Origin of the sequence: Paraburkholderia franconis, from assembly GCF_009362735.1 — a bacterium.
GTDB classification, from domain to species: Bacteria; Pseudomonadota; Gammaproteobacteria; order Burkholderiales; family Burkholderiaceae; genus Paraburkholderia; species Paraburkholderia franconis.
Genome location: NZ_WHNP01000001.1, coordinates 1 through 57671, shown reverse-complemented (window position 1 = coordinate 57671; position 57671 = coordinate 1). Strand labels below are relative to the sequence as shown.

The 57671-nt window shown below is 64.4% G+C and carries 51 protein-coding genes (1 of these 51 running past the window's edge); 29 read left to right on the top strand and 22 right to left on the bottom strand.

Features of this window, described 5'->3' with window-relative positions; translation table 11 throughout:
- Together GCT13_RS51115 and GCT13_RS00240 are read left to right on the top strand one after the other, a co-directional pair.
- Positions 1-191, top strand: the 3' portion of a protein-coding gene (locus GCT13_RS51115) for a fimbrial protein (RefSeq protein WP_407670718.1). It extends 844 nt beyond the left edge of the window; the window shows 191 of its 1035 coding nt (coding positions 845-1035); its start codon lies beyond the left edge, outside the window; the stop codon is at positions 189-191.
- Between the two features lie 223 nt (positions 192-414).
- Positions 415-2016, top strand: a complete 1602-nt coding sequence (locus GCT13_RS00240; protein WP_087732324.1) for a peptide chain release factor 3 — start codon at positions 415-417, stop codon at positions 2014-2016.
- A gap of 108 nt (positions 2017-2124) precedes the next feature.
- Here GCT13_RS00240 and GCT13_RS00235 read toward each other — a convergent pair whose 3' ends face one another.
- Positions 2125-2994 carry a LysR family transcriptional regulator gene (locus tag GCT13_RS00235; RefSeq protein ID WP_152754784.1) on the bottom strand — a complete coding sequence of 290 codons (870 nt, stop codon included), beginning with the start codon at positions 2992-2994 and terminating at the stop codon, positions 2125-2127.
- Between the two features lie 442 nt (positions 2995-3436).
- Here GCT13_RS00235 and GCT13_RS00230 point away from each other — a divergent pair, with 442 nt between their 5' ends.
- Positions 3437-5875 carry a GNAT family N-acetyltransferase gene (locus GCT13_RS00230; RefSeq protein ID WP_321574119.1) on the top strand — a complete coding sequence of 813 codons (2439 nt, stop codon included), beginning with the start codon at positions 3437-3439 and terminating at the stop codon, positions 5873-5875.
- A gap of 48 nt (positions 5876-5923) precedes the next feature.
- Here the strand turns inward: GCT13_RS00230 and GCT13_RS00225 are convergent, their stop codons facing one another.
- Both GCT13_RS00225 and GCT13_RS00220 read right to left on the bottom strand, forming a co-directional pair.
- Complete coding sequence (locus tag GCT13_RS00225) at positions 5924-6466, bottom strand: hypothetical protein (RefSeq protein ID WP_152754783.1); 543 nt, start codon at positions 6464-6466, stop codon at positions 5924-5926.
- Between the two features lie 141 nt (positions 6467-6607).
- Positions 6608-7408, bottom strand: coding sequence for an IclR family transcriptional regulator (locus GCT13_RS00220; protein ID WP_152754782.1), 801 nt, complete (start codon positions 7406-7408; stop codon positions 6608-6610).
- A 171-nt stretch (positions 7409-7579) separates the two neighbouring features.
- Here GCT13_RS00220 and GCT13_RS00215 point away from each other — a divergent pair, with 171 nt between their 5' ends.
- The 6 genes from GCT13_RS00215 to GCT13_RS00190 all read left to right on the top strand — a co-directional run bounded on the left by GCT13_RS00215 (position 7580) and on the right by GCT13_RS00190 (position 13011).
- Positions 7580-7888, top strand: a complete 309-nt coding sequence (locus tag GCT13_RS00215) for a UxaA family hydrolase (protein WP_152754781.1) — start codon at positions 7580-7582, stop codon at positions 7886-7888.
- Positions 7889-7902: 14 nt separating this feature from the next.
- Positions 7903-9207: a UxaA family hydrolase gene (locus GCT13_RS00210; RefSeq protein WP_152754780.1), complete on the top strand. Its 1305-nt coding sequence runs from the start codon at positions 7903-7905 to the stop codon at positions 9205-9207.
- 141 nt (positions 9208-9348) lie between these two features.
- Complete coding sequence (locus tag GCT13_RS00205) at positions 9349-10389, top strand: aldo/keto reductase (protein WP_152754779.1); 1041 nt, start codon at positions 9349-9351, stop codon at positions 10387-10389.
- 15 nt (positions 10390-10404) lie between these two features.
- Positions 10405-11235 carry an amidohydrolase family protein gene (locus GCT13_RS00200; protein ID WP_152754778.1) on the top strand — a complete coding sequence of 277 codons (831 nt, stop codon included), beginning with the start codon at positions 10405-10407 and terminating at the stop codon, positions 11233-11235.
- A gap of 127 nt (positions 11236-11362) precedes the next feature.
- Complete coding sequence (locus tag GCT13_RS00195; RefSeq protein WP_152754777.1) at positions 11363-12106, top strand: SDR family oxidoreductase; 744 nt, start codon at positions 11363-11365, stop codon at positions 12104-12106.
- Between the two features lie 56 nt (positions 12107-12162).
- Positions 12163-13011 (top strand): ureidoglycolate lyase, encoded by an 849-nt coding sequence (locus GCT13_RS00190; RefSeq protein ID WP_152754776.1) that lies wholly within the window; start codon positions 12163-12165, stop codon positions 13009-13011.
- Positions 13012-13119: 108 nt separating this feature from the next.
- On the opposite strand, the gene GCT13_RS00185 is transcribed toward GCT13_RS00190, so the two are convergent.
- Positions 13120-13578, bottom strand: coding sequence for a PaaI family thioesterase (locus GCT13_RS00185; RefSeq protein WP_152754775.1), 459 nt, complete (start codon positions 13576-13578; stop codon positions 13120-13122).
- A gap of 240 nt (positions 13579-13818) precedes the next feature.
- Between GCT13_RS00185 and GCT13_RS00180 the strand changes: the two genes are divergently transcribed.
- The gene (locus GCT13_RS00180) at positions 13819-15429 is read left to right on the top strand and encodes a methyl-accepting chemotaxis protein (RefSeq protein ID WP_152754774.1); all 1611 of its coding nucleotides are present in this window, start codon (positions 13819-13821) and stop codon (positions 15427-15429) included.
- Positions 15430-15553: 124 nt separating this feature from the next.
- Here GCT13_RS00180 and GCT13_RS00175 read toward each other — a convergent pair whose 3' ends face one another.
- Positions 15554-16654, bottom strand: a complete 1101-nt coding sequence (locus GCT13_RS00175; RefSeq protein WP_152754773.1) for an AGE family epimerase/isomerase — start codon at positions 16652-16654, stop codon at positions 15554-15556.
- 488 nt (positions 16655-17142) lie between these two features.
- Between GCT13_RS00175 and GCT13_RS00170 the strand changes: the two genes are divergently transcribed.
- The 6 genes from GCT13_RS00170 (at position 17143) to GCT13_RS00150 (ending at position 22947) form a co-directional block, all read left to right on the top strand.
- A complete protein-coding gene (locus GCT13_RS00170) occupies positions 17143-17829 on the top strand; it encodes an MgtC/SapB family protein (protein ID WP_152754772.1) in 687 nt (228 codons plus the stop codon).
- Between the two features lie 198 nt (positions 17830-18027).
- The gene (locus GCT13_RS50455) at positions 18028-19560 is read left to right on the top strand and encodes a hypothetical protein (RefSeq protein WP_152754771.1); all 1533 of its coding nucleotides are present in this window, start codon (positions 18028-18030) and stop codon (positions 19558-19560) included.
- A gap of 390 nt (positions 19561-19950) precedes the next feature.
- Complete coding sequence (locus GCT13_RS48105) at positions 19951-20109, top strand: hypothetical protein (RefSeq protein WP_012403599.1); 159 nt, start codon at positions 19951-19953, stop codon at positions 20107-20109.
- A 466-nt stretch (positions 20110-20575) separates the two neighbouring features.
- A complete protein-coding gene (locus GCT13_RS00160; RefSeq protein ID WP_152754770.1) occupies positions 20576-20854 on the top strand; it encodes a hypothetical protein in 279 nt (92 codons plus the stop codon).
- A 172-nt stretch (positions 20855-21026) separates the two neighbouring features.
- Positions 21027-21956, top strand: a complete 930-nt coding sequence (locus GCT13_RS00155) for a 3-hydroxyacyl-CoA dehydrogenase family protein (RefSeq protein ID WP_152754769.1) — start codon at positions 21027-21029, stop codon at positions 21954-21956.
- A gap of 376 nt (positions 21957-22332) precedes the next feature.
- Positions 22333-22947, top strand: a complete 615-nt coding sequence (locus tag GCT13_RS00150; protein ID WP_152754768.1) for a flavin reductase family protein — start codon at positions 22333-22335, stop codon at positions 22945-22947.
- A 37-nt stretch (positions 22948-22984) separates the two neighbouring features.
- Here the strand turns inward: GCT13_RS00150 and GCT13_RS00145 are convergent, their stop codons facing one another.
- Positions 22985-24358, bottom strand: a complete 1374-nt coding sequence (locus GCT13_RS00145) for a polyhydroxyalkanoate depolymerase (RefSeq protein WP_152754767.1) — start codon at positions 24356-24358, stop codon at positions 22985-22987.
- A gap of 267 nt (positions 24359-24625) precedes the next feature.
- Here GCT13_RS00145 and GCT13_RS00140 point away from each other — a divergent pair, with 267 nt between their 5' ends.
- Entirely contained in the window at positions 24626-25279 is a 654-nt protein-coding gene (locus GCT13_RS00140; protein WP_321574142.1) for a glutathione S-transferase family protein, read from the top strand.
- 88 nt (positions 25280-25367) lie between these two features.
- Here the strand turns inward: GCT13_RS00140 and GCT13_RS00135 are convergent, their stop codons facing one another.
- On the bottom strand, positions 25368-27896 hold the full coding sequence (locus tag GCT13_RS00135; protein ID WP_152754765.1) for a heavy metal translocating P-type ATPase: 2529 nt from the start codon (positions 27894-27896) through the stop codon (positions 25368-25370).
- Between the two features lie 105 nt (positions 27897-28001).
- Positions 28002-28646, bottom strand: coding sequence for an FMN-binding negative transcriptional regulator (locus GCT13_RS00130; protein ID WP_152754764.1), 645 nt, complete (start codon positions 28644-28646; stop codon positions 28002-28004).
- 259 nt (positions 28647-28905) lie between these two features.
- Between GCT13_RS00130 and GCT13_RS00125 the strand changes: the two genes are divergently transcribed.
- Positions 28906-30324 carry a DUF1254 domain-containing protein gene (locus GCT13_RS00125; RefSeq protein ID WP_152754763.1) on the top strand — a complete coding sequence of 473 codons (1419 nt, stop codon included), beginning with the start codon at positions 28906-28908 and terminating at the stop codon, positions 30322-30324.
- Positions 30325-30696: 372 nt separating this feature from the next.
- Positions 30697-34581, top strand: coding sequence for a DUF748 domain-containing protein (locus GCT13_RS00120; protein WP_152754762.1), 3885 nt, complete (start codon positions 30697-30699; stop codon positions 34579-34581).
- A gap of 370 nt (positions 34582-34951) precedes the next feature.
- Here GCT13_RS00120 and pdxR read toward each other — a convergent pair whose 3' ends face one another.
- A complete protein-coding gene (pdxR, locus tag GCT13_RS00115; RefSeq protein WP_152754761.1) occupies positions 34952-36508 on the bottom strand; it encodes a MocR-like pyridoxine biosynthesis transcription factor PdxR in 1557 nt (518 codons plus the stop codon).
- Positions 36509-36819: 311 nt separating this feature from the next.
- On the opposite strand from pdxR, the gene GCT13_RS00110 reads away from it, so the two are divergent.
- From GCT13_RS00110 to GCT13_RS00090, 5 genes are all read left to right on the top strand, one after another.
- On the top strand, positions 36820-37911 hold the full coding sequence (locus GCT13_RS00110) for an ABC transporter ATP-binding protein (RefSeq protein WP_090869920.1): 1092 nt from the start codon (positions 36820-36822) through the stop codon (positions 37909-37911).
- Between the two features lie 126 nt (positions 37912-38037).
- Entirely contained in the window at positions 38038-39096 is a 1059-nt protein-coding gene (locus GCT13_RS00105) for an ABC transporter substrate-binding protein (RefSeq protein WP_152754760.1), read from the top strand.
- 92 nt (positions 39097-39188) lie between these two features.
- Entirely contained in the window at positions 39189-40451 is a 1263-nt protein-coding gene (locus GCT13_RS00100; protein ID WP_152755047.1) for an ABC transporter permease, read from the top strand.
- Positions 40452-40467: 16 nt separating this feature from the next.
- Positions 40468-41307 (top strand): ABC transporter permease, encoded by an 840-nt coding sequence (locus GCT13_RS00095; RefSeq protein ID WP_152754759.1) that lies wholly within the window; start codon positions 40468-40470, stop codon positions 41305-41307.
- Positions 41308-41479: 172 nt separating this feature from the next.
- A complete protein-coding gene (locus GCT13_RS00090; protein ID WP_152754758.1) occupies positions 41480-41731 on the top strand; it encodes a GlsB/YeaQ/YmgE family stress response membrane protein in 252 nt (83 codons plus the stop codon).
- Between the two features lie 48 nt (positions 41732-41779).
- Here GCT13_RS00090 and GCT13_RS00085 read toward each other — a convergent pair whose 3' ends face one another.
- Genes GCT13_RS00085 through GCT13_RS00065 form a run of 5 tightly spaced genes read right to left on the bottom strand, consistent with a single transcriptional unit; the run spans position 41780 to position 47041 of the window.
- Positions 41780-43234 (bottom strand): efflux transporter outer membrane subunit, encoded by a 1455-nt coding sequence (locus tag GCT13_RS00085; RefSeq protein ID WP_152754757.1) that lies wholly within the window; start codon positions 43232-43234, stop codon positions 41780-41782.
- A gap of 12 nt (positions 43235-43246) precedes the next feature.
- Positions 43247-44383 (bottom strand): ABC transporter permease, encoded by a 1137-nt coding sequence (locus GCT13_RS00080; protein WP_321574118.1) that lies wholly within the window; start codon positions 44381-44383, stop codon positions 43247-43249.
- The gene (locus GCT13_RS00075; protein WP_152754756.1) at positions 44380-45333 is read right to left on the bottom strand and encodes an ABC transporter ATP-binding protein; all 954 of its coding nucleotides are present in this window, start codon (positions 45331-45333) and stop codon (positions 44380-44382) included. Before GCT13_RS00075 ends, GCT13_RS00080 begins: the two co-directional genes overlap by 4 nt.
- Positions 45330-46313, bottom strand: coding sequence for an HlyD family secretion protein (locus GCT13_RS00070; RefSeq protein WP_152754755.1), 984 nt, complete (start codon positions 46311-46313; stop codon positions 45330-45332). Before GCT13_RS00070 ends, GCT13_RS00075 begins: the two co-directional genes overlap by 4 nt.
- Positions 46310-47041 (bottom strand): TetR/AcrR family transcriptional regulator, encoded by a 732-nt coding sequence (locus tag GCT13_RS00065; RefSeq protein WP_152754754.1) that lies wholly within the window; start codon positions 47039-47041, stop codon positions 46310-46312. Before GCT13_RS00065 ends, GCT13_RS00070 begins: the two co-directional genes overlap by 4 nt.
- A gap of 319 nt (positions 47042-47360) precedes the next feature.
- On the opposite strand from GCT13_RS00065, the gene GCT13_RS00060 reads away from it, so the two are divergent.
- Positions 47361-48002: a response regulator transcription factor gene (locus GCT13_RS00060; RefSeq protein WP_152755045.1), complete on the top strand. Its 642-nt coding sequence runs from the start codon at positions 47361-47363 to the stop codon at positions 48000-48002.
- Positions 47999-48370: an Hpt domain-containing protein gene (locus GCT13_RS00055; RefSeq protein WP_152754753.1), complete on the top strand. Its 372-nt coding sequence runs from the start codon at positions 47999-48001 to the stop codon at positions 48368-48370. The genes GCT13_RS00060 and GCT13_RS00055 overlap by 4 nt, the downstream gene beginning before the upstream one ends.
- A 317-nt stretch (positions 48371-48687) precedes the next feature.
- Here the strand turns inward: GCT13_RS00055 and GCT13_RS48100 are convergent, their stop codons facing one another.
- Positions 48688-48855, bottom strand: coding sequence for a hypothetical protein (locus GCT13_RS48100; RefSeq protein WP_193727551.1), 168 nt, complete (start codon positions 48853-48855; stop codon positions 48688-48690).
- Positions 48856-48870: 15 nt separating this feature from the next.
- On the opposite strand from GCT13_RS48100, the gene GCT13_RS00050 reads away from it, so the two are divergent.
- The 3 genes from GCT13_RS00050 to GCT13_RS00040 are packed head-to-tail and all read left to right on the top strand — an operon-like array spanning position 48871 to position 50578.
- The gene (locus GCT13_RS00050; protein WP_152754752.1) at positions 48871-49221 is read left to right on the top strand and encodes a DUF192 domain-containing protein; all 351 of its coding nucleotides are present in this window, start codon (positions 48871-48873) and stop codon (positions 49219-49221) included.
- Positions 49222-49247: 26 nt separating this feature from the next.
- Positions 49248-50000 (top strand): TadE family protein, encoded by a 753-nt coding sequence (locus GCT13_RS00045; protein WP_227746682.1) that lies wholly within the window; start codon positions 49248-49250, stop codon positions 49998-50000.
- Entirely contained in the window at positions 50000-50578 is a 579-nt protein-coding gene (locus GCT13_RS00040; RefSeq protein WP_227746681.1) for a lytic transglycosylase domain-containing protein, read from the top strand. The genes GCT13_RS00045 and GCT13_RS00040 overlap by 1 nt, the downstream gene beginning before the upstream one ends.
- Positions 50579-50699: 121 nt before the next feature.
- Here GCT13_RS00040 and GCT13_RS00035 read toward each other — a convergent pair whose 3' ends face one another.
- The 7 genes from GCT13_RS00035 to GCT13_RS00005 form a co-directional block, all read right to left on the bottom strand.
- Complete coding sequence (locus GCT13_RS00035; protein WP_152754750.1) at positions 50700-51173, bottom strand: VOC family protein; 474 nt, start codon at positions 51171-51173, stop codon at positions 50700-50702.
- 211 nt (positions 51174-51384) lie between these two features.
- Complete coding sequence (locus GCT13_RS00030; RefSeq protein ID WP_152754749.1) at positions 51385-51585, bottom strand: DUF2905 domain-containing protein; 201 nt, start codon at positions 51583-51585, stop codon at positions 51385-51387.
- Positions 51586-51673: 88 nt separating this feature from the next.
- Complete coding sequence (locus tag GCT13_RS00025; RefSeq protein WP_152754748.1) at positions 51674-52129, bottom strand: GIY-YIG nuclease family protein; 456 nt, start codon at positions 52127-52129, stop codon at positions 51674-51676.
- Between the two features lie 208 nt (positions 52130-52337).
- Positions 52338-55055, bottom strand: coding sequence for an aconitate hydratase AcnA (gene acnA, locus GCT13_RS00020; RefSeq protein ID WP_152754747.1), 2718 nt, complete (start codon positions 55053-55055; stop codon positions 52338-52340).
- A 49-nt stretch (positions 55056-55104) separates the two neighbouring features.
- Complete coding sequence (locus GCT13_RS00015) at positions 55105-56556, bottom strand: bifunctional 2-methylcitrate dehydratase/aconitate hydratase (protein ID WP_152754746.1); 1452 nt, start codon at positions 56554-56556, stop codon at positions 55105-55107.
- 22 nt (positions 56557-56578) lie between these two features.
- Positions 56579-57070: a hypothetical protein gene (locus GCT13_RS00010; protein WP_152754745.1), complete on the bottom strand. Its 492-nt coding sequence runs from the start codon at positions 57068-57070 to the stop codon at positions 56579-56581.
- 101 nt (positions 57071-57171) lie between these two features.
- On the bottom strand, positions 57172-57671 hold a 500-nt coding region (locus GCT13_RS00005; RefSeq protein WP_321574117.1), incomplete at its 5' end, for a citrate/2-methylcitrate synthase.

Here is a 57671-nt window from a genome sequence, read left to right as displayed (position 1 = left end):
TGAACGGAAGCACGCCCGTCGCATTCGGACCTGATTCAGCCGTGGCAGGCAATACAAATCAGTGGTCGGCCGGCACGGCAGCGGGGGGAGCCATGCAAATTCCGCTCACCGCTCGTTACGTCAGGACTTCGGGTACATTGGTTCCAGGAAATGTCGTGGGCAAAGGGACTTTTACCATGTCCTATCAATAGAGTCCGAGGCGGCTCCGGCCGCGCGGACACTGCGGTTGGCCAAAGAGCGACGAGCAAGCCTCGTCGCGAGTCGCGGCGGAAGAACGTCGAAAATCCATGATCTGTCCCGGCACGTGTATCATCGCCGCTTTCACAGACTCTTGTCGGGCAGGTAGCCAGGCCTGTCGTCGCACCGGACAGCGTTTTGTCCCTGCTGTTGCCCGCAGGTTCGACCCTTATTTCCATGTCAGTCTCCGAACTCAAACGCCGCCGTACTTTCGCGGTCATCTCCCACCCGGACGCGGGTAAAACCACGCTCACCGAAAAGCTGCTGCTGTTTTCGGGCGCGATCCAGATCGCGGGCACCGTGAAGGGCCGCAAGAGCAACCGCTACGCGACGTCCGACTGGATGGAGATCGAAAAGCAGCGCGGCATTTCCGTCGCGAGCTCGGTGATGCAGTTCGAGTACGGCGACTGCGTGATCAATCTGCTCGATACGCCGGGCCACGAAGACTTCTCGGAAGACACGTACCGCGTGCTGACGGCCGTCGATGCCGCCGTGATGGTGATCGACGGCGCGAACGGCGTCGAAGCGCAGACGCTCAAGCTGCTCGAAGTGTGCCGCAGCCGCAAGACACCCATCGTCACGTTCATCAACAAGCTCGACCGCGAAGTGCGCGAGCCGCTCGATCTGCTCGACGAAATCGAGCAGCACCTGGGCGTGTCGGCTGTGCCGTTCACCTGGCCGATCGGCATGGGCAAGGACTTTCAGGGTGTCTACGACGTACAGAACGATCAGGTGCGCGTGTTCCGCGCGGGGCAAGACACGCTCGGCGGCGAAGTCGAGACGGTGCGTGCACCCGGCGACGAAGAAGGCGAGCGCCGCTTCGGCCACGCATGGGTGCGCGCGAAGGAAGAGATCGAGCTGATCACGGGCGCGACGCCCAGCTTCGATCGCGACGAATTTCTCGCGGGCCAGCAGTCGCCCGTGCTGTTCGGCTCGGCGATCAACAACTTCGGCGTGAAGGAAATTCTCGACGCGCTCGTCGACCTCGCGCCGCCGCCGTCCGCGCGGATGACAGTGCAGCGCCCCGTGCAGCCCGACGAGCCGAAGTTCACGGGCGTCGTGTTCAAGGTGCAGGCGAACATGGATCTCGCGCACCGCGACCGCGTCGCGTTCATCCGCGTGTGCTCGGGCCGTTTCGAGCGCGGCATGGCGTTGAAGGTCACGCGCAACAACAAGACGTTCCGCGCGAACAACGTCGTGACGTTCCTGTCGCAGCGGCGCGAGACGGTGAGCGAGGCGTACGCGGGCGACATCATCGGCATTCCGAATCACGGCACGCTGAGTCTCGGCGATACGCTGACGGAAGGCGAGCTGCTGCAATTCGTCGGCCTGCCGTTTTTCGCGCCGGAAATTTTCCAGACGGTCGAAGTCGTCGATCCGATGCGCGCGAAGCAGCTCGGCGAAGCGTTGAAGCAGCTGGGCGAAGAGGGCGCGATCCAGGTGTTCAGGCCCGTCGTCGGCGGTCTGATGATTCTGGGTGCCGTCGGGCAGCTGCAATTCGAAGTGGTGTCGCACCGGCTGTCGACGGAATATAAGGTCGACGTGCGGATGTCGCCCGCGCGCTACCGGATGTCGCGCTGGGTGACGTGCGACGACGCCGCCGAGCTGCGCCGCTTCTGCGATTCGTACTCGCCGCGTATCGCCTACGATGCCGCCGAAGCGCCGACGTATCTCGCGTCGCACATCTCCGAAATCGAAGTCGCGCAGAAGGCCTGGCCGAAGATCGTGTTCAACGAGCTGCGCGAGCATTCGGGCGCGCCGTTCAGGAAAGCGATGTAACTTTAACGGCGCGCGATTCGTACGATTCCCCGCCGCTTGAACGAGAAAAGCCGTGTTCGCCAAAACGAACACGGCTTTTTGCTTTTTGCTCCGAACGGCCTCGCGGCTCTACGACATTTCGAGCACCTGCTCCCGCAGCCAGCTTGCAAACGCCTGTACGTGTTCCAGCGTTTCGTGGCGCGGCGCGATATCGAGCCAATACCCGTACGGCCCGCTGACCTCGACGTCCGACATCGGCGCAAGACTGCCTTCGCCGAGTTCCTCGACGATCATGTTCCGATCGACGACAGCGAGTCCCACGCCTTTGCGCGCCGCGTGGATCGCCTGTTCGAGCGTCGAGAACTCGATGCCGTTTTCGGCGTAGCGCGCGGGCAGGCCGGCTTTGTCGAGCCAGTCCGGCCACAGGTTCAGGCGCGCGTCGTTGTGCAGCACGTGCAAGGCGGGCAGCGTTTCGAGCAGCTTGTCGAGCGGCTCGCCCGCGAGCCGCGGCGCGCCGACCAGCGTATGCCGCTCGATCATCAGCCGTTCGGAATGTGCGTCGGGCAGCGCATCGCGGCCGAAGCGGATGTTGCAGTGACAGTCGTCGGTGGGCTCCGTGCGCACGGAAAGCACGACGTCGGGCAACCCGATTGCGAGCGAGCCCAGCCGCGGCGAAAACCACTGCGTCGCGAACGTCGGCGGCACGGAGAGCACGAGCCGCCGGCGGCCCTTTGCCGTCGTGACGAGGAGCGTGCCGCGCTCGAGCGTATCGAACGCTTCGGACACGCACGGCAGCAGTTGCTGGCCGGTCATCGTCAGGCGAATGCCTTTGTGATCGCGCTCGAACAGCTTCGCGCCGAGCGATTCTTCGAGAATCTTGATCTGCCTGCTGACGGCGCCCTGCGTCACGCACAGCGCGACGGCCGCGCGGTTGAAGCTCATGTGCCGCGCTGTCTCTTCGAAAAAGCGCAACGCGATCAGCGATGGCAGACGCCGCATGGAATTTCCTTCAGTCTCATCATTCTTTTGTGTCCCGCTTCCGGCAGACTGCCTGCGGGCATGCATCCCCTTGGCCCGACGGCCGCAACTTGAGTGCAACCTGAACGCACCGGGCACGGCGCCCCAACGCAGAGCGGCGCCGCGCGCCGTGGGGCGATTCTACATGGTGCGCCAGACGGCGCGTAAGCGGACGCGAGCCGCATTGCAAAAGGCGCGGCCGGGTGCCGCATCGGCGGAATGCAAGCTCTGGCCCCTAAGGCATCCGCTAACATCGGACGCAAATCGGCGGCGATACTGCACGACGGGCGGCGTCGCGCCCGCGCAGACATCACGATGTCGTTGCTCTTCGCCTATCCTGATGAAATCGCGCGCGCATGTATTGGCCGAATGAGGCCGAACCCGGCCGAACCCGCCGCGCGCCCACCTCACTCGCGGAGCAGCCGTGACCGTACGCAATCTCGACGCGTTGTTTCGACCGAAATCCGTCGCCGTGATCGGCGCCTCGAATCGCGAGGGCAGCACGGGCGCGATGGTCTGGAAGCGCCTGATCGAAGGCGGCTTCGATGGCCCCGTCTGGGCCGTCAATCCGAAGTACGACATGCTCGACGGTCACGCGTGCGTCGGCAACGCGGGCGATCTGCCCGACGCGCCGACGGTCGCCATCGTCTGCACGCCGCCGTCGACGTGGCCGGGCATCGTCCACACGCTCGGCGGCCACGGCACGCGCGCGGCGATCATCGTCGGCGAGGCGCGCGACGACGATGGCCGCGCCGATGTCCGGCACACGCTTGCGGCCGCGCGGCCGCATCTGCTGCGCGTCGTCGGGCCGGGCAGTCTCGGCATCGTGACGCCCGCGCTCAAGGCGCATCTCGGCGCGCCTTCCGTGACGGTGCGCTCGGGTGGCGTCGCGTGGGTGTCGCAGTCGAACGCGCTGACGAACGCGGTGCTCGGCTGGGCGCATGCGCGTGGCCTCGGCTTTTCGCACGCGGTGGCGCTCGGCGACGAAGCCGACGTCGATGCCGGCGACGTGCTCGACTATCTCGCGAGCGACCCCAGCACGCGCGCGATCCTGCTCGAAGTCGATTCGGTGAAGGCGGCGCGCAAGTTCATGTCGGCGGCGCGCGCGGCGGCGCGCAACAAGCCGGTGCTCGCGCTGCGCTCGGGCCGCAGCGATCCCGCCGATGCGCTGTACACCGCCGCGTTCCGGCGCGCGGGCGTGGTGCGCGTCGATGCCCTCGACGATCTGCTCGACGAAATCGAAACGCTCGGCGTGGGACGCGTCGCGGCGGGCGCGACGGCGACGCTGATCACGAGCGACCGCGGCGTCGCGACGCTTGCCACCGACGCCTTCAAGGCCGCCGGCGACACGCTCGCGCCGTGTCCGCCAGGCGCCGTCGATGCGCTCGCGCAGGCGTTGCCACGCGCGCGGCCTGGCAATCCGCTGCTGCTCGGCAGCGACGCGCGCGCCGAGCATTTCGGCATGGCGCTGAAGGTGCTGGCCGACCAGCGTTCGACGGGCACCGCGTTCGTCGTGCATGCGTCGACGCACAGCGCGCCCGTCGAGGAAGTCGCGCAGGCGTTGATCGCGAATCAGAGGTATGCGTATCGTGGGTTGCTCGCGTGCTTTTTCGGCGGCGTGAAGCGCGAGACACGCGATGCGTTGCACGAGCACGGCATTCCCGTGCACACGACGCCGCAGCGGCTCGCGCGCGCGTTCGAGCGTCTGGTCGAGTATCGGCTCGTGCGCGAGCTGCTGATGCAGACGCCCGAGGGCCAGCCCGCGCGCGTGCCCGAGGCCATCGATGCGGCGCAGGCGCAGGCGTGCGCGGCGCTGTCGTCGGGCGTGACGGCGCTCGACGGCGATGAAGCGGCGCGGCTGCTCGAACACTTCGGTCTGCGCACGGTGCCCGATGACGCGCGCGAAGACGCCGTCGTCGACATCACCGTCGAGCTGCGCGACGACGACAACTTCGGCCCCGTGTTCCGCTTCACCGCGCCGCCCGAGCACGACGAGGCGCGGCCGATGTGCGTGTTCGGCCTGCCGCCCCTGAACCCGGTTCTGTCGGGCGACATCCTGTCGAATTCGGCGTATGCGCGCGAGGTCGCGCCCGAGCCGGTTCTCAACGCGCTGACGTCGATTTCGCAGGCGGTGTCGGAGATCCGCGAGATCGTCTCGCTCAAGCTCGTGCTGCGCGTCACGAGAAACGGCGTGGCCATCGTCGCGCCGCGTCTGCGGCTGTCGGCGAACCGCACGCGCTTCGCGATCATGCCGTATCCGCGCCGCTATGAAGAAACGCTCGACTGGCGCGGCCAGCGCATCACCGTGCGGCCGATCCGTCCCGAAGACGAGGATGCGCATCGCGAGTTCGTCGAGTCGATGACGCCCGACGATCTGCGCTTGCGCTTTTTCGGCGCAGTCGGCCGGTTCGACCATTCGCAGCTTGCGCGCATGACGCAGATCGACTACGACCGCGAGATGGCGCTGATTGCGACGACGCGAAACGATGATGGCTCGATCCGCACGCTTGGCGTCGTGCGCGCGGTCGCGGACCCCGACAACGAAACGGCCGAGTTCGCGATGGCCGTGCGTTCGGACCAGAAGGGCAAGGGATTGGGGCGTCTGCTGATGGAGCGCATCATTGCGTACGCGCGCTCGCGCGGCACGCATTGGCTTATCGGCGAGGCGCTGCGCGAGAACGCGGCGATGATCGGGCTCGCGACGGCCGTCGGCTTTACGGCCACGCGGACGGAGGACCCGGGCGTCGTCGGCTTCAGGATGGCGCTCGATCAACCTGAGGAGAAGGTGGAGGGGCAGAAGGATAGACAAACGGGCGTCGCGCCAGCCTACGGCGCATCGCCTTCATGCTCGGGCACGCGCTGACGTAAGCGCGTGCTCATCGCACAGGCGGAAATCCGAAGTCGAACGCGATCAAGCCGCGAGCTTCGCCGCCGCCGCGTCGACCTGTTCGCGCGACACCGACAGTTCATCGAGCCACGCGGGCGCGTAGATCGCGCCCGTTTCGCGCTCCAGACGCGCGATCGTCGCGGCGCAGCGCATTGCGTCCTTCGGCGTCGCGATGAACGTCTTCACCGACTGCCCCGCCGTGAACGCTTCGAAGAGCGGCACGCGCACTTCGTCGGGCAGCGCTCGCGTCCATTGATATGGCTTGCCGTTGAACGTCACCGTCGGCGGCAGCACGCGCTCTTTCTTTGCGGCGGGAATCAGGCCGAAGTTGCGGGCCGCGTCGCCGATCTGGTCGGCCGAAAAGAGTTCGTCGGGCGTGATGTCGAACTGCGCGATGAACGTTTCGATCTGCTTCATCGCGGCGGCGCGGTCGTCGCGCTTCTGCTGCGCGCGAGCCACGATGTCGCGCAGTTCGTCAGCTTCTTCGCTGCTGATCGTGAAGCTTGCCTGCTTCTGCTGGAGTTCGGAAAAACGCTGGAATTCGAGGTCGGACAGAAGTTTGGCCATTGCGTATCAGTGAGCGCGCATGCGCAAGAACGCATGCGGCGGGAGTCGTCGATTCGGAAAAGGGCCGACATTCTAACGCAACGTGTTTGCCCATTCGAATCGAATCCGCGTGCGACGCGCGGCAGCGCGCGCATCGGGCGCTCACGACGCCGCGCGCATCTCCGGCTCCGCGAACATCGACAGGCCCTGCACCGTCTCGCGCAGCATCTGCGTGACTTCGTCGAGTGACGGCGCAACGTATTCGTCGATGCGCTTGAGGAACGGACACGTCATCGCCGCAATTGCCTGGCCCGATGCCGTCAGCAGCGGAAAGGTCAGATCGGTCACGCCGAAAATCTGCTGGCTGTCCTTCTGCGAGAAGCCGGCCGCGCGGATTTTCGCGCACGCGGCTTCGAGCGCGTCGTGATCGACGGTCACTTCGCCTTTGACCTTCGTGTGCTCGGCGAGCATGTGCGTGCGCTGCTCGGGCGTCTGGAACGCGAGCAGCGTGCGTCCGGAACTCGTGTCGATCAGACCGACGCGCGCGCCCAGCCGCACCGAAATGCCCCACGTGCCCGGGCCGTCCACCTGCGCGATCACGAGCAGATTGCCGCGGTCGTAGACGGCGAGATGGCACGACTGCTCGGCTTGCGCCGCGAAGCGCTGCATCAGCGGCAATGCTTCTGAAATCAGCCGGTTCATCGGCGGATGACGATGCGCAAGCGCATAGAGCTTCAGGCTCAGCGAGTAACGGTCGCCGCCCGCCGAGCGCACGACGTACTGGCGCGCGACGAGCCGCTCCAGCATCCGGTACATCTCGCTCGCGTTGCGTCCCAGCAGCTTCGTGATCTCGGCGCGCGTCAGGCCGCCTTTCTGCTCAGCAAGCAGTTCGAGTATGTCGAGCCCCTTGTCGAGCGCAGGGGCGCGATAACGGTCGGCGTCTTCCTTGTCTTCCACGTCCATCGTCGGAAATCAGTTGGTGTTTGACATTTGCATCGATTATCGGCTGTCAACGGACTGACACACAGGGCACGTCGCGCCAGGGAAAACACCCACACCTGTCGGCCACCCATTTGTTGACTTGCCAAAGTTTGAATATGAATAATACGTTCATTAATGAATTAAGAGAATGGCATGACCGATCCCCGCCTGATTCTGCTGAACCCCGACGACAACTGCCTGATCGCCGCCGCGCGGCTGGATGCAGGGACGCAGATCGACATCGAAGGCGAGCGCGTGACACTCGCGAAGACGATCGATCTCGGCCACAAGATCGCGCGCCGCCCGTTGCGCGCCGACGAAAAGGTGCTGCGCTACGGCGCGGCGATCGGCCATGTGACGGCCGATGTCGCGCGCGGCGAGCATCTGCATACGCACAACCTCGAAAGCGACTACCTGCCCACGTATACGCACCAAGCAGGCCACGCATTCGTCCATCACTGACGGGCAAGGAACTCATGACCCACACTTCAGCAGCAGAAAACGGCGCCGTGCTGCAAGGCTATTTGCGCAGCGACGGACGCAAGGGCATCCGCAACGTGGTCGCGGTGGCGTACCTCGTCGAATGCGCGCATCACGTCGCGCGCGAGATCGTCGCGCAGTTTCGTCCTTCGTTCGATGCGTTCGACGACCTTTCGGCGGAACGGGAACCGCCCGTTCATCTGATCGGCTTTCCCGGCTGCTATCCGAACAGCTACGCCGAAAAGATGATGGAGCAACTGGCGACGCATCCTAACGTCGGCGCTGTGCTGTTCGTGTCGCTCGGATGCGAGAGCATGAACAAGCACTATCTGGCCGATGTCGTGCGCGCGAGCGGACGCCCCGCGCACGTGCTGACGATCCAGGAAAAGGGCGGCACGCGCAGCACGATTCAATATGGCGTCGACTGGGTGCGCAATGCGCGCAGCGAACTCGCGCAGCAGCAAAAAGTGCCGATGGCGCTATCCGAGCTGGTGATCGGCACGATCTGCGGCGGCTCGGACAGCACGAGCGGCATCACCGCGAATCCCGCCGTGGGCCGCGCGTTCGATCGTTTCATCGAGCAGGGCGCGACCTGCATCTTCGAGGAGACGGGTGAACTGGTCGGCTGCGAGTTTCATATGAAGAGCCGCGCGGCGCGCGACGATCTGGGTGACGAGATCGTCGCGTGCGTGGCAAAGGCTGCGCGCTATTACTCGATCCTCGGCCACGGTAGTTTCGCGCCCGGCAATGCGGACGGCGGACTCACGACGCAAGAGGAGAAGTCGCTCGGCGCGTATGCGAAGAGCGGTGCATCGCCGATCGTCGGTATCGTGAAGCCCGGCGACGTGCCGCCGACGGGCGGTCTCTATCTGCTCGACGTCGTGCCCGACGGCGAGCCGCGCTTCGGCTTTCCGAACATCAGCGACAACGCGGAAATCGCGGAGCTGATCGCGTGCGGCGCGCATGTGATCCTGTTCACGACGGGGCGCGGATCGGTGGTCGGCTCGGCGATCTCGCCCGTCATCAAGGTCTGCGCGAACCCGAACACCTTTCGCAATCTGTCCGGCGACATGGATGTCGATGCCGGGCGTATCCTTGAAGGCCGCGCGACGCTCGACGAAGTGGGCCGCGAAGTCTTCGATGTCACGCTCGCCGTCGCGCGGGGCGCGGCGTCGAAATCCGAGTCGCTCGGGCATCAGGAGTTTATTCTTACGTACAAGACCTTCGAGCCCGTCGGGCCGGCGTGCTTGCCTTTCCATGCGGCTGCGCCTCAGCGGGTCGTTGGTTTGACGGAGCGGTGAGCGCTGTATCGCTTCACGCGCACGACATGAGCCATGCATGGGGCTGGAGTAAGTGCTCTGCATGGGGCGGGAGTAAGCGCTAAAGCACTAACTCCAGCCGACAGCTAAAGCGCTAACTCTGATCGACAGGAGACACACGCAATGACGAACGCGCCGGGTTCAAACGTCTGCAAGCGCCGCCGCATCGGCGCCCGCGCGCTGCAAGTGACGGGCCTCGGTCTCGGCACGGCGCCGCTTGGCGGGCTCTATCGCGATCTGTCCGACGAAGAGGGGTTCGGCGCTATCGAGGCCGCGTGGGACGCGGGCGTGCGCTTCTTCGACACCGCGCCGCACTACGGCCACACGAAAGCCGAGCACCGGCTCGGCGACGCGTTGCGCTGCTATCCGCGCGGCGAATTCGTGCTGTCGACGAAAGTCGGGCGCCGCTTCGTGCCGCGCAAGAATCCGTATGACGGCAGCGAAGGCTGGCAAAACCCGCTGCCGTTCGAAGCGATCTACGACTACACGCACGACGGCATTCTGCGTTCGTTCGAAGACAGCCAGCAGCGTCTCGGCATCGTCGATATCGACATTCTTCTCGTGCACGACATCGGCCGCTTCACTCACGGTGAAAGCAACGCGCATTACTGGCAGCAGCTGACGCAAGGCGGCGGCTTTCGCGCGCTCGACGATCTGCGCTCGCAAGGCGTCGTGAAAGCGGTGGGCCTCGGCGTGAACGAAGGCGCGGCGATACTCGATGCGATGCGCGATTTCGACATCGACTGCGCGCTGCTCGCCGGCCGCTATACGCTGCTCGAACAGGCGACGCTCGACGATCTGCTGCCCGAATGCGAAAAGCGCAACGTCAGCATTCTGCTCGGCGGCGCGTTCAATTCGGGGATTCTTGCGCGGGGCGTCGAAGGCGATTTGAAGTTCAATTACGGCGACGCGCCGGACGACGTGATTGCGCGCGTCGCGCGTCTCGAAGCGGTGTGCAAGGTGCATGGCGTGCCGCTTGCTGCTGTTGCGTTGCAGTTTCCGTATGCGCATCCCGCCGTTGCGACGGTGCTGACGGGCGCGCGCAATGCGGACGAACTGCGTGAGAACGTCGCGTCGTTCGATCGACCGATACCCGCTGAACTGTGGCAGGCGTTGCGCGACAAGGACTTGCTCGATCCGCGCGCGCCCGTGCCGAAGAACTAGCTGCTCAACGACATCATGCAAATCGACGCACATCAGCATTACTGGAACCCGGAGCGTGGCGACTACGGCTGGCTCACGCCCGATCTCGCTCCCCTCTATCGCGCGTTCGGTCCCGCCCATCTCACGCCGCTGCGTGAACAGGCGGGCGTTGCGCGGACGGTGGTCGTGCAGGCCGCGCCGACGGTCGAAGAAACGCGCTATCTGCTCGAACTCGCGCGCAACGAGGCGTCGATTGCGGGCGTCGTCGGATGGGTGCCGATGCTCGACGCCGACGCGCCCGCGCTGATCGAAGCGCTCGCGCGCGAGCCGAAATTCAAGGGCGTGCGGCCGATGCTACAAGACCTGCCCGACGACAACTGGATCGCGAATCCCGCGCTGAAGCCCGCCGTCGATGCGCTGATCGCGAACGATCTCGCCTTCGATGCGCTGATCTTCACGCGCCACGTCGACGCGCTGGAGACGTTTATCAAGCGCTGCGACCCGTTGCGCATCGTCGTCGATCACGGCGCGAAGCCGCCGATCCGCGAGGGCAGCGCAGGCTGGCACGCGTGGGCCGAGGGCATCACGCGGCTCGCGCAATGGCCGCATGTGCACTGCAAGCTGTCGGGCCTCGCGACGGAAGCGGCGCAAGGCTGGACGGAAGCGACATTGCGCCCTTACGTCGACCATCTGCTTGCCGCGTTCGGGCCGAAGCGCCTGATGTGGGGCAGCGACTGGCCGGTGCTGAACCTGAACGGCGACTATCTGCTGTGGCATTCGATCGCGACGCTGCTGCTCGCGCAACTCTCCGACGCGGAGCGCGATGACGTCTTCGGCGGCAACGCGGCCGCGTTCTATCGTCTTTGAATCGGGCCTTTGAATGCGGCCTCTGAATCGAGCCTCTGAATCCGCTCGACGACATTTCCACGATCGCCGGTGAGCAGCCGCTGCAATACCCGGTATGACTCAAACGCCAATCCAACGGGAGCCGTAGATGATACAAAGACTGGCCGGCAAGACGGCCTTGATCACCGCCGCGGGGCAAGGCATCGGCCTCGCGACGGCCGAGCTTTTTGCGCGTGAAGGCGCACGCGTCATCGCGACCGACATTCGCATCGACGCGCTGAAGGACCAGCCCGTCGAAGCGCGCAAGCTCGACGTGCTCGACGGCGCCGCGATCAAGGCGCTCGCCGACGAGCTCGGCGCGATCGACGTGCTGTTCAATTGCGCGGGCTACGTGCACGCGGGCTCGATTCTCGAAGCGAGCGAGGAAGACTGGGACTTCGCTTTCGCTCTGAACGCGAAGGCGATGTACCGGACGATCCGCGCGTTTCTGCCCGCGATGCTGGAGAAGGGCGGCGGGTCGATCATCAACATGTCGTCGGCGGCATCGAGCGTGAAGGGCGTGCCGAACCGCTTCGCGTATGGCGCATCGAAAGCGGCCGTGATCGGACTGACCAAGTCCGTCGCAGCGGATTTCGTCACGCGCGGCATACGCTGTAACGCGATCTGTCCGGGCACGGTACACTCGCCTTCGCTCGAAGAGCGCATCGCGGAACAGGCGAAGGCGCAAGGCTCGACGGTCGAAGCGGTGCACGCGGCATTCGTTGCGCGCCAGCCGATGGGCCGTGTGGGCAAGCCGGAAGAGATCGCGGCGCTGGCGCTGTATCTGGCGTCGGACGAATCGGCGTTCACGACGGGCCAGGCGCATGTGATCGACGGCGGCTGGTCGAACTGAGCCGCGCAGCGTTGGCATCGATGAACCTGAATCACTGAACTGAGGAAACTGCAGCGATGAAATTGCTTCGTTATGGACCGAAAGGCCAGGAAAAGCCGGGCTTGCTGGATGCGCAAGGCAAGATTCGCGATCTGTCGAAAGTGGTCGCCGACATCGACGGCAGCACGCTGACGGATGCCGCGCTCGCGAAACTGCGCGAAGTCGATCCGGCGTCGCTGCCGGTGGTCGAAGGCAATCCGCGCATCGGGCCGTGCGTCGGCAAGATCGGCAAGTTCGTGTGCATTGGCCTGAACTACGCGGACCACGCGGCCGAATCGAATCTGCCCGTGCCGACCGAGCCCGTCGTTTTCAACAAGTGGACGAGCGCGATCGTCGGTCCGAACGACGGCATCGAAATTCCGCGCGGCTCGAAGAAGACCGACTGGGAAGTGGAACTGGGCGTCGTGATCGGCAAGGAAGCGAAGTACGTCGACGAAGCGAACGCACTCGACTACGTCGCGGGCTATTGCGTGATCAACGATGTATCCGAGCGCGAATGGCAGATCGAGCGCGCCGGTCAGTGGGACAAGGGCAAGGGCTTCGATACGTTCGGCCCGATCGGTCCGTGGGTCGTCACGCGCGACGAAGTGCCCGATCCGCGGAACCTGAAGCTGTGGCTCGAAGTGGACGGCCATCGCTATCAGAACGGCAGCACGAAGACGATGGTGTTCGGCGTCGCGAAGCTGGTGTCGTATCTGTCGCAATGCATGAGCCTGCAACCGGGCGACGTGATCTCGACGGGCACGCCGCCGGGCGTCGGCATGGGCGTGAAGCCCGAGCCCGTTTATCTGAAGGCGGGGCAGACGGTGCGGCTCGGTATCGAGGGTCTCGGCGAGCAGCAGCAGAAGACGTATGCGGCGGAGTGATTCGCGCTGACTCGTGACTCACTGAATGGCGCGGCAGCCGCGTCGCGCATTCAGAGCATTCACAAAGAGAGAAAGCCGTTCGGACACACGACGTCCGAGCGGTTTTTTTCATTCGCGATGACGTCTTTCGTCCGCGCGCGACGGTTCGTCTTCCGTGCCGTCGCCGATCCGGTTGATCGTGCCCTGCGCGACGGCGATCAGCCGTTCCCTGTCGCCATCGGTGACGAACACGTTGCACTGACACGTCGCCTGCTGCCTGCCGACGTACACCACTTCCGCCCGCGCCATCAGCACGCCCGTCACCGCGGGCCGCAGATAGTTGATCTTGTACTCGCCCGTCACGACCCTCGGCCCCAGGGCCAGCGCACCCGCGAAGGTCAGCGCGTTATCGGCGAGATAGCTGATCACCCCGCCATGCACGAAGCCATGCTGTTGCCGCAATTCATCGCGGATCGGCAGACACAGCGTCAGTTCGTTCGCCCCGACGTACATCAGTTCGGTGCCGAGCAATACGCTGAATGGCTGGGCGTGCAGTGCGCCGCGCGCCCGGTCGAGTAGATCAGTCATCGTCGTTCCTTCGGGCATGGCCCGCGTGGCGATGTCCCCACTCTAGGAAGCATGAATGCGGCGCGTCAAGGGAATTCGAAAAGATTGCGCGGCAATTATTGCGTAAATCGATGTGACGCAATGGCGTGCCTTTCAGAATCCGCATGTACGGGTAATTTTTCCGGCGAACGCTCAAGGCGACGGCCGGCATTGCCGTAAACCCGGATGCACTCCCGTCCTCTCAGCTATTCAGGTGTCTCGATGTTCAGCAAGATCAAGGTCGCATCCGGCCTGCTATGTGTTCTGGCCGCTTTCTGCATTTTTCAGCTGGTGACGGCGGGCCTCGGTTTCTGGTCCATGACGCGCACGCATGACGACGTCGACGATCTGGCGAACGTCGCACTGCGCCAGGTGAACGCCGTCAACGAGACGACGCAGCATCTGATGGACGCACGCATCAACCTCTCGCGTGCCGGCACGCGGATGGTGCGCGGGGGCGCGGAGCCGACCGACATCGTTCAGCATGCACGCGAGCAGATCGCCGCCGCAGAGCGCTCGTTCACGGTGTTCATGAACGCGCCGAAACTCAACGACGAAAACAGCGCACACGCCGCTGCGCTCAACGAGAAGTACCAGAAGCTGCACACGGCGCTCGGTGAACTCGCGCAGTATCTCGACACCAACAACATCCAGGCGTTCCTCGATCAGCCGACGCAGGGCATGCAGGACGCGTACCTGACCGAGCTGCGCAACTTCACGCAATTCGGCGATGCGGCGGGCCGCGCGTCGCTCGACTCGATCGATGCGCGCGAGACGATGTTCCGCGCGGTCGGTCTCGTGATTCTTGCGCTGCTGCTGGGCGGCACGATCGGCGTGCATGTGGTCCTGCGCCGTGGCGTCGTCGGGCCGTTGGAAGAAGTGGGCCGCCATTTCGAGCGCATTGCGCAAGGCCGCCTGAACCAGCCGATCGCCGAGCGCGGCACAAACGAAATCGGCCGTCTGTTTCTGGGCCTTTCGCACATGCAGGCGAGCGTCGCGCGCACCGTGAAGACCGTGCGCGAAGCGGCCGATTCGATTCACATCGGCGCGGACGAAATCGCGACGGGCAACGCCGATCTGTCGGCGCGCACGGAAAACCAGGCGGCGTCGCTCGAAGAGACGGCGTCGAGCATGGAGGAACTGACGGCGACCGTGCGCCAGAATGCCGAACACGCGCGCGAAGCAAACACGCTCGCCGAGACGGCGCTCGACGCGACGTCGCGCGGCACGCATGTCGTCAATGAGGTCGTGACGAAGATGCATGGCATCGCGCATAGCTCGGACCGCATCGCGGAGATCATCACGGTGATCGACGGGATCGCGTTCCAGACCAACATCCTCGCGTTGAACGCGGCCGTCGAGGCGGCGCGCGCGGGCGAGCAGGGCCGCGGCTTTGCCGTCGTCGCGGGTGAAGTGCGCGGGCTCGCGCAGCGCAGCGCGCAGTCGGCGAAGGAAATCAAGGAACTGATCAGCGAATCGGTGGCCGAGATTCAGGGCGGATCGGTGCTCGTCGAACGCGCGGGCGAGGCGATGCGCAACGTGTCGGAATCGATCTCGCGCGTCACGCAGATGATGGCCGAGATCAGCGCGTCGTCGCACGAACAGAGCACGGGCATCGAGCAGGTCAATCAGGCCGTCGTGCAGATGGACCAGATGACGCAGCAAAACGCGGCGCTCGTCGAGGAAGCGGCGGCTGCGGCTTCGTCGCTGCATCAGCAGACGCGGCAGTTGAAGGACGCCGTGTCGGCGTTCGAGATTTCCGATGTCGTGTTCGCGTCGCAGCGCACGCGTCGTGCGGCGGCGCCCGGGTATAGCGAGCCGGTTGGCGCCTGAGCGCATGCGTCAGCGCTTGGGGCTTGGATCGAAGATAGCCTATGACAAAGCCCGCGAAGCAACCTGCTTCGCGGGCTTTGTCTTTGCTGTTCTTCTCGCTCGCTGCCGTCGTGAACAGCGCCTGTTATGCGGAAGGCAATGCGGCGTAAGCGGTGGCGAGGTGATAGGGCGTCGTCGAAGGCATGTCCGCGCGAGCGATCTCGCCCGCGAGTGTCTTGCATTCGACCCAGCCCTGCGCGTGCAGGAAGCGTGGCCGGAAGCGCTCGATCTGTTGCGGCAGCAGCGCGCGTACACCGGCGTCGCCGTGTACGGCCAGCGCGCGCAGATATTCCGTCTGCGCCCAGATGCGCTGCGTCGCGTCCTTGATGCCGCCCGCCTCGTCGAGCGCGGCATGCACGCCGCCCGTGGCTGCATCGACGCCTCGTTCGTGTGCGAACATGAACGCGCGCGCAAGCGCTTCATGCAAGCCGGAGCCCGCGAGCACATCGCCTGCCTGCTGCACGAGCCAGAACCATTCGAACTGATGGCCGGGCTCGAGCCGGTTGTCCGCGCTGCCGACGGGCAGTTCGGCGATGCAACCCGTCGGCTCGTGCACGAAGGTGCGCGCAATCGCTTCGCCGAGCTTCGCGAGCGCCGTGTCGAACGCGGCGTCCTGCGTGGCCGCGCGCGCCGCGAGCCACGCTTCCGTCAGATGCATTAGCGGGTTTTGCAGCGGCATCTCGCCCTTCGTCGAGAAGTCGGCGGCGAGCGCGGCATGCAGCAGGCCATCGTCCGCGGCGAAGCGGTCTTCGATCAGCGACGATGCGCGATGCACGACGTCGAGCGCATCGCGGTTGCCCGAGCGCGCGCCGTATTCGGCGCATGCGAACACAACGAACGCGTGCGTGTAGAGATCCTTGGTCGTGTCGAGCGGCGCGCCTTGCGCATCGACGCTATAGAACCATCCGCCATGCCTGCTGTCCTGAAAGATACGCATCAGCGATTCGAACAGGCGCAGCGCATGCTCCATTTCTCCGGCCAGCGCAAACACGAACATCTGCCGCGCGCACGCCATCGCGCGATAGCGGACGACGGGCAGCGGCGTCTGTCCATCGGCTGCGACGGCTTCATACGGCAGGCCGAGCGCCGCGTTGAAGCCGGGCCCTCGCCAGATCGGCAGGATGACGCGCGCGAAGTGGTCGCGCAGCGCGACTGCAAGTTCGGGCGTGGATGCGGTTGGGTTCATGGTTGAGGAATTCGGTGAATGGTGTTGTGGGCGCAATGCGAAGCGCATGCGGGCCGCGTGCGCGCCGGGGGCTCCAGCATAGCAAACCACGCGCGATGCTTATTGCGCAAACCGGCCAGCGGTAATGTCGCGGCGAGGTTGTTGGGTCGACCAGAGCAAGCGCTGAAGCGCCAACTCTGGTCGACTGCTCTGGGAGCGGAGTAAGTGCTGAAGCGCCAACTCCAGCCGACAGCTAAAGCGCCAACTCCGGTCGACCGCCCTGCATGGGACCGGAGTAAGTGCTGAAGCACCAACTCCAGCCGACAGCTAAAGCGCCAACTCCGGTCGACCGCTCTGCATGGGACCGGAGTAAGTGCTATGCATGGGGCCGGAGTAAGTGCTGAAGCGCCAACTCCAGCCGACAGCTAAAGCGCCAACTCCGGTCGACCGCCCGGCATGGGACCGGAGTAGGGCGCTAAAGCGCCAACTCCGGTCGACAGGAGAACAATATGATCAGCAATGTCGAATTGATCTCACGGCTCGTCCTCGCGGCGGTGCTCGGCAGCGTGATCGGCTTCGAACGCGAGCGGCTTTCATGGGCCGCAGGGCTGCGCACGCATATGCTCGTGTGCGTCGGCTCGGCGCTCTTCATGATCGTCTCCGCGTTCGGTTTCGCGGATGTGCTCGGCGCCGAGCACGTCGTGCTCGACCCGTCACGTGGCGCCGCGCAGGTCGTCTCCGGGATCGGCTTCCTCGGCGCGGGTTCGATCCTGCTGCGCGGTTCGATCATCCGCGGGCTGACTACAGCGGCGAGTCTCTGGTCCGTCGCGGCCGTCGGCCTCGCCGTCGGCGGCGGACTGTACACGGCGTCTATCGCCGCGACGATCATCGTTCTGATCATCCTCGCGGGCGTCAAGCCGATCGAGAAACGCTTCATCACGGTCAAGCAGCGCCGTCAGCTGACGCTGGTCGTCGAGCGCGGCTCGATGACGTTCCATTCGCTGCACGACGCGCTGGGTCCGGCGAGCCCGCGCGTCAAGCAGTTCGTGATGCAGCAGAGCGACGACGATCCGCAGTTCGACGAGGTGTTGATCACGCTGAATCGCGTGTCGGCGACGGAGTACACGGCGATTTGCGGGCAGCTGAAAGCGCTGCCGGGCGTGAAGGAGTTTCGCGAAAGCGGGGAGCCGGGCTGAGTGGGCATCATCGGACACAGGGCTGCGCCGAGCGGATCAGCGACGCGCGCCGCCCGTACGCGAAGCCCGTCGCAAAAAGGCCCGCGATCCATCTCTGTGTCCCCTTTTGCATGAGACAATGCGGGCTCTAAAACACGCTGACGGCATGTTGTAGCGGCGCCCGACAGGCGACGAACGCTGCCTTTCCCGCTTCCCTTCATGGCAGATTCCGCAGAATCCACGATTTCCCGCCCGGCGCGCGCCCGTTCGCAGAAGCGGCGCGCGTCCGCTGTCTCTCCCGAAACGGAAAACAAGCTCGCGCGGGCGGCGCGCTCGGCGCAGCGCCTCGCGCAGTTGAGCGACGCCGTGCGCGATGACAGCACGCTCGACCTGTTCCCCGACGACACCGCTCGCGCCGAGCAGCACGCGATGAATATCGACGTGCGGCAAGGCACGCTGCAGGGCTTCGAGTTGCCCGAAGTCGTGCTGGCGGCGGCGGGCGCGGCGGATGGCGGCGGCTTTGCGGCGGGGCCGGCGGAAGCGAAAGCGGGGCTGCGCGGGACGCGCGCGGCGGCGTTGCCGTCGCCGTCGAAAGAACAGACGCCAGCCGATGATCCACACGCCGGACAGATGCTGATCGAAACGGAAGCGGGCTTGCCTGAATCGGCTGCGGTAGCGACTGCGGATGAATGCAGTGCGGCTGATGGGCAAGCGTCGCGTGCTGCTTCGGCTGAAGACGACATGGCGGCGCAGACGGTGACGTCGGCGAGCGTTGCAAAGGCGACGGGCGATCCGTCGTCGCAGGCAACGTCGCTGGCGGCGGCGAGCGTGATGCGCAGCGTGGCGGCGCTGCGTCAGACTGCTGCAACGGCGGTTGAATCTGCCGAGCCGAAGGAAAGCGCGAAGGTGTCGGCGTCGGGCGGCGCGGCGCAGCGCCCCGTGGCTGCGAGCGCCAAAGCCGCGACGGCTGCGCGCGGTGTGCCGGCGTCCGATGCGTCGGCGAAGCCAGGCGGCGGGAGCGGTGCAATCGACGGAAGCGGCGGGAATGGCGCGACCGGTCCAAGCGCGACAGGTCCAAGCGCGACAGGTCCAAGCGCGACGGGCCCAAGCGCGACGGGCACAAGCGCGACAGGTCCAAGCGCGACAGGTCCAAGCGCGACAGGTCCAAGCGCGACAGGTCCAAGCGCGACAGGCACAAGCGCGACAGGCACAAGCGCGATGCGCCCGGCCGTGCAGCCGACAGGCGCAAATGCGACTGGACCAGCCACGCAGCCGACCCGCGCGCCGTACATCGCGACGACGTCGCACCATCATGCGCCGCGCGCCACGCCCGAACTGGATCAAGCCCGCGCGATCGCCTTCGCCGATACCGTCGATGCCTTGTATGGCGTAATCGCCGACCAGCGCCGTGCCGACCGCGATCACTCGCGGCGCATGAAGTGGCTGCTGACGATCGTCGTGTGCGCGCTGCTGATGACGATCGCGATCGGTATCGCGCAGACGTTGCTGCTGTTGCGCCTCGCGCATCAGTCGACGGCGCAGGAACAGCGCATCGAGCAGATGATGCTGAACCAGCAGGCCACGCTGGCGACGCTGCTCGACACGGACTCGTCGACGACGAGCCTTCCCGTTAGCGCACAGGCTCCGGCGCCTGCTTCACCGGCTGCCGCGACCGCGCCGGCGAAACCCGCCGATGCGCACGTCGTGCACGCCCAGCACGCACAGCGACGCAAGTCAGCGCACGCTCACTAAGCATCGACGCTAGCTGCGCATCGATGCGCGGCCGGCAATTCCTCCTGTTTGGAGATCGGCGATTTTCGCGCGAACGATATGGCGGCGTATCGCGTGAGCCAGCAAGCCGTCCGCAGGCGCAAAAACGCATCTAACGGTCTTCCCGCGCCCGCGCCCGCGCCCGCGCCACCGACGGCGGGCTGTTGCATTCGCACGTCGATGTCTGGAAAAAACAGGGGCGGGTCTGCAAGCCTGATTTGATCGGCTTGGCGCAGCGCAGCATCCGCTCAAATGCGCTGCGGAGAAAGATAGTTCTCAAAAAATTGCTGCATTGCACTAGCTTTTAGCTAGTGAAAACCCTATACTCCTTCTTAAGGGAAAACCCTATATCGCCATCAACCGGGAGTCGCCATGAACTATCTTTTCGCGCTGTTCCAAAAGGTTAGCGACCTCTTCGCGTCGCCTCACTTGCCTCTGGATTCGGATTACTCGTACGAAGCACGCCATCGCGAAGCGGAGCGTGTTCGCAAGTCGCAATCAACCCTGTTCGGCATCCGCCTGACCGACTGACCACTGATCGGCCAGCCGTCGAAGAAAAAGACGTTGCACTGCGCATGTCGCCGCCATCCAGAAGCGGCGAAACTCAAAAGAACCCGGCCACGCCGGGTTTTTTGTTTTTTGCGCTTCGTTGCGCGACCGGCGTGAGGCCAGTCGTGTAGTCAGCCCAGTTCGGTATTGCACGCGACGTCGCAATCCGTCGTCCATTATTTCGGGGCCGAAATGGATGTAACAGGCGATTCGCGCCCGGTCAGCCAGGAACACTATCGGAAGCGCATTTAGCCTTTCGAAATCAGGGCTTGTCGGCCCCAACTCCCATCTGTTGATGTGTCCCGCTTTTGAAATGTGCGCTTACAAGTGCTCACGTCTAGGAAAGGTCCGCCCCGCTAAAGTGGTTCTCAAGCGAAGGGCACGAATCTCAAACCAACCCGGTCGATTCAGCCGTCGCTCGCAACGAAACTCGATAGGGAGAATAGTCATGAAGGCCTTGAACAAGACATCGCGTTCGATCATCGCGGTAGTGCTTGCCGGCGGCGCACTGCTCGGCGCAACCAGCGCCTTTGCGCAGCACGCGCCCGTCTACGGGCAGCCGCACATGATGCCGGTGGGCATGCAGGTTAACACCGGCTGGCACGGAGACCGCTACTGGGACGGCCACCGCTACTGGGCGCACGACGAGTGGATGCGTCATCACCCGCATGACCGCGATCCGTACCACGATCACGGCCACCGCCCGCCGCCGGCGCGTTACTACTAACGCATTGACGTCAGCCTGAACGGCATCGGTTGGAGATGCCGCAGGCGCGAACACAGGGCCGGCCGCTCGCAAGAGCGCGCCGGCCCTGTCGTATCCGGCGTCGGAAAAACGTGCGCTGCGCTATGCTTTCGTGCTTTGAGCAGCGGCACAGTACCAGCAAGGGGAATAAGGATTGAGCAAGCCAGTCGTAGGCGTGGTGGGAACGGGATTGATGGGCGTCGGCATCGCGACGCAAAGCGCGCTGCACGGACACCGGACGATCGTCAACGATGTCGACCCCGCGCGGCTCGCCAGCGTCGCGCCTAAGGCACAAGCGGTGCTCGACGAACTGATCGACGCCGGCTGCATCGATCAGCAGGCGAAAGCGGCGGCGCTTGCGAACATCGAAACGAGCGCGTCGCTCGACGTAATGGCCGACGCGCACTTCGTGATCGAAGCGATTCCCGAAGTGCTCGAACTGAAGCATCGGCTTTACGCGGCGCTGACCGGGATACTGCGCGACGACGCGATCCTCGCAAGCAACACGAGCGGCTTTCCGCCCGATCAACTCTCGGTGCCGCTGCGCGCGAAAGAGCGCTTTCTGATCGCGCACTACTGGAATCCGCCGCATATGATTCCGCTCGTCGAAGTGGTGCCGGGCAGCGATACGTCGCAAGACGTCATCGATGCGACCGTCGCGCTGATGAACGCGACGGGCATGGAGCCTGTCGTGCTGTCGAAAGCGATTCCGGGCTTCGTCGGCAACCGTCTGCAGTTCGCGGTGTTGCGCGAAGCGCTGAACATCGTGCGCTCGGGCGCGGCGACACCCGAAGTCGTCGACCGCGTGATGAAGGCGTCGCTGGGCAAGCGCTGGGGCATCGTCGGGCCGTTCGAAGGCGCGGATTTGGGCGGCCTCGATACGTTCGTCGATATCGCCAGCCATCTGATGCCGACGCTCGCGAAGGACGGAGACGTGCTCGATCTGCTGCGCGAGCAGGTGCGCGCGGGACGTGTCGGCGTGCGCAGCGGCGCGGGCTTTTACGACTGGGACGACGCGCAGGCCGCGAAAGTGAAAGCGGGACGCAGGCGCGTGATCCAGTCGAACGGACAGCAGCACGGATAACGCCGAGCGGCGCCGCTGCGCATCGCGAGCCAGCCGCAAGCGAGCCAGCCGCAAGCGAGCCAGCCGCAAGCGAGCCAGCCGCAAGCGAGCCAGCCGCAAGCGAGCCAGCCGCAAGCGAGCCAGCCGCAAGCGAGCCAGCCGCAAGCGAGCCAGCCGCAAGCGAGCCAGCCGCAAGCGAGCCAGACGCAAGCGAGCCAGACGCAAGCGAGCCAGACGCAAGCGAGCCAGCCGCAAGCGAGCCAGACGCAAGCGAACCAGACGCAAGCGAACCAGACGCAAGCGAACCAGACGCAAGCGAACCAGCCGCAAGCGAACCAGCCGCAAGCGAACCAAACGCAAGCGAACGAAACCAAAGCGAAACAAAGGAAGCGACATCATGTCGGACGTCTATTTCTACGACCCCGCTGCCGGTCACGGCCTGCCTCATGATCCGTTCAAGGCGATCGTGGCGCCCCGCCTGATCGGCTGGGTCTCGACGCGCGCGGCAAGCGGCCAGTTGAATCTCGCGCCCTACAGCTTCTTCGGCGCGTTCGCGACGTTTCCTTCAATCATCGGCTTTTGCAGCGAAGGCCGCAAAGACAGCATCCGCAATATCGAAGAGACGCGCGAGTTCGTCTGGAATCTCGCGACGCGTCCGCTCGCCGGGCAGATGAACCGCACGTCGGCGCCCGTTGCGCCCGATGTCGACGAGTTTCAGCTTTCGGGCCTCACGCCTGCGCCGGGACGCAACGTGTCGGTGCCGCATGTCGGCGAATCGCCGGCGGCGCTCGAATGCAAGCTGCTGCAAGTCGTGCAGTTGCACGACCTGAGCGGCAAGCCGATGGACAACTGGCTCGCGCTTGGACAGGTGGTCGGCGTGCATATCCGCAGCGAGTATCTGAACGACGGCCTGTTCGACACACACGCCGCGCAGCCGATCATGCGCGCGGGCTATCGCGCCGACTACGCGCAAATCGGCGACATGTTCCAGATGATCCGTCCGACATCCTGACGATCGGCACGCGACTCGACGACAGAGGCAGTTGCGCTCATTCCGCAGCGGTCTCATCGGAAAGCTGAACGACATCGGCGGCAGCGGGCGTCGTGCCTGCCGGTGATCCCACTCGCGATGCCAAAGCCGCCCCGAGCGTCAACGACGCCCGCGCGCCGTGCGCCTCCGAAGGCACTGCGCGCGGCTCGTTGTCGTGAATGACGGCGCGAATACGCGGATACACCTGCCGCTCCCAGCGCTGTCCGTTGAACACGCCATAGTGGCCGACGCCCGTCTGCACATGATGCGTCTTCAGATACGGGCGCAGCCTGTCGCACATGTCCTGTGCGGCGAGCGTCTGTCCGACCGCGCAGATATCGTCGCGCTCGCCTTCCACCGTCAGCAGCGCGGTGCGCCGGATTTTCGAAGGCTCGACGCGCCGTCCCTTCACTTCGAGTTCGCGCAGCGGCAGCGCATGCCGCTGAAAGACGGTATCGACGGTTTCCAGGTAGAAGTCCGCTGTCAGGTCCATCGTCGCGAAGTATTCCTCGTAGAAGACACGGATCGCGTCGGCCTTGTCGGGGTCGCCTTTCGCGCACTCGTGATACATCGTTTCGAACGCCTCCATGTGACGCCCGACGTTCATCGACATGAACGCGTTCAACTGCACGAAGCCCGGATACACGCGCCGGAACGCACCCTGAAAGCCGACGGGCACCGCGCTGATCATGTTCTCTTCGAACCACTCGATCGGCTTGCTCTTCGCGAGCTCGTTCACGCGGGTCGGGTTCACGCGCGTGTCGATCGGGCCCGCCATCAGCGTCATGCTCGCGGGCTGCGCGGGATGATCGTCGGCGGCCATCAGCGCGACGGCGGCGAGCGCCGCGACGGTCGGCTGACAGACGGCCAGCAGATGCGCGCCTGCGCCGATGGTGTCAGTGAAATCGATCACGTGCTGTACGAACTCGTCAAAGCCGAAGCGCCCCGCCGACAGCGGCACGTCGCGCGGGTTGTGCCAGTCGGTGATGTAGACGTCGTGCTCGGCGAGCATCGTGCGCACCGTGCCGCGCAACAGCGTCGCGAAATGGCCCGACATCGGCGCGATCATGAGCACGCGCGGCTGCGGCACGTCGAACGAAGCGCGCTTGCGGAAATGCAGCAGCGTGCAGAAGGGCGTGGACTGCGCGGCTTCTTCGACGACATCGACGGGCTGTCCCAAGACATCGATGGAATCGATGCCGAAGCGCGGGCGTGCATGCGTGAGACCCGTGAGCGACAACAGCTCGGCCGACGCGCGCAGCGTCCGCCCGTGTGGCGTGCCGGCGTATTCAGGCCACGCGTCGAGCGCGCCGCGCACGAGCGAAGCGTTGTGCCGTAGAGGCAGCATCAGGTTGGCGAACGCCTGGTACGCCGGATAAGCGAACGGATTCATGGCCTTCGCGCATCAGCAGAAATGAACACACTGAGCGGGATGAGAGGCAAGTCATATGCCAATGGCACCTGCTGCAGGCCCTGCGGAGCGATACTGAACAAAACGCGCGCCGCTATCCATTGGCATAGCACTTGCACCGCTTTGCGCAAGGTGCTTCTTTTGCCGCGTGTTGGTGCGCGCACGCACGGCATCGTGCATCGCGACGTGCATCGCAAGATGCAGCGAACGGCGCGAAGTCCCATTGAGGAGCGAGACATGGCCAAGACGATCGCTAACACCACGCTGACGATCAGCAGCCGCAACTATTCGTCGTGGTCGCTGCGCGGCTGGCTGCTCGCGAAGTTCAGCGGCCTGCCGTTCGAAGAAGTCGTCGTGCCCATCGACGATCCCGCCACGCGCGCCGAATTGCTGCTGCTATCGCCGTCGATTCTCGTGCCCTGTCTCATGCACGACGGCATCAAGGTGTGGGACACGCTCGCGATCGCCGAGTATCTAAACGAGGTGCGGCCCGAAGCAGGGCTGCTGCCGAAGGACCGCAAGGCGCGCGCACATTGCCGCGCGATCTGCGGAGAAATGCATTCGGGCTTCGGTTCGTTGCGCTCGGCGTTGCCGATGAATCTGAAAGCGCACTTTCCGGGCTTCAAGGTGTGGGCGCGCGCGCAGTCCGATATCGACCGCATCGTGACGATCTGGCGCGAGTGCATCGAGCAATACGGCGGGCCGTATCTGTTCGGCGAGCGTTGCGCGGCGGATGCGATGTACGCGCCCGTCGTCACGCGCTTCGTGACTTACGACGTGCAGCTCGATCCCGACATCGTCGCGTATGGGCAGCGCATTCTCGCGCTGCCCGAGATGCAGCAGTGGATCGCCGACGCGCAGAAGGAAGCCGACGAAATCGACGAACTCGACGTCGAGTTCTAGGCGCGGCGCGTGACGCTGCACACGCTGATGAAGCGTGACCGCCCGGCCTGAAGACGCTCGCCGCCTGACGCCGCTGGGTCGCCGCAAATCATCGCGACGAACGCCACGTTCGTAGCAGCAGCGCGTTCGTCACGACGCTGACGCTCGAAAACGCCATCGCCGCGCCCGCGATCATCGGATTCAGCAGGCCGAACGCCGCAAGCGGAATGCCGATCAGGTTGTAGACGAACGCCCAGAACAGGTTTTGCCGGATCTTGCGCCACGTGCGCCGCGAAATGTGGATCGCATCGGCGACGAGCGCCGGGTCGCCGCGCATCAGCGTGATGCCCGCCGCGTGCATCGCGACGTCGGTGCCCGTTGCCATCGCAATGCCGATGTCGGCGGCGGCGAGCGCGGGCGCATCGTTGATGCCGTCACCCGCCATCGCGACGACGCTCGACGTGCGAATCTTCAGATCGTGCACGACGCGCGCTTTGTCGGACGGCAGTACCTGCGCGTGCACTTCGTCGATGCCGAGCGCGGCCGCGACGCTTTTCGCGCTGCCTTCGTTGTCGCCCGTCACGAGCGCGCTCGTCACGCCCATCCGCGACAGGCGCTCGACGGCGGCGCGCGCGCCCGGCTTCAACGTATCGCCGAATGCGATCAGCGCGAGGACTTCTGCCGATGCGTCCGCCTTGCCGCGCTTCATCAGCCACGAGACAGTATTGCCTTGCGCTTCGAGTTCGCGTGCCCGCTCGGCGAGCGCGGGCGGCAGCGCGGCCTCCCGTTCGCGCAGCCAGCGGCTGCTGCCGATCGCGACCGTTTCTCCGCCGATGTCCGCTTCCACGCCGCGCCCCGCGACAGCGCGCGCCTCGCCCGACGCGGGCAGCGCGTTGGCGCTGGCCAGCGCTTCCGGTTCCGCCTCGAAGGCCTTCACGACCGCCTTCGCGAGCGGATGATCGCTATGCCGCTGCACGGCGGCCGCCAGCGCGAGCGCATCCGCGCGGTCGATGCCCGGCGCCGCGTCGAAAGCCGTCACCGACGGCTGGCCGACCGTCAGCGTCCCCGTCTTGTCGAACGCGACCACGCGGATCTGATGCGCGATTTCGAGCGCTTGCGCATCCTTGATTAGCACGCCGTGGCGCGCGGCGACGCCCGTACCTGCCATGATCGCCGTCGGCGTCGCGAGACCGAGCGCGCACGGACACGCGATCACCAGCACCGCGACCGCGTTGAGAATCGCCGTTTCCGCGTTGTGCCCGGTGAGGAGCCAGCCCGTCAACGTGACGAGCGCGATCGCGAGAATCGCCGGCACGAAGATTTCGCTGACGCGATCGACGAGCCGTTGAATCGGCGCTTTCTCCGCCTGCGCCGTCTCGACGAGCCGGATGATCCGCGCAAGCGTCGTCTCCGCGCCGATCGCCGTCGTCGTCACCGTGATCGCGCCTTCGCCGTTGATCGAGCCCGCCGTCACGCGGTCGTCCGGCTGCTTCGGCACGGGCAGGCTTTCGCCCGTGATCAGCGATTCGTCGATATGCGTGCGGCCTTGCAGCACGGCGCCATCGACGGGCATGCGCTCGCCCGGCCGCACCGCGACGATCATGCCGACGCGCACTTGTGCAAGCGGCACCTCGTGCTCCTGCGTGCCGACGACGATGCGCGCGCGATCGGGCCGCAGTGCGTTGAGCGCGCGGATCGCGTCGGTGGTCTGGCGCTTCGCGCGCGCTTCGAGCCACTTGCCGAAGCGCACCAGCGTAATGACGACGGCCGACGCTTCGAAGTAGAGATGCATCGTGTCGCCGGGATGGAGCGCCATTTGATAGACGCTCACGCCATACGCCGCCGACGTGCCGAGCGCGACGAGCAGGTCCATGTTGCCCGAGCCGGCGCGCACGGCCTTCCACGCGGCGCGGTAGAAGCGCGCGCCGAACACGAACTGGATGACTGTGGCCAGCGCGAGCTGCAACGAGGCGGGCAGCATCGCGTCGAGGCCGAGCGGTTCCGCGATCATCGGGACGATGAGCGGCAGCGTCAGCAGCGCGCAGAGCACGACGGCGCCTAGCTCGCGGCGCACGGCCTGACGCGCGACGGCGTCCTGGTCGCGACCGGCGGGCGCGGTGCCGGCGTCGGCCGCATCGGTCGCGAGCGGCGTCGCCTGATAGCCGGCTTTCGTGACGGCCGCAATCAGCAGGTCGATGCCGACGGCGCCGTTGGTCGTCACGGCGGCCTTTTCCGTCGCGAGATTGACGGACGCCGACGCGACGCCCGGCACCTTCGCGAGCGCCTTTTCGACGCGCAGCGCGCACGCCGCGCACGTCATGCCGCCGATCGCGAGTTCCGCGCTCGTGGCGGCGGCATCGCTCGCGGACGGCGGCGCCTGGTTTACGGCTTGCGCGTCGTAGCCCGCCTTGCGTACGGCAGCGATGAGGGAGTCGACGGTGATGGCGGCGTCGGCCTCGACGCTGGCCTTTTCCGTCGCCAGATTCACCGATGCGGCCGAGACGCCCGGCACCTTCGCGAGCGCGTTTTCGACGCGTAGCGCGCACGACGCGCACGTCATGCCGCGGATGTCGAGCTCGGCGGTTTTCGCGTCGACGTGGGAAGTGTCGGCGGCGCGCGGTGTGGCGAGATCGGTCATGGCGGCGAGGCTCCAGTTACGGCGCATAAGTGCTTGATGGAGCCAGTATCGACCTTCCCATGATGGGAAGGTCAAGGGCTGTCGAGAATCGGTTGTTGCGCGGGGTCAATCGAGGTCGGGCGGCGCGGCCAGCATCGCGTCCGCGACGGCGCGCCGCTCGTCGCCGTTGCGTTCGTTCAGCGCTGCGGCGGCGCCGCGCCGGTCGGCGGAAGCTTTGTTCTGGCTCAGCTTCCATTTGCCCGTCAGCTTCGTGATCTCGATCTCGATGCCGACGACCGCGCCCAGCATCTGCGAGATGTAGTCGGCGGGCGCGTCGCCCATTTTCCACGGCACCGGCTCGCCCGCTTCCATCTTGCGCGTGAGCCGCGCGACGAGGCCGCGCACGAACGCTTCGTCGTCGCGTACCACGATCGGGCCGTGCGCATGCACGACCATGTAGTTGTACGTCGGCACCTGACGATGCGTTTCGTGCTTGCTCGGATACCACGTCGGCGAAATGTACGCGCTCGGTCCCTGGAAAATCACCAGCGCATCCGGCCGTTCGGCCACTTCCTGCCAGACGGGATTCGCCCGCGCGACGTGCGCGCGCAACGTGCCGTGCGGACTTTTGCCGGGGTCGAACTCGAACGGCACGTGATTCGCGTCGAGCCCGTTCGGGCCGACCGTGACAAGCGACCCGAGCGGATAGTCGGCGATCAGCCGATGGAGAACGTCCGGACGGTTCTCTTCGAAATGGGCGGGAATGTACATGACTCGGCTCCGGGTAAAAGGCGGCGTCGGCGATGCTCAGAAGTGCGCTCAAAAGCGCACTCAAAACCGCAACCGTATCTCAAAATGCAAGGCAATGTTCACGTTCGTGCCTTATAGCTTGCCGCCGCGCCGCGGATAAGATAAAACCCGATCTCAGAAAAGCGATGTCAGGACAATGCGACGGGTTGACGCGGGCGGGGGCTCGGCGGACCCAGTCGGTCCTGGCCCGAGAGATAAATCCAGGACCGCGGTTCATCGAATGATAAAAAATCGCCGAGAACAGTTTCCGTTTCGCCTTGCCTGCGCGGCGCTTGCAGGCGTTGCACTTCTTGCCGGCTGCTCGTCGACTCCCACCGTGGCGCCCAAGCCTACTGGATGGATCAAGGACGAGGTTGCCGATTCCTACGTTTTTGCGTATCCGCTCGTGCTGATGGGCACGGCGCGCGATGCCGCCGTCGGCACGGGCCCGGGCCAGGCGCCCATCAACACGGTGCGCCATGCGACGGCGCTGCCGCCCGTCGGCGCGCACAATCCGCCGACGCCCGGCATCGATACGCTCGACTCGACCGCATGGCTCGACGTCGGCGACGAGCCGGTGATCGTGTCGCTGCCCGCGTCGCCGGGGCGCTACGTCGATGCGCGCGCGCTCGACATGTGGACCAACGTGCTGTGGTCGACGGCAGCTTCGCCGGGCGCTTCTCGCGCGACGGGCATCAAGGCGCAGACGGTCGCGTTCGCGAAGCCCGACTGGAAGGGCGATCTGCCGAAGGGCGTGAAGCGCATCGACGCGCCGACCCGCAACGTCTGGCTCGACGTGCGCATCCAGACCAACGGCGCGCACGACCTGACAGCCGTGCGCAAGGTGCAGCGCGGCGTCCGCGTGGTGCCGCTGAGCGTCTACACGGGTGACGCGTTCGCGGCTTCCGTTGCGCCGCGCAGCCTGTCCGCCGATACGGGCGCGTCGGGCTCGCCCGCCGACCAGGTCGCCGCGCTCGATGCGAAAGGCTTCTTCGATCGCGTTGCGCAACTGCTGCCCGACAATCCGCCTTCGCCCGCCGATCCGCATGCGCTCAAATTTCTCGCGGACCTTGGCGTGCAGCCGGACGAGCCCGTCGAGTTGCCGTCGTCGGCGACCGATGCGATCGCGGGCGGTCTCGCGGACGGCCATGCGCGCGTCGCGACGCCGCCGACCAACATGCTGATGGGCAACGGCTGGAGCTGGTTCGGCGATGGCGTCGGCAGCTACGGTCCCGACTACGCGTTGCGCGCGTATGCGGCTTATGCGCAGCCGGGCATCGGTACGAAGGACGACGAAGTGCGCGCGAGCGTGTCGCTCGATAGCGACGGTCACGCGCTGAACGGCGCGAACCGCTACGTGATGCACTTCGCGCCGAAGCAGGTGCCGCCCGTGCGCGGCTTCTGGTCGGTCACGGCCTACACGAAGGACGGCGCGCTCGGCGAAAGTGCGCCCGCGCATGCGGCCGTTGGCGACAAGGCGGGCGTGCGGCGCAATCGCGACGGCTCGATCGATGTGATGGTGTCGTCGGTGCGGCAGCGCAAGGCGGCGAACTGGCTGCCCGCGCCGCGCGGCAATTTCCAGCTCGTGCTGCGTCTCTATGCACCGAAGCCGGAAGCGAGCGATGGAACCTGGGCGCCGCCCGCTGTTGTGCGTCAATAGCGAAAGAAGGTGGCGGCCGCATGACGGCGACGATCGTGTGTGGGACCTAAAGCGGCAACTCGGGTCGACGGCTCTGCATGGGACCCGAGTAGGCCGCTAAAGGGGCAACTCTGATCGACCGCTCTGCATGGGACACGAGTAAGTGCTAAAGCACCAACTCCAGCCGACAGCTAAAGCGCCAACTCGGGTCGGCAGCCAACACGTTCATTCGACGGGTATCCGCGGCTTTACACTTTCTCACCTTTATTTGCCTGCAACGGTTGGCATTCCCATGACATTTGATGGTTCGCCCGAAGTACACGACGTATACTTTGGGCGAGCTGAATCTTCGTCACAGCGGCGAGCTTTGCGCCGCACTACCCGCGACCGAGCATGGCAAGCCCCACCAAAGCAACACTCATTTCTTCCATTCAAACTGTCCGCGAAGTCGCGCAAGGACGACGCGCCCGGCGCATCGTCCTCATCCTGTTCATCGTGGTGGCCATATTCGGCCTGCTCGGCTTTTTCGCCGCGCCGCCGCTGATTCGCCACATCGCCGAACAACAGCTCAGCGAACAACTGGGCCGGCCGGCCACCATCGGCCACATCGCGCTCAATCCGTACACGCTCAACTTCGAAGCAGACCGCGTGCATATCGGCGAACGTGGCGGCAAGGGCGATTTCGTCGACATCGAACGGCTGATCGTGCGCACATCGTGGAGCTCGATTTTCCGGCTCGCACCTATCGTCGATGAGGTGCACCTGGACTCGCCGCGTTTCACGATCGTCCGCTACGATGCGCAGCGCTTCAATTTCAGCGATCTGATCGAGAAGTTCGCGAAGCAGCCGTCGAAGCCCGAGAGCAAGCCCGCACAGTTCTCGGTTTCGAACATCCGGATCGAGAACGGCAAGATCACCTTCGACGACCGCCTGCTCGGCGTCACGCACGTCGTCGATCAATGGCGGCTCGGCATTCCGTTCATCGCGACGCTGCCTTCGAAAACCGATATCTTCGTCGAGCCGTTGCTGCGCGCGCGCATCGACGGCAGCCCGCTCGCCATCGACGGGCGCACGAAGCCGTTCGCGAAGTCGCGTGAGTCGGAAGTGTCGCTGCGCTTCCAGGGGCTCGACGTGCCGAAGCTGCTGTCCTATTCCCCCGCGAAGCTGCCCGTCACGGTGCAGGCGGGCAAGCTGTCGAGCGATCTGAAAGTCAACTTCGTGATGGCGGGCGATGCGCCGACGCTGCGCATCACGGGGACGACGGATCTTGCCGACATCGACGTGCTCGACGAGCACAAGGCGCCGTTCTTCGCGGCGCGCTCGCTGCATGTGGCGGCGGCGACGCTCGAGCCGCTCAAAAGCATCTATCACTTCGACGATATCCGTCTCGATGCGCCCGACGTGCATCTCGCGCGCGACAAGAACGGCATCCTGAGCGTCCAGCATACGTTCGCCCCGGCGCCAGCAGCCGGCGCGCCGAACCAGGCCGCACCCGCATCCACACCCGCACCCGCATCCGGCACGCAGGCGAAGCCGGAAGCAGCGAAGGCCGCGCCGCCCATCGACTTGCAGATCAAGCGCTTCGCGCTTTCCAACGGCACCGTCGACGTGCAGGACGAAGCGGCGTCGCGACCCGTGTCGGCGGGGCTGACCGATCTCGCCGTGTCGCTCGACGACTTCTCGACGCTCGGCAAGACGCCCGCGCGCTATAGCGTCAACAGCGGCCTCAAGAACCAGCCGAAGAGCGCGCTCGCCGTGACGGGCAACCTGACGCTCGCCGCGAAGACGGCCGATGCGAAGATCGATTTGAAGTCACTGTCGCTGCCCCTCGCGCAGCCGTATCTCGACACGGTGACAGCGGCCAAGCTGATCGACGGCACGCTTAGCGTGCAGACGAACCTGACGGCGAACTGGTCGAAAGAGCCTATCGATCTGCAGATCGGCGAAAGCCAGATCGGTCTGCAATCGGTCAAGGTGGCGGCGGCGGGCGAGAAGCAGCCGGCCATCGCGATCGCGGACGGCAAGGCGAGCGTGAAGCAGCCGGCCATCGCGATCGCGGACGGCAAGGCGAGCGTGAAGCACGTGGACCTGCCGGGCCGCAAGGCGGAAATTGACGGCGTGGACCTGACGGGACTGTCCGTCGATGCGCAGCGCCTGAAAGACGGCACGATCGATCTCGCGGCGCTCGCCGGTCCGCCGCATGAAGAGGTGCACGAGCGCACCGTGATTCACGCGGCGAAGAAAGCATCGCAGGAGGGGCCGGCCTGGCGTTACAGCATCGGTGAGCTGAATCTGAAGAACTCGTCGGCCACGTTCACCGACAACACGACCGCGCGTCCCGTCAAAGTCGTCGTGACGCCGCTGCAGCTGAAAGTGCAGAAGATCAGCGAGGACATGAGTCACGCGCTACCCGTCGAGCTCCAGGCGACGGTGAACGGCAAGGGCACGCTCGGCGTGACGGGTGACGTGACGGCGACGCCGCTCAAGCTCGGGTTGAAGATCAACGCGAACCGGCTCGATGCCGCTGCATTCGAACCGTACTTCGGCAGCAAGCTGAACGCGACCATCGCGAGCGCGCTGCTCAATGCGAACGGCGAAGTGACGATGGCGCAGGAAGAGAAGTCGAAGGGCGTGCGCGCGACCTATCACGGCGACGCGGCGCTCGTCGACGTGCGGATGATCGACAAGGCGACGTCCGACCCGTTCGCGGGCTGGCGCTCGCTTGCGCTCACGGGCCTGAAGGCGAACTACGACGCGCACGGCACGGATGTCGATGCGGCCAAGGTCACGTTCGCGAACTTCTACGGCCGCGTGCTGCTCGATGCGCAGGGCAAGCTGAATCTGAAGGACGTGGTCGCGAAGCAGCCGGGCGAGCCGCAATCGCTCACGCGCGACAAGAACGCCAAGGGTCGTGAGCCGATTCCGCTGAGCCCGCCTGCCGCATCGGAAGCGCAGGTTGCCGCTGCGCCGGCTGCTGCGCCGTCCGCTGCGTCGACTTCGGCGCCGTCCGCTGCATCTGCTGCTGTACCGGCTGTAGCGTCGGCTGCCTCCAGCGCGGCGGTGACGGTGACAGGGACGCCGCAAAACCCGGTGCGCCTGCACTTCGGCCAGCTCGTCTTGCAGAACGGCCGCGTCAACTACACCGACAACTTCATCAAGCCGAATTACTCGGCGAACCTGGTCGCGATTCAGGGGACGGTCGGCGCGTTCGGCACGGACTCGAAGCAGCCGGCGCCCGTCGATGTATCGGCGAAACTCGCGGCCAATGGACCGATCACGATCCGCGGCTCGGTCAATCCGCTGATCGCGAAGCCCGCGCTCGATCTGACGGCGACGGCGCACGACATCGAGCTGACCAATCTCACGCCGTACTCGGCGAAGTACGCGGGCTATCCCATCACGAAGGGCAAGCTGAACGTCGATCTGCACTATCAGCTCGCGAATGACCAGCTGACGGCGAACAACCACATCTTCATCGACCAGCTCACATTCGGCGATCACGTCGACAACGACACGGCGACCAAGCTGCCCGTGCGGCTCGCGATCTCGTTGTTGAAGAACTCGCGTGGCGAGATCGACGTGGACATTCCTGTGTCGGGTTCGCTGAACAATCCGGAGTTCAGCATCGGCGGGCTCATCTGGCATGCGGTGCTGAACCTGCTGCAAAAGGCCGTGACGGCGCCGTTCTCGTTGCTCGCGCATGCGTTCGGCGGCGGTGGCGAGGAACTCGGGTATGTCGAGTTCGACGCCGGGTCTGCCGCGCTTTCCGACGCGTCGCAGAAGAAGCTCGACACGATTGTGAAGGCGCTCGCCGACAAGCCGTCAGTGCGCATCGAGATCATCGGGCGCGTCGATCCCGCCGTCGATCAGCCCGGGCTGCGCACCGCGTATGTCGATCGGCTCGTGCGTCAGCAGAAGATCAAGGATGTCGTGGGCAATGGCGAGAGCGTCGACCCGATGAGCATCAAGGTCGACGACAAGGAATACGACAAGTATCTGACGAAGGCCTACAAGGATGCCGACTTCAAGAAGCCACGCAATTTCGTGGGCCTGACGAAGACGCTCCCCGATGACGAAATGAAGGCCGCGCTCGCCGAGCATGCGCCCGTGACGGATGCGAGCCTGCGCGATCTCGCTCAGCGGCGTGCGCAGGCGGTGCAGCAGTACTTCGAAGGCAAGATCGACAGCAGCCGCGTGTTCATCGTCGCGCCGAAACTCGACGCGTCGGGGATCAACGACAAGGGCGCGACGACGCGGGTCGATTTCGGCCTTAAATAAGGCGTCGTCGCTGTCATGTGCTGATGGCGTCGCCGGTCGTGAGCCCGGCGATGCTTCGCGAGCACGCGGGCGGTGGTTAGCGACGCGCACGCACACACGGCACGCACGCACGGCACACACACGGCGCACACGCACAGCGCACACGCACGGCGCACACGCACAGCGCACACGCACAGCGCACACGCACGGCGCACACGCACAGCGCACAGCGCACACGCACGGCACACACGCACGGCACGGCACGCACGCACGGCACGCACACACGCACGCACGGCACGGCACGCACACACGCACACACGCACGCACGGCACGGCACGCACGGCACGGCACGGCACGCACGCACGCACGGCACGCCGCGCGCAAACCAGCGTCAGGCGGCGCGCGTCGGCGCCGTTGGTGTCTTCAACGCCGTCTGCTCGATCACGCGCGCGAGCGTATCGAACGCGGGGCCGATGCGGTCGTTCGGCACGCACGCATAGCCGAGCAGCAGACCGCGTCGCTCAGGCGTCGCGCTGTTGTAATACGACGCGAGCGGCCGCACGATCACGCCGGCATCGTATGAAGCCGTCGTCACTTTGCGGTCGTCCGCATGATCGGGCAGGCCGAGCACCAGATGCAGCCCCGCTTCGTCGCCCATCACGGGCAGCGTGTCGCCGAAGCGCGCGGTGATCGCATCGATCAGAATCTGGCGGCGCTCGCCGTACAGCGCCCGCATGCGCCGCACGTGCGACGTCAGATAGCCGTCCATGATGAACTCGGTCAGCACGGCCTGCTGCATCAGCTGACCTTCGCGATACAGCTCGGCGAGGCCCGTGCGAAACCTGTCGACGAGATGTTCCGGCGCGATCATGTAGCCGATCCGCAAGCCCGGAAACAGCATCTTTCCCAGGCTGCCGACGTAGATCACCTGGCCCGCGTCGTCGAGCCCCTGCAGCGACGCGAGCGGCCGGCTGCCGTAGCGGAACTCGCTGTCGTAATCGTCTTCGATGATCCACACGCCGTGCTGCCGCGCGTATTCGAGCAGCGTGCGGCGGCGCGCGAGGCTCATCACCATGCCGAGCGGATACTGATGCGACGGCGTGACGAGCGCGATGCGCGGCGGCGACTTCAGATCCGGCTCGCGCGGATTGAGCCCTTCGTCGTCGACGGGCACGGGCACGAGCGTCAGCCCCGACGCTTGCAGCACGCTGCGCGCGCCCCAGTAGCACGGCTCCTCGACCCACGCACGGTCGCCGACGTCCGTCAGCAGCCGCACGGCGAGATCGATCGACTGATGAATGCCCGTCGTGATGATGATCTGGTCCGGCGTGCACTTCGCCGAGCGCGCGACCCGCAGATAGTCCGACAACGCCCGCCGCAACGGACGATAGCCGCCGCCTGGCGCGTACGTCAGCAGATCGGGGTTCGCCTGCTTCCACAGCTTCGATTGCAGGCGGCTCCACGTGCGCGCGGGGAATTCGGAGACATCCGGCACGCCCGGCATGAACGCGCCCCATTGCCTCGCCGACACGCCCGCCTTGCTGATGAGTTGCGAGCCGCGCATCGACAGACCGCCGCGCGCCGGCGCGCCGGATTGCGCTGGCGCCGTGCCCGTGACGACTCCGACGGGGCCACTTGCTGCGCGTGGCGCCTTGCGCGCGTTGACGGCGGTCGTATCCGGACGCGTGTCGGCGACGTAGGTGCCGCTGCCCGTCGTCGAGATCACATAGCCTTCGGCCGTGAGCTGGTCGTAGACGTGCAGCACCGTGTTGCGCGCGATGCCGAGATCGCCGGCGAGCGTGCGCGAGCTGGGCAGCTTCGCGCCGGGCGGCAACTGGCCCGTCAGAATGGCCTGCTGCATCAGTCCGAGCACTTGCCGGTAGACGGGTTCGGCGGCCGTCCGGTCGAGCCGCGCGGCGAGCCAGTCCGACAGGATCACAGTATCCAAGTGGTTCTATCCGGAATTATGAAATGGTTCCCTATTGTAGAACCGTAAGCGGCTATAGTGGATCACGCAATCGATGCGATTCTTCAAAACGGGTGGAGCCAGTAGAAACCCGTAGATGCGGCCGCAAGGACAAACAGCTTGCATGGGATCAGAGTAGGTGCTCTGCATCGGGCTGGAGTAAATGCTGAAACACTAACTCCAGCCGACTGCTCTGCATGGGGCCGGAGTAAGTGCTGAAGCACTAACTCCAGCCGACTGCTAAAGGGCTCTACTCCGATCGACAGCTTTGCATGGGATGGGAGACGGACACGATGAGAACCGAAGACGTAATCGTCAGCTTTCGGGGTGTGCGCAAGACCTACGACGGCGAGACGCTCGTCGTCAAGCAACTCGATCTCGACATCTATCAGGGCGAATTCCTCACGCTGCTCGGGCCGTCCGGCTCCGGCAAGACGACCTGCCTGATGATGCTCGCTGGCTTCGAGTTTCCGACGGGCGGCGAGATCTGGCTCGACGGCCAGTTGCTCAACAACGTGCCGCCGCACAAGCGCAACATCGGCATGGTGTTTCAGAACTACGCGCTGTTTCCGCATCTGACCGTCGAGCAGAACGTCGCGTACCCGCTGACCGTGCGCAAGCTCGCCGCCGACGAACGCGCGCACAAGGTCAACAACGCATTGAAGATGGTGCGCATGGAAGGCTTCGCAAAGCGTTATCCGGCGCAACTGTCGGGCGGCCAGCAGCAGCGCATCGCGCTGGCCCGCGCGCTCGTCTTCGAGCCGAAGCTCGTGCTGATGGACGAGCCGCTCGGCGCGCTCGACAAACAGTTGCGCGAGCACATGCAAATTGAACTCAAGTCGCTGCACGAAAAGCTCGGCGTGACGTTCGTCTACGTGACGCACGATCAGGGCGAAGCATTGACGATGTCCGATCGCGTCGCCGTGTTCGACAAGGGCATCGTTCAGCAGCTCGATACAGTCGATCGCCTCTACGAATCGCCGTGCAACGAGTTCGTCGCGAACTTCATCGGCGACAGCAACCGGCTGCGTGGCACGGTGGCGAATGTCGACGGCGACTACTGCGAGTTTCACCTGATCGACGGCACGCGGCTCGTCGGGCGCAATATCGGTGGCGCGAAGGCGGGCGCGCAAGGCATCGCGTGCATCCGGCCCGAGCGGATGAAGCTCGCGGCGGGCGCGTCGAAGGCGGGCGCGAATGCAGTGGCAGGCGAAGCGCGCGGTCTCATCTATTTCGGCGACCACGTGCGCATGCGCTGCCGTCTGCCGGAACAGGACGAGTGCTTCGTGAAGGTGCCGCTCGGCACGGAAGCGCTCGAAGGCTTCGCGCCAGGCGTGCCCGTCGCGCTCGAGTTCGCGCCGGAGCATCTGCGCGTGTTCGCGTGAGCAGAAACCAGAAACCAGAAACCAGAAACCAGAAACCAGAAACAAGAAACGAGAAACGAGAAAGACAAGAACGTCCACGTCGTAAGCAACACTCATCACACCATCACACACGGAAGAGGAACCACCATGAAGAAGATCGTGCAATCGCGCTGTGCCGTGGCTGTCGGCGCATTCGTCCTCGCACTCGGCGCGGCGGCGATGAATCAGGCGAACGCGGCGGAACTGACGGTCGTGAACTTCGGCGGCGCGAACGGCGATGCGCAGAAGGCGGCCTTCAACCAGCCGTTCGAAGCGCAAAACGGCGCGAAGGTGACGGCCGTCGAGTACAACGGCGAGCAGGCCAAGGTGAAGGCGATGGTTGAGGCGAAGCACGTGAACTGGGATGTCGTCGAAGTCGAATCAGGCGACCTGGGCCGCGGCTGCGACGAAGGCCTGTATGAAAAGCTCGACTGGTCGAAGCTCGGCAAGAAGTCGGATCTGATTCCCGAAGCGCCGCAGACGTGCGGCGTCGGCATCTTCGTGTGGTCGACGGCGATGGCGTACAACGCCGACAAGCTGAAGACGGCGCCGGCAAGCTGGGCCGACTTCTGGGACACGAAGAAATTCCCGGGCAAGCGCGGCATGCGCAAGGGCGCGCGCTACAACCTCGAGTTCGCGCTGATGGCCGACGGCGTCGCGCCGAAGGACGTCTACAAGGTGCTCGCGACGAAGGAAGGCCAGGACCGCGCATTCAAGAAGCTCGACGAACTGAAGCCAAACATCCAGTGGTGGGAAGCGGGCGCGCAGCCGCCGCAATTCCTCGTGGCGGGCGACGTCGTGATGTCGACGGCCTATAACGGCCGTATCGATGCCGCGCAGAAGGAAGGCAAGAACCTGAAGGTCGTGTGGAACGGCAGCATCTACGACCTCGACTACTGGGCGATGCCGAAGGGCACGCCGAACAAGGCGCTGGCCGAGAAGTACATTGCGTACACGATCTCGTCGAAGCCGCAGCAGGAATACGCGAAGCACATCGCGTACGGCCCGGTGAACGAATCGGCCATCAAGTCGCTCGACGCGAAGACGCTCTCGAATCTGCCGAACTCGCCGACCAACGGCAAGAACGCGGTGCTGCAGAACCTCACGTTCTGGACCGATCACGGCGACGAGCTGGAGCAGCGCTTCGCGTCGTGGGCGTCGAAGTAAGCATCAGGAGAATGCGATGCGGCATCTGTTGAAAGAGGCCGCATCGCCGCAGTACTGAAGTGACGTCAGACATGGAGAAACGTGTGACGACGATGACGATCGCCGCGGACTCGGCCCCCGAGTCCGCGAACAAACTCAAGCGCGAACTGAAGGCCGCGGAAGCGAAGAAGCGCGCGATGGCGCTGCTGCTGATCGCGCCGCTCGCGATTTTTCTGCTGATGATCTTCGTCGTGCCGATCGGCGCGCTGCTCACGCGTGCCGTGCAGAACCCGGAGATCGCGACGGCGCTGCCGCATACCGTGACTGTGCTGCGCGACTGGGACCGCAAGTCCGCGCCCACCGATGCGGCGTATGCCGCGCTCGCCACCGATCTGACGGCCATCGCCGACGGCGAAGCAATGGGCGCGCTGGCGCGTCGTCTGAACACGGAAATCCCCGGTTATCGCTCGCTCGTCGCGAAGACGGCGCGCGCGATGCCGCTGAACGACGATGCGGGCCACGCGCTGCCGCCCGCTCAGATCAAGGCGAAGATTCTCGAAACGGACGAGCGCTGGGACGACGTGAAGTACTGGCAGGCGATCGCGAAGAACGGCGGCACGTATTCGCCGTTCTATCTGCTCGCCGCGCTCGATCACAAGCAGGACGCGTTCGGTCACATCATTCCGACCGATCCCGAGCAACAGATCTATCTCGCCGTGTTCAGCCGCACGTTCGTGATCGGCTTTGCCGTGACCGTGTTCGCATTGCTGCTCGGCTATCCGCTTGCATACTGGATCTCGACGCTCAATGAACGGCGCGCGAATCTCGTGATGATCCTCGTGCTGATCCCGTTCTGGACATCGATTCTCGTGCGCGTCGCCGCGTGGATCGTGATTCTGCAAAGCGAAGGGCTCGTCAACAAGGCGCTGCTCGGCACGGGTCTGATACACGATCCTTTGGCGCTGCTGTTCAACCGCGTCGGCGTCTATATCTCGATGACACACATCCTCTTGCCGTTCATGATCCTGCCGCTCTACAGCGTGATGAAGTCGATTCCACCGAGCTATCAGCGCGCGGCGATCTCGCTCGGCTCGCATCCGTTCGCGGCGTTCTGGCGTGTGTACGTGCCGCAGACGTATCCGGGCGTCGGCGCGGGCGCGCTGCTCGTGTTCATCCTCGCGATCGGCTACTACATCACGCCGGCGCTGCTCGGCGGACCGAACGACCAGATGGTCAGTTACTACGTCGCGTACTTCACGAACGTGACGATCAACTGGGGCATGGCGTGTGCGCTCGGCGGTCTGCTGCTCGCGGCGACGCTCGTGCTGTATGTGATCTACGGACGCTTCACGCGTTCGCAAGTGAGCCTCGGCTGACGGCAAGGAGCACGCGATGAAACTGGCCAAACCGATGTTCGCGCCGCACACGTCGATGATCGAGCGCATGTGGTACTTCACGCTGCGCGGGCTTGCCGTGTTGACGCTGCTGTATCTGATCCTGCCCGTGCTCGCGATCGTGCCGCTGTCGTTTTCGTCGAGCACGTTCCTTGTCTATCCGATTCCGGGCTGGTCGCTGCGCTGGTATCAGAACCTGATCGCTTCCGACGAATGGCGGATGGCCGCGAAGAACAGCTTTATCGTCGCGCCGTCCGCGACGGTGCTCGCGACCGTGCTCGGCACGCTCGCCGCGATCGGGCTCACGAAGGCGAACTTCAAGGGCAAGGCGCTGCTGATGGCGGTGCTGATCTCGCCGATGATCGTGCCCGTGGTGGTGGTCGGCGTCGGCATGTATCTGTTCTTTGCGCCGCTGGGGCTGGCCAATACGTATATCGGGCTGATCATGGCGCATGCTTCGCTGGGCGTGCCGTTCGTCGTGACGACGGTGGCGGCGACGTTGCAGGGCTTCAACTACAACCTCGTGCGCGCGAGCCTGTCGCTCGGCGCGAACCCCGTGAAGACCTTCTTCAACATCACGTTGCCCGTGATCGCGCCGGGCGTGATCTCAGGCGCGCTGTTCGCGTTCGCGACTTCATTCGATGAAGTGGTCGTCACGCTGTTCCTCGCGGGCGCGGATCAGACGACGCTGCCGCGTCAGATGTTCACGGGCATTCGCGAGAACATCAGCCCGACGATCGCAGCGCTCGCGACGATCCTCATCGTGTTTTCCACTTGCCTGCTGCTGGCGCTCGAATGGCTGCGCGGCAGGAATGCGGCGCGGGCGGTGGCGGTGTAGGGTTGCTTGCCGCTATGCGCTCCCGTCACACCACGCTTTGACAAACGTTCACAACCCAGGTTGAACGCTGCTGTACAACCCACGCTGACCGCCATGAGTGGCGTCAACGAAAGCGGGTTACGGCAACGTCGTGGACCCGCTCCAATAACTGCGGTACAAACCTGGGAAAACTATGGAACACGGAATCATTGCGTGGTTGGTCATCGGCTGCGTGGCGGGCTGGCTCGCCAGCGTGCTCGTGGATGGCGGCGGGTTCGGCGTCCTGATCGATATCCTCGTCGGAATTGCGGGCGCGTTTATCGGCGGCTGGCTGTCGGGCGTGCTGCACATCTCGCTCGGCAACGGATGGATCGGCTCGATCGCCACGGCATTTATCGGTGCAGTCATCCTGCTTGTCGTCATCCGGCTGATCAAGCGCCGGTGACGGTTCAGCGTGGCGTGGGCCGCGCGCAGGACGGCGGTTGCGGCGGAGTCACCGCCTCGCCGCCTGGTCCACGGGCGCAACGGGCGTTATGCCACCCAACGCCTGAAACAGCGCAGCCGTATCCGCAAGACGATCGCCCTGTGCCCGCGTCCGGTCGATCGCCGTCTGCAACGCCTGGCGTTGCGTATCGATCAAGCCGAACTGGCTGACACCACCCGCCGCATACCGCGCCTGCGCGATCTTCACACCCGCTTGCGCTTCCGATGCCGCTTCGTCGCGCGCCTGCAGTTCATGCGCGTCGTCGTTCAGTGCATGCAGCGTATCGGCGACCTGTTGCAGCGCCTGCAGCACGGTCTGCCGGTACGATGCGAAAGCTGCATCGTAAGCGGCCTGCACCGCGCGCTTCTTCGCGTGCAGTTCGCCGCCGTGAAAAATCGGCTGCGTCAGATTCAGGCCGATGTTCCAGATGTTCATGCCGTTGACGATATCTTCGATGCGCGTGCGCTCGGAACCGACACCCGCCGACACCACGAATTGCGGATAAAGATTCGCCGTCGCGACGCCGACGTTCGCGCTCGCCTGATGCAGCAGCGCTTCCGATGCGCGGATATCGGGGCGTTCGCGCGCGAGCGTCGACGGCAGCGTGACGGGCACGGTATCGGGCAAATGCAGCGCATCGAGCGTGACGTCGTTGAAGTTCGCTTTCGATGGCGCCACGCCGAGCAGAATCGCCAGCTGATGATCGGCCTGTGCGCGTTGCGTCGCGAGCGGCGCGAGCTGTGCACGCGTCTGCGCGAGCAGCGTGCGCTGCGTGCGCACGTCGAGTTCCGCGACGCCGCCCGCCGCATAACGTCCTTCGATAATTTTCAGCTGCTGCGCCTGTGCATCGGCGAGCTGCTCCGTCAGCGCGAGTTGCTGTTGCAGCGACGCGCGCCGGATCGCCGTCGACACGACATTGCCCGCGAGCGTCAGACGCGCGGCATCGAGTTCATACGTCTGATAGTCGACCTGCGCGAGCAGTGCTTCGAGCGCGCGCCGGTTGCCGCCGAAAACATCGAGCGCATACGACACGCTCACCGACGCATTGAACAGCGTGAACGGCCCGGGATTCGGCACGTTCGTAATGCCGAACGCAGCGGGATCGACCTTCTGGCGCGCGCCCGAAAGCTTCGCGTCGATCGCGGGAAACTGCGTCGCGCCCGCTTGCGCGACATAGTTTTCGCGGGCTTCGACGAGCTTCGCGCGCGCTTCATCGAGCGTCGGGCTTTGCTGTAGTGCCGTATCGACGAGACGGTTCAGCGCGTCGGAATGAAATTGCGTCCACCACGTCGGCAACGCGTGATCGGAGGAGACGAGCGTTTGCGTCGCGCCTGCTGCCTGCGTCGAAGCAGGCAGCGTTTCGCGCGTATAGGACTGCGCATCGGGCGCGGACGGCGCATGGAAGTCCGGGCCGACGGTACAACCGCACAGCAGGAGCGCAGCGATGAGGACGCAGCGTTTCATGATCGAGTCCTCCTAGTCGAGCGTGCGCCGGTAGAAGCGCACTGCAATCGCCAGCACGATGACCGTGAAGATCGCGACGGGCCACACGGAAGGCCACAGGTCCACCCAGCCGTTGCCCTTCAGAAGAATGCCGCGCACGAGGCGATTGAAGTACGTGAGGGGCAGCAGATTGCCGATCCATTGCGCCCACACGGGCATGCCCGCGAACGGAAACATGAAGCCCGACAGCAGCAGGCTCGGCAGAAAGTAGAAGACGGTGAGCTGCATTGCCTGCAACTGGTTCTGCGCAATCGACGACAGCGTGATGCCGACCGTCAGGTTTGCCGCGATGAATAGCAGCGCGGCCACGTAGAGCGCGATCAGGCTGCCGACGAACGGCACATGAAAGACGTAGCGCGCCGCCGCGAGAATGATCGACGACTGCACGAGTCCGATCGCGATGTACGGCACCAGCTTGCCCGCAATCACTTCGAGCGGCAGAACGGGTGTCGCGAGCAGATTTTCCATCGTGCCACGCTCGCGTTCGCGCGTCATTGCGAGGCCCGTCATCATGACCATCGTCAGCGTGAGGATCGTGCCCATCAGCCCCGGCACGACGTTGTATTGCGTGATGCCTTCGGGGTTGTACAGCTTGTGGATCTGCACGTCGAACGCGGCGGGCGCGCCGTTCAGATGCGCGAGCGGTCCCGTGATGTCCTTGTCCGCGACCGATTGCACGAGACCGGGCAGCGTGGCGAGGGGCGCTTGCGTTGCCGTCGGATCGGTTGCGTCGGCTTCGACCAGTAGCGCGGGCCGTTCGCCGCGCAACAGCCGCCGCGAGAAATCGACGGGTATCGACACGACGAACTGCACGTTGCCTTGCGCGAGCGCATGCCGTCCGGCCGCATCGTCGGGCAGCGTCTCGACGATATTGAAGTAGTCGGAGTTCTGCATCGCCGCGACGAAGCTGCGCGAGAACGGGCTGTCGTCGCTGATGACGACAGCCGTGCGCAGATGCTTCGGATCGTTGTTGATCGCGAAGCCGAACAGCGCGAGCTGAAGAATCGGCAGGCCGACGATCATGCCGAACGTGATGCGGTCGCGCCGCAACTGGATGAATTCCTTGAGCACGATGCCCCACCAGCGCGTGACGGAAAAGAAGCGGTTCACGATGGCTTGCCCGGGTGCGCGTAGTTGTCGGTCGAGCGGCTCATCATGTAGATGAACACGTCTTCGAGGCCCGTGTCGATCGGCTCGATACGCACGGACATGCCGGACGTCGCCTGCCGGATGGCTTTTTCGAGCGCCGCGTGATCGTGGCCGCTCGCGTGCAGCGCAGAGCCGAACACGACGGTCTGATCGACGCCCGGCGTGTTGCGCAACCGTTCCGATAGCTCGGTCAGACGCTCGCCATGAATCGCCCAGGTGGCAAGCGCCTGCGAATCGATCACCTGCTGCGCGGTGCCCTGCGCGAGCAGCTTGCCATACGCGATATACGCGAGCTTGTGGCAGCGTTCCGCTTCGTCCATGTAGTGCGTGCTCACGAGCACCGATATGCCTTGCGCCGCGAGACGATGCAACTCTTCCCAGAAGTCGCGGCGAGCGGCCGGATCGACGCCCGCCGTCGGCTCGTCGAGCAGCAGCAGCCTCGGCTCGTGCAACATGCACGCGGCGAGCGCGAGCCGCTGTTTCCAGCCGCCCGACAGCGCGCCCGTCATCTGGCCTGCGCGCGTTTGCAGCCCGAGCGTTTCGAGCGCGCGATCGACTTTCTCCTTGCGGTTCTTCATCTGATAGACCCGCGCGACGAAATCGAGGTTCTCGCGAATCGTCATGTCTTCCCAGTACGAAAAGCGCTGCGTCATGTAGCCGACATTGCGCTTGATCTGCGCGCTCTCGCGCACGATGTCGTAGCCGAGGCACGTGCCGCTGCCGGAGTCCGGCGTGAGCAGTCCGCACATCAGGCGGATCGACGTCGTCTTGCCGCTGCCGTTCGGTCCGAGAAAGCCGAAGATCTCGCCGCGCGCGACTTGCAGAGTCACGTCGTTGACGACGTGACGGTCGCCGAAGTGCTTGTTCAGGCTGTGCACGTCGATGGCGAGCGTTCCGTTCTGCGTGTTCATCGCAAGCTCACCGAAACAGGTTGGCCGGGATGCAGGCGCGGCGCATCGTCGACGGAAGGGCGCGCTTCGATCATGAACACGAGCTTCCCGCGGCTCTCGTTGCTGTAGATGACGGGCGGCGTGTACTCGGACGAACTCGATACGTAGGTGATCTTCGCGTTCACGTCCGATGCGCAGCCGTCGCAATGAATGGTCAGCGCGCGGCCGGGCTGGAGCGAGCCGACCAGCGTCTCCGGCACGAAGAAGCGCACCTTCACGTTCTGTGGCGGCAGCATCTGCACGACGGGGCTGCCCGCCTGCACCCATTCGCCGACGCGATACAGCGTGTCGTACACACGGCCTTTCGCGGGCGCGTTCACGCGCTTCTGGTCGAGCTTCCATTGCGCCTGCGCGACGGCTGCCTGCGCCGCGTCGACTTGCGCCGCCTGCGCGGTCAGTTGCTGCGAGCGGCCGGGCAGACGCGCGACATCGACTTCATGCGTGAGCTCGCGCACCTGGGCGTTGGCGGCATCGGCGGCGGCGCGCGAATCGTCGAGCTGTCCCTTCGGAATGCCGCCCACGCGATACTGCGCTTCGTCGCGCGTCAGTTGCAGCGTCGCCTTGCGCGCATTCGCAATGGCCTGCGCGAGCTGCGCTTTCGTCACGTCGATTTCGGGCGGGCGCTTGCCCGTCTGGATGTCCGCGAGTTGCGCGCGGGCCGCGGCGAGCTGTTGCTGCGCCTGTTGCAGCGCGGCCGCTTCGTCGACGGATTCGAGCGCGAATACGGGCGCGTTCGCAGCGATCTCATCGCCGCGAGCGACATCGAGCTGCGTGAGCTTGCCCGATTGCGACGAGCCGAGATACACGAATTCGCCTTCGACGTAGCCTTGCCATGTGTTGTCGTTGCGATGCGAGCATGCGCCGAGTGCGGTGCATGCGACGAACGCGATGAACACGACAAATAGCCGCAGCGTGCTGGCGGATGAACGTGGCTGCGTCATGACCTGGACCTCGTGGTGGCGCGCCGCGTGGTCTTGCGCGCAGTGCGAACGTTAGGCGCTTTGTCGGCAGCGGTCGCGGGCGGACGCATGCCGCCCAGCAGCAGCGCCGTCGCGTGCCGCTGCAACGTCGCGCGCTCGATCGCGGGGAAGCCGCGAATGCTTTGCCATACCTTCGCGGCCGCTTGCGGCAGCATCACGAGCCCGAGGATCGAGTTGAACATCAGCAGCGGATCGAGCTCGGCGTTCACTTCGCCTGCTTGCTGCGCTTGCATGATGCGCACGCCGAAACGCTTGATGTTGTCGAACGGAATGCGCGTGAGCATGCGATCTCGCAACATGCCGCCTTCGTTGATGACCTCGCGCAGCCACAGCGGCGGCAGCCATGGCATGCGGCGCGTGACGTCGAAAAGACGCGTGACGAGATCGCCGACCATCGCGAACGGATCGGTGTTCGAATCGTCGCCGGCGGCGCTCCACACGAAGCTGATGGACGGCGCGAGCCGTTCTTCGACGATCGCATCGAGCAGCGTTTCGCGATTCGTGAAGTAGTAGTGCACGAGCGCGGACGTGACGCCCGCGGCCGTGGCGATCTGCGCGACGGTGGTCGCAGCGATGCCGCGCTCGGAGAAAAGGCGCGTGGCCGTGTCGAGCAGATGCTCGCGCACGTCGAAGTTCTCGACGACGGGGCGCCGGCCGCGCGGTTTGGCCGCTGGACGTTTCGGGTTCATGAAACGCAAGCTTAATTGACGAGTTAGTTAAATTCAAGCGGGTTTACCTGAGGTGCGGCGCGCTGCCTCGGGCCCGACACGCGCGCCTATCCGCGAGAGCCAGTTTTTGCCTGGCTGATTTAGTTTTTTATGCGCGCGGTATTTATTGACGTTCTCGATAACATCCGAATTGAATTCGCAATGAAGAATGCAGAATATTCCGCAAACTGGATGCGTCAATAATGAATTAGAATCTTCCCGTAAAGAGGCGTGCGGAGATTTGTCAGGAGTCCGCGAAATTGACGAGCGCGCGATCAAAGAGATATCTGGAGAACGGGAGTTGGCTTCTATATTAATCGTGGACGATCATCCTGCATTTCGCCTTGTTATCAAGACTCATCTATTGCAATTGCTCGGTACGCAGGGAGTATTTGAAGCGGACAACGGTCAGGCGGCAATGGAAATGGCGCGTCAATTCGCGCTGGATCTCACTATTCTCGATCTGGATATTCCGCGAATAAATGGCCTCGATGTTCTTTCCCGTCTGAAAGCCGCGCATCCCGGCATGCGTGTGCTGATACTGTCGAGCCACGATGCGGCCACTTTCGTTACCCGCGCGATGCGGGCAGGCGCGCAGGGTTTCGTCAGCAAGTCGCAGGACGTGAAGGAAATCATGCGCAGCGTGGAGGCGGTGTTGTCGGGCTATAGCGTGTTTCCCGTCGTGCCTTGCGCGAACGGTTCCGGGTCCGCCCATGCCGTTGCGGAAGCCGACAAGCTCGACATGCTGTCCGACAAGGAACTCGTGATCTTGCAAATGCTGGCCAAAGGCATGTCCAACAAGTCGATCGGCGATGCGCTCTTCATCAGCAACAAGACGGTCAGCAGTCACAAGACCCGGCTGATGAACAAGGTGGGCGTCGAGACGCTCGTCGAACTGGTCGATTTCGCGCGGCGTTGTGGCATCACGGCCGCGCAGCAATGACGCCGCTTCCCATGTGTACCGCATTCGACTGCACGCTGCGCGCGCGAATCGATGCCCTCGCGCTAGGCGATCACGTCGTTGCACGCGACGTGACGTGTGCGCTGATCGAGACGAATCGCGCAACGCTCGTGTTCATGATGGCGGCCCGCCATAGCGAAGCATGGGACGACCTGGGCCGCGCCGCCCATCGTCTCGCCGGTTCGCTGGGCATGCTGCAACGCGGCCGCGAGATCTCGCTGGCGCGGCGCCTGGAGCGCGCGGCATTCGAGCGCGATGCGCTGACCATCGTCGCGCTGCTTCCATTCGTGGCGGAAGCGGTCGATCAACTGAACGAACAGCTCAATGGATTGTTGACCTCGCAGGCATGACAGGCGGATGGGCGGTGGTTGTGCCTATCATCCCGCATGCAGCAATAAATACTTGTTAGCGCAGAGGCAGGCATTTTCTCCTGCACAGACAAAATCGCGCTCTATACTGGTCATTAGCGCGGCTGAGCAGCTTTCCCCGAGGTTGCACGAACCAGCCGCGCTGACCGCACACGGTTCTCTGATCGTCTCCACCGTGATCGCGGAATTTCAGGCCCGCATTCTGCGGGCCTTTTGTTATCTGGTCATCTGGTCATTTGGCCATATGTTCATTTTGTCGTGCTTGTCGCACGCGTCGCGTCGCCCGTCGTTGCCGCTGCTTATGGCCTGAATGTCCAGCGCGTGCGGGACCGGTCGAGTTCGATCATCAGCGCTCTCATTTGATCGACGAGCCCATCGAGCAATCCGCCATCGATCGGCTGCTGCGCGGCGCTTGCCCGCTGCAACGCGTTCATCGTGCCTCGGCTTCCGATTGCGATGAAGTTCATGCAGGAGGGCCTGCTATGAAACGCGCGCGCCTGATTCATCGCGGCGAGGCGACGCGCGTCGCACTCGACGTGGCCGAACACGCGCTCGAACGCATGCGTGGATGGCTCGGTCGTTCATGCCTCGATGCGGCGCAAGCGCTGTGGCTCGAACCGTGCAATGCGGTGCATACGTTCGGCATGCGCTTTCCGATCGACGTGGTCTTTATCGACGATCGCAATCGCGTGCTGGCTATCCATCGCAACGTGCAACGCGCGCGCATGCTGTTTTGCTGGCGCGCGCGCAGCGTGCTGGAAATGAACGCGAACGCGGCACATATGTGGGGCATTGATATCGGCGACAGGCTCGCATGGAGGGCGCTGCCGTGACGCGTGAACACGGAGACAGGCGACGCATGACAGGGCAGGCGATGACGGAATTTTTGATCGTCGCGCCGCTGCTGCTGTTCTTCGGTTTCGCGACCGTGCAGCTCGTGCTGCTGTATCAGGCGAAGTCGACGCTCGATGTCGCCGTGCTCGAAGCGGCGCGCGAAGGGGCGGTGAATCACGGATCGATGCGGGCGATGCAAGCGGGTCTCGCTCGCGGGCTCGCGCCGTTGTATGCGCGGCATGCCGATGCGTCGGGCGTGCAGTCAGCGATGCTTGCGGCACGAAGCGCGGTGACGAATACAGCGTCGATTGCGATTGTGAGCCCGACGGCGGCGATGACGCGTGACTTCGCGCGCGTGCGCTTCTATCCCGATGAGGGCACCGCGCATGAAGAGATTCCGAACGACACGCTGATGTATCGTGATACCTCTCCCGGCGCGGAATCGGATGTGAATGTGCAGGATGCGAATCTGTTGAAGCTGCGCGTGCACTACTGCTTCGAGATGGCCGTGCCTCTGGTCAACAAGATCTTCTACTTCGCGACGAATGTGATCGGCAACGTCGCGGCGAATGGCCTGTTTTCGCGCGAGCCCGCTGATGCGAACGTCGATGCATATGGATCGCCGCGACGGCCCGACAGCTTGTGCCGGACTACGCTCGTCGATGGATTGCAGAGCCAGCGTTGGCCGATTGCGCTGGAGTCGGAGGCGATCGTGCGGATGCAATCGCCGTTTCGCGCGGACGCGGCCAACGACGCTGCAACAGTGACGGCGCGTTGATGCTGCGCGTCGTATTGCTCGCGTTGTCTGCGGGCATCGCGATGGGTGACGCTGACGAGGCGCGGGCGGCCGGACGTGTCGAGATGGTGATCGGCGGATTGAGCGGCGGCGATGCGGCGGGTCAGTCGTTGGTGATCGAACTGGATGCGTCGTTTGCGGCGCCAACGAGCGCTCGCGGTGCGTTGTCGAAGGTGCTGGCGTGGATGCCGCTCGTCGACGACGTTGCGAAGCGTGTCGGCGTCGACAGAGCGCTGCTGATGGCCGTCATCGATGTCGAGTCGGGTGGCGATGCGTTCGCTGTGTCGCCGAAGGGCGCAATGGGCTTGATGCAATTGATGCCGCAGACAGGCAGGCAGCAGGGCGCGGACGACCTGTTCGATCCAGGACAGAACCTCTTGGCGGGCGCGCGTTTGCTCGATGCGTTGCTTGTGACGTTCGGCGATGTGTCGCTGGCGCTTGCCGCGTATAACGCGGGTGAGGGCGTCGTGCGGAAGTTCGGCGGCGGGATTCCGCCGTATGCCGAGACGCGGCGCTATGTCGAGCGAGTGATGGGGCGGGTGGGGTTTTATCAGCGGTAGTCGGCGTGTGCGGCTAAAGCCTGTGCGGTGAGCGTCGGCTGGAAGTGGGCAAAGCCGGCCGACGCTCTTTCGTGCACGCGATGTAAAGGCCCGGTTTGCAGGCGCGAGGACAGCGCCTTCGTTAGCCCGCCGTCCCTGCATAGGCGGCTTTCAACGCGGCGACATCGAACTTCACCATCGTCATCATGGTCTCCGCGACGCGCTTTGCCTTGACGGGATCGGGGTCCGCGATCATCGGGATGAGATCGTTCGGCACGATCTGCCACGAAATGCCGAAGCGGTCTTTCAGCCAGCCGCACGCTTGGGTCGAGCCGCCGCCTTCGAGAAGAGCGTTCCAATAGCGGTCGAGTTCTGCCTGGTCGTCGCAGTTGACCAGCAGGGATATCGATTGGTTGAACGGATCGGGCTGCCCGGAGCTCATCGCGATGAAGGGCTGCCCAAAGAGAACGAACTCTACGACCTTCGTGGAACCGGCGCTCGGCACCCCAGTGACCCGGATGACGCGCGAGTCCGGAAAGATACCCGCATAGAACGCAGCGGCCTCCTCAGCTTCGTTGGAGTACCAGAGAAACGGCGTGATCTTTTGAATCTTCATCGCAAATCTCCTGTCAGTGTTGGCTCGATGCGGAGGCAAAACCGCATGCTGCTTGATGCCCTGGAGACGACGAACGAAGACTATCAAATTCGACATGCTGAGAAGAAGAGTTTCGCTTTTTCATCAGCGCTGGCGATGCGGGTATGACCCCGGTTGATCGCTGTTCGCGGCCTTGTGCACGGTGTCATGCTGCTCCGGCGCGACGACGCGCTCAACGCCGCAATAACCAGAGCAGCACGGATACCACGATCGAAATCACGATACATGTGACGATCGGGAAGTGCAGGTCGAACCCGTCGCGGACGATGTGGATGTCGCCAGGCAACCGGCCGAACGGGATGCGCGCGAGCCACCGCCAGCCGAGGCCGGCGAGAATGCACAGCACGCCGATAACGATGAGGAAACGGTTCATGGGGTGCGATCGTTTGCGGGGGCCGATGGGGGCATCGTAGGTGCTTTCAGGAAGCAGCGGACCGGACGGTCTCGATGAAACCAGTCTATTAGCGCAGCAAATCCGGAGGCAAGCGATCTCTGATTCCAAGCAACGGATGGCGCGTGTCATCCTCGCGGTCGTTCGCGGCCGGATTCAGATAGTTGATCAGGCTCGCTTCCAAAATGTCGATGTCGCGCTCATTGCCTCCGTACTCGACCCATTGGATATATACGCCTTGGTCCGTGTGCGCGTGTCGGGCTTCGAGCACGAAAGCTTTACCTTTATGTCGTTCCGTCGCTTTTGGAGTGCGGATGTCTACAAGGTAGGCGCCCAACCTTTGCCGCAAGCTGGTGCTGGCCTGCCCGATATACAAAACACGGCCCGGACGCGGCGCCTCTGCAAACTCCATGAACACGTAGCATCCCGGAAAGTCCGGAATGATGCTGCGATCCCTGTTCACCACCGCGACGTTGGCGACCACCGACCATTTCAATTGATGAAACCAGCCAGGTATCGTTGCCATCGCGACTCCTTCATGGAATGCGCCAATTCTTTCGATGTCTACGTATTCTACGCTGCCCGAACCGGTGAAACGATTCCCCGGTTCGACGGTTTATGGCCGCCCCCTGCTAGCTCTCCCCTCCGCCAAAACGAAAAAAAAGCCCGGCATAACCGGGCTCTCAAAAGTCACTGCGTCCTCAACGAGAACGCAGCACCTGCAAAGCGATAACTTACGCTGCGAGCAGCGAGCGCAGCACGAACGGCAGGATACCGCCGTGCTTGTAGTAGTCGACTTCGATCGGCGTATCGATACGCAGCAGAACGGCGACGCGCTGCTCCGAACCGTCCTTGCGATGGATCACCAGCGTGACTTCCTGTTGCGGCTTGAAGTCGTCGCCGAGGCCTTCGACGTCGTACGTCTCTTCGCCCGTGATGTTCAGCGACTGGATGCTATCCGAGCCCTTGAACTGCAGCGGCAGAACGCCCATGCCGACCAGGTTCGAACGGTGGATACGTTCGAAGCTGCGCGCGACGACTGCCTTCACGCCCAGCAGTTGCGTGCCCTTCGCCGCCCAGTCGCGCGACGAGCCCGTGCCGTACTCTTCGCCCGCGAACACGATGGTCGGCGTGCCGGCGTCGATGTACTTCATCGCTGCGTCGTAGATCGACAACTGTTCGCCGCTCGGCTGGTGAATCGTCAGGCCGCCTTCGACGCGCGTGCCGTCTGCCTTCGCCGGGATCATCAGGTTCTTGATGCGGACGTTCGCGAACGTGCCGCGCATCATCACGTCATGGTTGCCGCGGCGCGAGCCGTAGCTGTTGAAGTCGGCCTTCTGCACGCCGTTCGCCTTCAGCCACTTGCCTGCGGGCGAATCTTCCTTGATCGAGCCTGCCGGGCTGATGTGGTCGGTCGTGACCGAGTCACCGAAGATGCCCAGTGCGCGCGCGCCCTTCACGGCAGCGATGCTCGAAGCCGGCTCCATCGAGAAGTCCGCGCCGAAGAACGGCGGCTCCGCGATGTACGTCGACTTCGGCCAGTCGTAGACCTGGCCTTCTTCGCCTTCGATCTTGCTCCACAGATCGCCCTTCTTCGTGAGCTGCGCGTAGTTCGTGCGGAAAGCGTCGGCGTCCAGTGCGTACTTCAGCAGCGCGTTGACTTCTTCGCTCGACGGCCAGATGTCGCCGAGGTAGATGTCCTTGCCGCCCTTGCCCTTGCCGACCGGCTCGGTCATCAGGTCGCGCGTGATGTTGCCCGCGATCGCGTAAGCGACGACCAGCGGCGGCGATGCGAGGAAGTTCGCGCGGATGTTCGGGTGAATACGCGCTTCGAAGTTGCGGTTGCCCGACAGCACGGCGGCCGCGACGATGTCGTTCTTCGTGATCGACTCGTTCAGTTCCGGCGTCAGATCGCCCGCGTTGCCGATACAGGTCGTGCAGCCGTATGCAGCGAGCGTGAAGCCGAGCTTGTCGAGGTACGGCAGCAGGCCCGTCTTCGTCAGGTACTCGGTGACGATGCGCGATCCCGGAGCCAGCGACGTCTTGATGTGCGGCGCGACTTCCAGACCGGCTTCGACGGCCTTCTTCGCGAGCAGGCCGGCTGCCAGCAGCACGCTCGGGTTCGACGTGTTCGTGCACGACGTGATCGCGGCGATCAGGATGTCGCCGTTCTTCACGTTGACGCCGTTGCTCGTCGTGTATTGCGCGTTCAGGTCTTCAGCCTTCTTCGCGAAGCCGTTTTCGTTGACGGGCTTCGAGAACAGGTCGGTGAAGGTCGACTTCACGTTGGTGATCTCGATGCGGTCTTGCGGACGCTTCGGACCGGCCAGCGACGGCGCAACGGTGCCCAGATCGAGCGTGACGACCTTCGTGTAGTCGATGTCGCCAGCGTCGGGAATGCCGAACAGCTCCTGCGCCTTGAAGTAGTTTTCGAAGGACGAGATTTCCGCGTCCGTGCGGCCCGTGCCCTTGAAGTAGTCGATCGTCTTTTCGTCGACGGGGAAGAAGCCCATCGTCGCGCCGTATTCCGGCGCCATGTTGCCGATCGTCGCGCGGTCCGGCAGCGACAGCGAGCGCGTGCCTTCGCCGAAGAACTCGACGAACTTGCCGACAACCTTTTCCTTGCGCAGCAGCTCGGTGATGGTCAACACGAGGTCCGTTGCCGTCACGCCTTCGCGCAGCTTGCCCTTCAGGTGCACGCCAACGACGTCAGGCGTCAGGAAGTACACGGGCTGCCCGAGCATGCCCGCTTCCGCTTCGATGCCGCCCACGCCCCAGCCGACCACGCCGATGCCGTTGATCATCGTCGTATGGCTGTCCGTGCCGACGAGCGTGTCCGGGTAGTACACGGCGTCGCCGTTGTCGGCCTTCTTGTGCACGCCGCGTGCGAGGTATTCGAGATTCACCTGGTGAACGATGCCGACGCCCGGCGGCACGACCTTGAACGTGTCGAATGCCTGCATGCCCCACTTCATGAACTGGTAGCGCTCGTTGTTGCGCTGAAATTCCAGCTTCATGTTCAGGTCCAGCGCGCCCTTCTCGCGGAAGTGGTCGATCTGCACCGAGTGGTCGACGACGAGATCCACGGGAACCAGCGGCTCGATCGACTTCGGGTTCTTGCCCGCGCGCTGCGCGACACCGCGCATCGCCGCGATGTCGGCGAGCAGAGGCACGCCCGTGAAGTCCTGCAGCACGACGCGTGCGACGACGAACGGGATTTCGTCGACGCGTGCAGCCGTCGGCTTCCAGTGCGCGAGCTGCTCGATGTGTTCTTCCGAGATCTTCTTGCCGTCGTAGTTACGCAGCACCGATTCCAGCACGAGGCGGATCGAAACCGGCAGGCGGTCGATCTTGACGTTCAGTGCCTTACCGAGCTGCGGCAGCGAATAGAACCTGCCTTTGCCGGAACCGCTGTCGAATTCCTTGAGCGTTTTGTGGAGGTTGTGGGCCATGGTAATTGTCCTGGGGTTTCGAGGAAATGACGTTGCTACGTTTCTGAACTCAAATGACGTACAGATCGACGTATTCATTGACCGGCATCGCTTCTAGCTTTGCCTTGTCCAGCGACACATCGAGGATCGCTTGTTGTTGCTTCGCCGGAAAGCGCCGCGCGAGGTTCGTCCTGAACTTCTCGACCAGCAACGGGATGCCTTCGGCGCGGCGACGCTTGTGACCGATCGGATATTCGACGACCACTTCGTCGAACGTCGATCCGTCGGTGAACTCGACCGTCAGCGCACTCGCAATCGAGCGCTTGTCCGGGTCGTGATAATCCTTCGTGAATTGCGGGTCTTCGACGCATTCCATCTTGTTGCGCAGCGCGTCGATGCGCGGATCCCGCGCGACGGCGTCTTCGTAATCGGCGGCCGTCAGGCGCCCGAAAATGAGCGGCACGGCGATCATGTACTGGATGCAGTGATCGCGGTCGGCCGGATTGTCGAGCGGCCCTTTCTTGTCGATGATGCGGATCGCCGCTTCATGCGTGCGAATCGTGATCTTCGCGATGTCTTCGATGCGCTTGCCGCTCGCGTTCAGCTGCTCGTGCAGCGTCATCGCCGCTTCGGCAGCCGTTTGCGCGTGGAATTCGGCGGGGAACGAAATCTTGAAGAGCACGTTCTCCATCACATACGAGCCGTACGGGCGCTGGAATTTGAACGGCTGCCCTTTGAACAGCACGTCGTAGAAGCCCCACGTCTTTGTCGTCAGCACCGACGGATAGCCCATTTCACCCGTCTTCGCGATCAGCGCGAGACGCACCGCGCGCGACGTCGCATCGCCTGCTGCCCAGGACTTGCGCGAGCCCGTGTTCGGCGCATGGCGGTACGTGCGCAGCGAATGTCCGTCGACGAACGCCTGCGAGACTGCGTTGATCAGCTCGTCGCGCGTCAGTCCCATCAACTGGCCGACCACTGCCGTCGAAGCAAGCTTCACGAGCAGCACGTGGTCGAGGCCGACCTTGTTGAACGAATTTTCGAGCGCGATGCAGCCTTGAATTTCGTGCGCCTTGATCATGGCGATCAGGACGTCTTTCATCACGAGCGGCTTCTTGCCGTTCGCGATCGCGGTGCGCGAGAGCCAGTCGGCCGTCGCGAGAATGCCGCCGAGGTTGTCGGACGGATGGCCCCATTCGGCCGCAAGCCAGGTGTCGTTGAAGTCGAGCCAGCGGATCATCGCGCCGACGTTGAACGCGGCTTGCACAGGGTCCAGCTGGAACTGCGTGCCGGGCACCTTCGCGCCGTTCGGGACGACCGTGCCCGGCACGAGCGGTCCCATCAGCTTGGTACAGGCAGGGTAGGACAGGGCCTCGAGTCCGCAGCCGAGCGTATCGATGAGGCAGTTGCGCGCGGTCTCCAGCGCGAGATCGCTCTCGAGCTTTTCATTCAGCACATAGTCGACGATATCGACCAGTACTGTGTCCGGTTTTGGGCGGACGTTGGAGATCGGTGCGGACATCGAGGTTTCCTGGTTGGCCCGCTTACTGCGCCTTGTTGATGGCGTTCGACTGCGTCGGAGCCGGCGAGCCTTGCACCATGGCCGCCGTCTTGCACTCGTCGGCGAGGCGCGAGCTGTCCTTGTCCGAGAACAGCATGGCCTTGGTCGGGATCACGACGAGGTCCATGCCGGTTGCGGCGTCGTGGAAGCGGTCCGCCCCCGTCGTCGTCGTTTCACGCGGCAGGTTGTAGTTCTTGTTGGCCCAGTGGACGGTCACGATCTGGTCGCGCTTCATGTCGCCCTTCAGGTCGAACGACAGACCTTCGTTGCACGACCACTTCTCCGAACCTTCCGGCACGGGATCGACCTTCGCTTCCTTGGCCGGGTTGGCCTTGCGCTTGAACAGGCGCTTCGGCGCCGGTGCCTTCGGCTTGGCGTGGGGCGTCGTCGTCGATTGTGCGAACGCGCTGGGCGCCGTCACCAGCAGCGTCGAGGACAGAGCGCCAATAACGGTAGCGATCAGCAGTTTTTTCATGGGAGAGAACCTTTCTATCGAATTTCAAAGTTTATACAGTGCGCGGCTGCAGCATCTCAACCGCCGGGGGCTGCACGCATCCCCGGCGCGCACAGCGGACGCTATTTTCTCCTATTTAGCGCCACGAATTTCAAATTCTCCGGTCCCGTGTAGTTCGCACTCGGCCGAATGATCTTGTTGTCGATGCGCTGCTCGATGATGTGCGCGGCCCAGCCGGACGTGCGCGAAATCACGAAGAGCGGCGTGAACATCGCGGTCGGCACACCCATCATGTGATACGACACCGCGCTGAACCAGTCGAGATTCGGGAACATCTTCTTGACGTCCCACATCACCGTCTCCAGCCGCTCGGCGATGTCGAACATCTTCATGTTCGACGCTTCCTTCGACAGCTTCTTCGCCACGTCCTTGATCACCTTGTTGCGCGGATCGGAGATCGTGTAGACGGGATGGCCGAAGCCGATCACGACTTCCTTGTTCTCGACGCGTCGGCGGATGTCGGCTTCCGCCTCATCCGGCGTCTGGTAGCGCGACTGGATCTCGAATGCGGCCTCGTTTGCGCCGCCGTGCTTCGGCCCGCGCAGCGCGCCGATCGCGCCCG

Coding starts and splice junctions, on each gene's coding strand:
- GCT13_RS00240 (WP_087732324.1), top strand. CDS start 415: ATGTCAGTCTCCGAACTCAAACGCCGCCGTACTTTCGCGGTCATCTCC.
- GCT13_RS00235 (WP_152754784.1), bottom strand. CDS start 2,994: ATGCGGCGTCTGCCATCGCTGATCGCGTTGCGCTTTTTCGAAGAGACA.
- GCT13_RS00225 (WP_152754783.1), bottom strand. CDS start 6,466: ATGGCCAAACTTCTGTCCGACCTCGAATTCCAGCGTTTTTCCGAACTC.
- GCT13_RS00220 (WP_152754782.1), bottom strand. CDS start 7,408: ATGGACGTGGAAGACAAGGAAGACGCCGACCGTTATCGCGCCCCTGCG.
- GCT13_RS00215 (WP_152754781.1), top strand. CDS start 7,580: ATGACCGATCCCCGCCTGATTCTGCTGAACCCCGACGACAACTGCCTG.
- GCT13_RS00210 (WP_152754780.1), top strand. CDS start 7,903: ATGACCCACACTTCAGCAGCAGAAAACGGCGCCGTGCTGCAAGGCTAT.
- GCT13_RS00205 (WP_152754779.1), top strand. CDS start 9,349: ATGACGAACGCGCCGGGTTCAAACGTCTGCAAGCGCCGCCGCATCGGC.
- GCT13_RS00200 (WP_152754778.1), top strand. CDS start 10,405: ATGCAAATCGACGCACATCAGCATTACTGGAACCCGGAGCGTGGCGAC.
- GCT13_RS00195 (WP_152754777.1), top strand. CDS start 11,363: ATGATACAAAGACTGGCCGGCAAGACGGCCTTGATCACCGCCGCGGGG.
- GCT13_RS00190 (WP_152754776.1), top strand. CDS start 12,163: ATGAAATTGCTTCGTTATGGACCGAAAGGCCAGGAAAAGCCGGGCTTG.
- GCT13_RS00185 (WP_152754775.1), bottom strand. CDS start 13,578: ATGACTGATCTACTCGACCGGGCGCGCGGCGCACTGCACGCCCAGCCA.
- GCT13_RS00180 (WP_152754774.1), top strand. CDS start 13,819: ATGTTCAGCAAGATCAAGGTCGCATCCGGCCTGCTATGTGTTCTGGCC.
- GCT13_RS00175 (WP_152754773.1), bottom strand. CDS start 16,654: ATGAACCCAACCGCATCCACGCCCGAACTTGCAGTCGCGCTGCGCGAC.
- GCT13_RS00170 (WP_152754772.1), top strand. CDS start 17,143: ATGATCAGCAATGTCGAATTGATCTCACGGCTCGTCCTCGCGGCGGTG.
- GCT13_RS50455 (WP_152754771.1), top strand. CDS start 18,028: ATGGCAGATTCCGCAGAATCCACGATTTCCCGCCCGGCGCGCGCCCGT.
- GCT13_RS48105 (WP_012403599.1), top strand. CDS start 19,951: ATGAACTATCTTTTCGCGCTGTTCCAAAAGGTTAGCGACCTCTTCGCG.
- GCT13_RS00160 (WP_152754770.1), top strand. CDS start 20,576: ATGAAGGCCTTGAACAAGACATCGCGTTCGATCATCGCGGTAGTGCTT.
- GCT13_RS00150 (WP_152754768.1), top strand. CDS start 22,333: ATGTCGGACGTCTATTTCTACGACCCCGCTGCCGGTCACGGCCTGCCT.
- GCT13_RS00145 (WP_152754767.1), bottom strand. CDS start 24,358: ATGAATCCGTTCGCTTATCCGGCGTACCAGGCGTTCGCCAACCTGATG.
- GCT13_RS00135 (WP_152754765.1), bottom strand. CDS start 27,896: ATGACCGATCTCGCCACACCGCGCGCCGCCGACACTTCCCACGTCGAC.
- GCT13_RS00130 (WP_152754764.1), bottom strand. CDS start 28,646: ATGTACATTCCCGCCCATTTCGAAGAGAACCGTCCGGACGTTCTCCAT.
- GCT13_RS00125 (WP_152754763.1), top strand. CDS start 28,906: ATGATAAAAAATCGCCGAGAACAGTTTCCGTTTCGCCTTGCCTGCGCG.
- GCT13_RS00120 (WP_152754762.1), top strand. CDS start 30,697: ATGGCAAGCCCCACCAAAGCAACACTCATTTCTTCCATTCAAACTGTC.
- GCT13_RS00110 (WP_090869920.1), top strand. CDS start 36,820: ATGAGAACCGAAGACGTAATCGTCAGCTTTCGGGGTGTGCGCAAGACC.
- GCT13_RS00105 (WP_152754760.1), top strand. CDS start 38,038: ATGAAGAAGATCGTGCAATCGCGCTGTGCCGTGGCTGTCGGCGCATTC.
- GCT13_RS00100 (WP_152755047.1), top strand. CDS start 39,189: ATGACGATCGCCGCGGACTCGGCCCCCGAGTCCGCGAACAAACTCAAG.
- GCT13_RS00095 (WP_152754759.1), top strand. CDS start 40,468: ATGAAACTGGCCAAACCGATGTTCGCGCCGCACACGTCGATGATCGAG.
- GCT13_RS00090 (WP_152754758.1), top strand. CDS start 41,480: ATGGAACACGGAATCATTGCGTGGTTGGTCATCGGCTGCGTGGCGGGC.
- GCT13_RS00085 (WP_152754757.1), bottom strand. CDS start 43,234: ATGAAACGCTGCGTCCTCATCGCTGCGCTCCTGCTGTGCGGTTGTACC.
- GCT13_RS00075 (WP_152754756.1), bottom strand. CDS start 45,333: ATGAACACGCAGAACGGAACGCTCGCCATCGACGTGCACAGCCTGAAC.
- GCT13_RS00070 (WP_152754755.1), bottom strand. CDS start 46,313: ATGACGCAGCCACGTTCATCCGCCAGCACGCTGCGGCTATTTGTCGTG.
- GCT13_RS00065 (WP_152754754.1), bottom strand. CDS start 47,041: ATGAACCCGAAACGTCCAGCGGCCAAACCGCGCGGCCGGCGCCCCGTC.
- GCT13_RS00055 (WP_152754753.1), top strand. CDS start 47,999: ATGACGCCGCTTCCCATGTGTACCGCATTCGACTGCACGCTGCGCGCG.
- GCT13_RS48100 (WP_193727551.1), bottom strand. CDS start 48,855: ATGAACTTCATCGCAATCGGAAGCCGAGGCACGATGAACGCGTTGCAG.
- GCT13_RS00050 (WP_152754752.1), top strand. CDS start 48,871: ATGAAACGCGCGCGCCTGATTCATCGCGGCGAGGCGACGCGCGTCGCA.
- GCT13_RS00045 (WP_227746682.1), top strand. CDS start 49,248: ATGACAGGGCAGGCGATGACGGAATTTTTGATCGTCGCGCCGCTGCTG.
- GCT13_RS00040 (WP_227746681.1), top strand. CDS start 50,000: ATGCTGCGCGTCGTATTGCTCGCGTTGTCTGCGGGCATCGCGATGGGT.
- GCT13_RS00035 (WP_152754750.1), bottom strand. CDS start 51,173: ATGAAGATTCAAAAGATCACGCCGTTTCTCTGGTACTCCAACGAAGCT.
- GCT13_RS00030 (WP_152754749.1), bottom strand. CDS start 51,585: ATGAACCGTTTCCTCATCGTTATCGGCGTGCTGTGCATTCTCGCCGGC.
- GCT13_RS00025 (WP_152754748.1), bottom strand. CDS start 52,129: ATGGCAACGATACCTGGCTGGTTTCATCAATTGAAATGGTCGGTGGTC.
- acnA (WP_152754747.1), bottom strand. CDS start 55,055: ATGGCCCACAACCTCCACAAAACGCTCAAGGAATTCGACAGCGGTTCC.
- GCT13_RS00015 (WP_152754746.1), bottom strand. CDS start 56,556: ATGTCCGCACCGATCTCCAACGTCCGCCCAAAACCGGACACAGTACTG.
- GCT13_RS00010 (WP_152754745.1), bottom strand. CDS start 57,070: ATGAAAAAACTGCTGATCGCTACCGTTATTGGCGCTCTGTCCTCGACG.